Consider the following 57671-nt stretch of genomic DNA (forward strand, 5'->3'; position numbering starts at 1 on the left):
TCAGGGTCGGAGTCGTGTCATCGGTGCTGTCGCCAGAAGCCAGCTCGCCTGTGACAGGGTCCACGTCATCCACGATTGACACAATCTCGGGAGCGTCCGGGGCATTGGACGGGCTGGGCGTATCATCATCCTGGCTACCACCACCTGAATTGGTGCCACCGATCATTAGGCCCGTAGCACCTATCACGCCGAGTGCCGCCAGAGTCGTTCCTGATGCGCCCAATGTTGTGGCCAGAAAAGCGGACTCAATCGTATTTTCTACTGGTATGGCTTCGTAGGGGATATTGCCGGGAGACGTGCCGGCCATGTCGATGCGGTAGATATCGCCAGCGAAGTCATCACCCTGAAGATACAGGTGGCTTTCTTCCTGTGGATCGATATAGAAGCCGTCCAGGGTAATGACTTCACCATTCTGCAGTGTCAGGACAAGGTCATCACCCGAGCGAGACAGACCTGCGATTTCGTCGGGTGATATATCCAATGACACATCGGATGCTTCGTTGAGTCTGACTTCACGCACTTGACGAAGAACAGTGTCCTGTAAGGACAGACCGCTGTGTCCTGCGACCTTGGCATTGACCGGCATAGATGATTCTCCCTTGCAGTTTTTCTTTTTGATTCCTTTGTTAGGGGGAATCTTAAATATTGATCTGCGTCAAATCTACTGAGGGTTATCGCAGTTATTGCACAAAGCTATAGGGTGAGGATCATTTGTTCAGGAGCGATTGTTTATCTATCGTTTAATGAGTAGTAGGTTTTATTTTTCTATTACCTCGTGTTTGTAATGTTGAGAATCTCGTGTCGCAAAATGTCGCGATAATGTATATATTTTTTTCATAATGTATCTTTTTAGTAACTGGTTTTGTCTTTTGTGTTTCCTTCATTCGATTTTTGATGAATTGGCTAGTGATCATTTTTGGCCAAAAGCATGAGATGCGTAGTACTTGAAGATTAATCTTGCTGCTCTACAGTTAAACGATAATAAAACGTTTTACAGATATTTACACCTTGTATAGCCTGTGGCTGGTGCCTGTTGGGTATTATCCATGTCCAACTGTTCCGTCGAGGTGGCGACACAGTGAAGAGGGAAGACAGAGGTTTATGGGTTAGTAGAATCCAAAAATAGATACTGTTCTGCCATATAGTGATAGGTGGTAAATGGCATGAGTCTTATGCTGAAAGGGGAATTTCATCAATGCTGAGTCAGTATGAAAGAACTTGTCTTGAGGCGTTCAGGAATACCCATAGAGGTAAGCAGAAGGCATTGAGAGCCACGGCACTTCTACTTGTGGATGAGGGCATCAGTGCCAAGGTGGTGGCAATTCGATTGGGGGTGACAAAAGAATCGATTGTCAATTGGATTGATAGGTGGAAAGTGACTCGGTGGACGATGTTGGAGGACAGGCCCAGACCTGGTCGTCCTCCAAAATTCTCTGCAGTAGATAGAGCTGCGATAAAGCATCTGCTTGAGAGATACTCAGGAGATCTCTGCAAGGTGCAGTTCTACTTCGAGGTTGAGCATGGTAAATCCATCAGCCTGGTGACATTGCGAAAATACCGAAAGGAAATCCATCAGCGCTTGCCACCTCCTTCAGAAACGTTTCAGGGTAGTCATCCTGAGGGATGAGTCCGAGAAGATCATGGTCTTCTCGGGCATGCTGCCACTGTCTGAGAAGCCTGTTACACCTCCTGTTCCCTCTAGTGACCTTCTTGCATAACCATTCTAGAGAATGGTCATTCACTCGCCTCGAGTGGTTTTGGTATTCCTTGTTGACTCTGCATTGTCGTGGATCGGCCTATTTTGGTGCGGTGTGCTTGGCGTGCCTCATGATTATGCACTGTACTGGTGCGCTCTTTGCGCGCCCGATTCCTGACACCCTGTTTCCCTCCATCAGTTCGCCCCTGCTTATGACTGGCACATCAATTGCACTACCTCAGTCGGGATAACAAGTACAACAAGATACGAGGGAATGTCGTGAACAAGAAAATTGCTGCCGCAATGCTGTCCGCCTGTGTCGGTTTCTCGCTGGCCAATGTCGCCCAGGCGGAAGAGGGGCCGATCAAGGTCGGCATCCTGCATTCACTGTCCGGCACCATGGCGATCAGTGAATCGACTCTGAAAGACACCATGTTGATGCTGATCGAGAAGCAGAACGAGAAGGGCGGGCTGCTGGGACGCAAGCTGGAGCCCGTCGTGGTCGACCCGGCCTCCAACTGGCCGCTGTTTGCCGAGAAGGCGCGTGAACTGCTGGCGCAGGACAAGGTCGATGTCATCTTCGGCAACTGGACGTCCGTCTCGCGCAAGTCGGTGCTGCCGGTGGTCGAGGAGCTCAACGGCCTGTTGTTCTATCCGGTGCAGTATGAGGGCGAGGAGTCCTCGGAGAATGTCTTCTATACCGGGGCGGCGCCCAATCAGCAGGCGATTCCGGCAGTGGATTATCTGATGAACGACGTGGGCGTGGAGCGCTGGGTGCTGGCAGGCACGGACTATGTCTATCCGCGTACCACCAACAAGATCCTGGCCGCCTACCTCAAGTCTCACGGTGTGGCCGATGAGGATGTGATGGTCAATTACACGCCCTTCGGTCATTCCAACTGGCAGTCCATCGTCTCGGACATCAAGTCCTTCGGCAGCGCGGGCAAGAAGACAGCCGTGGTGTCCACCATCAACGGCGATGCCAATGTGCCGTTCTATCGTGAGCTGGCCAACCAGGGCATCGATGCCGAGGACATTCCGGTGGTGGCCTTCTCGGTGGGCGAGCAGGAGCTCTCGGGCATCGATACCGCGCCGCTGGTCGGGCATCTCGCGGCCTGGAACTACTTCATGAGCGTGGATAGCGACACCAACTACGACTTCATCGATGAGTGGATCGCCTACACCGGCAAGGAAGATGCCGTCACCAATGATCCGATGGAAGCCCACTACATCGGCTTCAACATGTGGATGGAAGCCGCTCGCAAGGCGGGCAGTGTCGAGGTCGATGCGGTCAAGGACGCCATCATCGGCGTATCCGTTCCCAACCTGACCGGCGGCTACGCCACCATGATGCCCAACCATCACATCACCAAACCGGTGCTGATCGGCGAGATCCAGGACAACGGTCAGTTCTCCGTCGTCTGGCAGACCCCCTCCACTGTGGCAGGCGATGCCTGGTCGGACTATCTGGAAGGTTCCAAGGACCTGATCAGTGACTGGCGCAAGCCGATGGAGTGCGGCAACTACAACGTCGTGACCCATTCCTGTGGGGCTCAACAGAACGTCGCCACGCAATGATGCGTAGCACGTTCTGAGAGTGAGGCGGCGCGCATGTGAACCTGCGTGCCGCCTCACTGAGTGTCGGCTCCGAGGTCGCGACGCCCTCGGAGACTGATGACGCCTTCGCGCGTTCACCATGGATGGCCTTCTTGATGTCTATCTCCGTTTCAACGATGTTCCGCTGGTGCTGGCAGAGGATGCTGCTGATCTGTCTTCTGTCATTCCCCCTGTTTGCCGCTGCCCAGTCCGAATCCGCGACTGGGCAGTCAGCGCGTCTGTCTGACAGCGCTGCCCAGACCTTGCTGACCCGACTTGCCGAGGCGCGCAATCCCGCCAAGCCGGCCGTGATCGATGAGATCGCCGTGAGCGGCGATGAGCGCGCGCGTGGCTGGCTGGAAGCCTTCTCCTCAAGCAAGCTGGCTCGCCTCAAGAGCGGCGAGCGCTTCCTGATCATCGACAGCAATCGCGGCCGCGAATGGGCCGTTTCCGACGCCCTGTCCGGCGACTCCGCCGGCAAGGTCTCGCGGCGTGAGCTCGAGACACTGCGCAGCAACAACTCGCTGCGCGGCCACATCGATGGCGTGCTGTCGATGATCGACCTGTCGTCCCCGGAGGCCGAGGTCCGGCTCACGGCGGCGCGCGGCCTGCGCGGCAGTGTCGATGAGACCATGGCCGAGCGGCTGCCGAGCCTGATCGAGCAGGAAGCCGATACTGATATCCGCGCCACCCTGGCGGAGGCGCTCGCCATCCAGCAGCTGGAAGCCAATGGCGACCCTGCGGCGCTGGAGACGCTGTCCGGCAGCCTGAACGCCGCGGCGATTGCCGCCATCAATGGTGCTGCGGCCAGTGATGACCCGCAGCTGGCCAAGGCCGCTCGGGTAGCACTGGCCGGTATCGAGCAGAAGCTCCAGCTCAACAGCGGGCTCGAGACGCTCTACTTCGGCCTCTCGCTGGGCTCGGTACTGGTGCTGGCTGCCATCGGGCTTGCCATCACCTTCGGTGTCATGGGCGTGATCAACATGGCGCATGGCGAACTGATCATGCTGGGCGCCTACACCACCTGGGGCATGCAGCAGCTGCTGCCCGGGCAGCCGGGACTGGCACTGCTGCTTTCCATTCCCGCAGGCTTTCTGGTCGCGGCGGCGGTGGGCGTCATCATCGAGCGCAGCGTCATCCAGCACCTCAAGGGGCGTCCGCTGGAGACCTTGCTGGCCACCTTCGGCATCAGCCTGATCCTGCAGCAGCTGGTGCGTACCACCATCTCGCCCCTGAATCGCATCGTGGTCACGCCGGAGTGGATGAGCGGCTCGCTGATGATCAACGAGGCGCTGTCATTGACGCTCAATCGCCTCTACATCATCGGCTTCGCGCTGTTCGTGTTCGCCGGCCTGATGCTGATCATGCGCCGCACCCGTCTCGGGCTCGAGGTGCGGGCGGTGACCCAGAATCGTGCCATGGCGCGCTCGATGGGCATCAAGGCGACGCGTGTCGACATCATGACCTTCGCACTCGGCTCCGGCGTTGCCGGCCTTGCCGGTGTCGCGCTCTCGCAGATCACCAACGTCGGGCCGAACCTGGGCCAGAACTACATTATCGACTCCTTCATGGTGGTGGTGTTCGGCGGGGTCGGCAATCTGTGGGGCACGCTGGTGGCCGGCATGTCGCTGGGACTGCTCAATCAGTTCCTCGAGCCCTGGGCGGGTGCGGTCCTCGCCAAGATCGTGGTGCTGGTCTTCATCATCCTGTTCATTCAAAAGCGCCCGCGGGGACTCTTCCCGCAGAAGGGCCGCGCCGCGGAGGGTTGATCCATGCCTGATTCACGTTCCTGGCTGGCGCGCCCCTTCACGGAGCGCTCCACCCAGATATTCCTGGCAGTCCTGACACTGTCGGTACTCGCGGTCACGCTGCTGCATGTGCTGCTGCCCGAGAGTAATCCGCTGCATGTCAGCACCTTCACCGTCACCTTGCTGGGCAAGTACCTGTGCTATGCGCTGCTGGCGGTGGCGGTGGATCTCGTCTGGGGCTACCTGGGCATCCTCAGCCTGGGCCACGGCGCCTTCTTCGCGCTGGGTGGTTACGCCATGGGCATGTACCTGATGCGCCAGGTGGGCGACCGCGGCGTCTATGGCAATCCGGAGCTGCCGGATTTCATGGTCTTCCTCAACTGGCAGGAGCTGCCGTGGTTCTGGCAGGGCTTTGACATGCCGGCCTTCGCCTTCCTGATGGTGCTGCTGGCACCGGGGCTGCTGGCGCTGGTGTTCGGATTCCTGGCCTTCCGCTCCCGCGTCACCGGTGTCTATCTCTCCATCATTACCCAGGCGCTGACCTTCGCCTTGATGCTGGCGTTCTTCCGCAACGAGATGGGCTTTGGCGGCAACAACGGCCTGACTGACTTCAAGGACATGCTGGGCTTCGATCTGCGCACGGATGCCATGCGCGTCGCGCTGTTCATCGCCAGTGGTGTGGCGCTGGGGCTCGGCTATCTGCTGTGTCGCGGCATCGTCGGCTCCAAGCTCGGGCGTTTGAGCATCGCCTGTCGCGACGCCGAGGCGCGCACGCGCTTTCTGGGCTATCGCGTCGAACGTGTGCAGCTGTTCATCTTCGTGGTCTCGGCGATGCTGGCCGGTGTGGCGGGAGCGCTGTATGTGCCGCAGGTCGGCATCATCAATCCCGGCGAGTTCTCGCCGCTGTTCTCCATCGAGGTGGTGGTGTGGGTGGCGCTCGGTGGTCGCGCGACGCTCTACGGCGCCGTGCTGGGCGCGTTGATCGTCAATTACGCCAAGACGGTGTTCACCGGCATCATGCCGGACGCCTGGCTGTTCGCTCTCGGCGGTCTGTTCGTGCTGGTCACCGTGCTGTTGCCCAAGGGCATCGCCGGCCTGTTCGCCCAGCGTGGCTGGGCCAGGCGTTCGCAGTCGTCGGCGGCCAAGACCGAATCGGCATCCGGTTCCCGCCCCATCGAGGAGGCCACTGCATGAGTCTGTTGAAAGAGATGGCCACGCGGGATCGCGTGTTCGACTTCCTGTCCCCGCGCGTCTCGCCGGTGGATGTGACCCACGGGCCGATCCTCTATCTGGAGGATGTCAGTGTCAGCTTCGATGGCTTCAAGGCGATCAATGACCTCAACCTGACCATCGACGATGGTGAGCTGCGCTGCATCATCGGCCCCAACGGCGCCGGCAAGACCACGATGATGGACATCATTACCGGCAAGACGCGCCCCGACAGTGGCTCGGTGTGGTTCGGCAGCCGCCACGATCTGCTGCACCTGAGTGAGCCGGAGATCGCCACCCTGGGCATCGGTCGCAAGTTCCAGAAGCCCACCGTCTTCGAGGCACTCAGCGTGTTCGAGAATCTCGAACTCGCGATGGCCACCGACAAGCGTATCTTCCCGACCCTGACCGCGCGCATGACCGGCGAGACTCGGGATCGGATCGAGGAAGTGCTGCAGACGATTCATCTCAAGGAATGGCATGCGCGCGAGGCGGGCATCCTGTCCCACGGCCAGAAGCAGTGGCTGGAGATCGGCATGCTGTTGATGCAGAAACCGCGTCTGCTGCTGGTCGATGAGCCGGTGGCCGGCATGACCGAGCAGGAGATGGAGCGCACCGCGGAGCTGCTGACCAGCCTGGCGGGCCGCCAGTCGGTGGTGGTGGTCGAGCACGACATGGGCTTCGTGCGCTCCATCGCACGCAAGGTCACGGTGCTGCATCAGGGCTCGGTACTGGCGGAAGGCAGCATGGATGCGGTATCGAGCGACCCGAAAGTCGTCGAAGTCTACCTGGGAGAGAGTGACGGATGACGCAAGCGCTGAACACCAAGGCACCGATGTCAGGCGGCGAGTCGCCGCTGCTGACCATCGACACGCTCAACCAGTTCTACGGGGAAAGCCATACGCTGTGGGACCTGACGCTGGAGATTCCCGTTGGGCAATGTACCTGCGTGATGGGCCGCAATGGCGTCGGCAAGACCACGCTGATGAAATGCATCATGGGCGAGGAGAGCGTCCGTGACGGCAAGCTCCTGTACCGCGCCGATGCCAGTGGCAACGATTCCGGTCGCGATTCCAGTAGCAATGAGCCGCTTGATCTGACGCGGCGCAAGCTCGAGGAGCGCGCCCGCCTGGGTGTCGGCTACGTTCCCCAGGGGCGGCAGATCTTCCCGATGATGACGGTGGAAGAGAATCTGCGCACCGGGCTTGCCGTGCGTCGCGATGGCCTGCGCCAGATTCCCGAGCGCATCTATGAGCTGTTCCCCGTGCTCAAGGAGATGCGTCACCGGCGCGGGGGCGACCTCTCAGGCGGCCAGCAGCAACAGCTCGCCATCGGCCGCGCGCTGGTGATCGAACCGCGCCTGCTGATTCTCGATGAGCCTGGCGAAGGCATCCAGCCCAATATCGTCGCCCAGATAGGCGAGGTCATCCGCCGCCTGATCAAGGAAGACGGCCTGACGGTGCTGCTGGTCGAGCAGAAGCTGCCCTTCGCGCGCAAGTACGCCGATCGCTTCGTGATCATGGATCGCGGCCGGCGGGTGGCTGAAGGCGAGATCGCGGCGCTGTCCGATGAATTGATCAAGCAGCACCTGACCGTATGACGATCCAGCGCATGATTTCCGCAGACGGCGCGACGGATGTCGCGTCCGGCCATCGCTTCGATGATCAGCGTCAGTGGCAGGCCTCGCTGGCGCTGCGCTTCGAGACCGACACCCGCGATGGCGCAGGCCCCATCACGCGTCTGACGCGTCGTCGCCACCACGGCCCGCTGCGCGTGCAGCGTCCTTTCTACCCCGAAGGCCGCCACGGCTGCTGCCATGTCTATCTGCTGCATCCCCCTGGCGGGCTGGTCAGTGGTGATGCGCTGCATATCACGGCAGAGGTCGAGCAGGGCGCGAAGGTGCTGTTGACCACGCCGGCGGCCGCCAAGCTCTACAAGGCGGATCGCAACGGCGTGGCCTGGGGCCAGCATACGCATCTCAAGGTCGCCAACGGCGCCACTCTGGAATGGCTGCCTCAGGAGACGCTGGCCTTCAATGGCTCGCGCGGCGAGCAGACCACCACTCTCGAGCTTGAGGGCAATGCTCGCTGTCTGGGCTGGGAAGTGCTGGCACTCGGCCGGCCCGTCGGTGAGCTGCCCTTCGTCAGCGGCCATCTGGAACAACGCTTTCGCCTGACGCGTGACGGCAAGCCAGTGTGGATCGAGCGCCAGTCGCTGGACCCGCTGCATCCGCGCTTCATGGGGCGCTGGGGGCAGGGCGGCTGCAGTGTCCAGGCCACGCTGTGGGCGGTGGGACTTGCAGATGAGCCGGAGGCCATCGAGGCCCTGCGCGAGGCGATGCCTGCCTCTCCGCGATGGGCGGTGACGCGCCGCGAGGGCGTGTTGCTGCTGCGCTATCTCGGCCATGAACGCAACGAGGCCTGGGCACTGTGCCAGCAGGCATGGCAGATCCTGCGCCCGATGATGACGGGGCTTGAGGCACAGGTGCCACGTATCTGGCTGACCTGACCTCGAGAGCCCCCACGCAATGACAACCACAAGAGCCACGACATGGAACTGACGCCAAGAGACAAGGACAAGCTGTTGCTGTTTACCGCAGCACTGCTGGCCGAGCGCCGCAAGGCCAAGGGCCTCAAGCTCAACTATCCGGAATCCATCGCGTTGATCAGCGCCGAGATTCTGGAAGGCGCACGCGAAGGATTGAGTGTGGCTGAGCTGATGGGGCGCGGGGCAGAGGTGCTGACCCGTGATGACGTGATGGAAGGCATCGCCGAGATGATTCCCGAGGTGCAGGTCGAGGCGACCTTCCCGGATGGCACCAAGCTGGTGACCGTTCACAACCCCATCGTGTGAGGTGAGCAATGATGATTCCCGGTGAATATCAGGTGGCGGACGGCGAGATCTCTCTCTGCGAGGACCGCCTGCGCACCACGCTCTCGGTCGGCAATCGCGGCGACCGACCGATCCAGATCGGCTCGCACTATCACTTTGCCGAGGCCAATCCGGCGCTGGTGTTCGATCGTGAGGCCGCCCTCGGGCAGCGCCTGGACATCGCCGCCGGAACGGCGATTCGCTTCGAGCCCGGGCAGACGCGTGACGTTACGCTGATTCCCTTCGCCGGCAGTCGCCACATCTATGGCTTCCGTGGCGAGGTGATGGGACAGCTCAAGGATGACGGCAGTGTCGAGCGCTGAGCGAGTGACAACCTTTCCGTCAAGGCGTCAGGCAATTGCGCCGACAGGCATTTACCTTGGAGCTCATTCAGAGACTGCGGCTCAGGGATCAAGAGGCAACCCATGAAGATAACGCGACAGGCCTATGCCGACATGTACGGCCCGACCACTGGTGATCGTGTGCGCCTGGGCGACACGGCACTGTGGATCGAGGTGGAGAAGGACTTCACCCACTATGGCGAAGAGGTGAAGTTCGGCGGTGGCAAGGTGATTCGCGATGGCATGGGCCAGAGCCAGCGCGCCGATGACAGCGTGATGGATACCGTGATCACCAATGCGCTGATACTGGACTGGTGGGGCATCGTCAAGGCGGATGTCGGTCTCAAGGCCGGGCGCATCGCGGCCATCGGCAAGGCCGGCAATCCCGACACCCAGCCTGACGTGGATATCGTGATCGGCCCGGGCACCGAGATCATCGCCGGCGAGGGCAAGATCCTGACTGCCGGCGGTGTCGACCCGCATATCCACTTCATCTGCCCCCAGCAGGTGGAAGAAGCGCTGATGAGCGGCATCACCACCATGCTCGGCGGTGGGACGGGGCCGGCCACCGGCACCAATGCCACCACCTGTACGCCGGGGCCCTGGCATATCGGCAAGATGCTGCAGGCGGTGGACAGCCTGCCGATGAACATCGGCTTGCTCGGCAAGGGCAATGCCTCGCTGCCCGAGGGGCTGGAGCAGCAGATCGAGGCCGGCGTGATCGGCCTCAAGCTGCATGAGGACTGGGGCACCTCGCCGGCCTCCATCGACAACTGTCTGACAGTCGCCGATGCCTACGATGTGCAGGTGGCGATCCATACCGACACCCTGAATGAATCAGGCTTCGTCGAGGATACGCTGGCGGCCTTCAAGGACCGTTGCATCCATACCTTCCACACCGAAGGCGCCGGTGGCGGCCATGCGCCGGACATCATCACTGCCTGTTCGCGCCTCAATGTGCTGCCGTCCTCCACCAACCCGACGCGGCCTTACACCGTCAACACGGTGGATGAGCATCTCGACATGCTGATGGTCTGCCACCACCTGGACCCGAGCATCCCCGAGGATGTGGCCTTCGCCGATTCGCGCATTCGCCGCGAGACCATCGCCGCCGAGGACATCCTGCATGATCTGGGTGTCATCTCGATGATGTCCTCGGATTCCCAGGCGATGGGTCGTGTGGGCGAGGTGATCTGCCGCACTTGGCAGACCGCGCACAAGATGCGCGAGCAGCGTGGCCTGCTGGCGGAGGATGCCGAGCGTGGCACCGACAACTTCCGTGCCCGCCGCTATATCGCCAAGTACACCATCAACTCGGCCATTACCCACGGTATCGCCCATGAGGTCGGCTCCATCGAGGTCGGCAAGCTGGCGGATCTGGTGCTGTGGTCACCGGCGTTCTTCGGCGTCAAACCGGCCTGCATTCTCAAGGGCGGCACGATCGCCGCCGCGCCGATGGGCGACCCGAATGCCTCGATTCCCACGCCGCAGCCAGTGCATTACCGCCCAATGTTCGGCGCCTTCGGCAAGGCAGCCAGCGCCACGCGCCTGACCTTCGTCTCCCAGGCGGCACTCAAGGCCGGTGTCGGCGAGGCCCTCGGACTCGACAGCCCGTTGTCCGCCTGTCGCGACGTACGCCAGGTGCGCAAGCGTGACATGAAACTCAACGATGCCTGCCCGGAGCTCAAGGTCGACCCCGAGACCTACGAAGTCTTCGCCGACGGTGAGCTTCTGACCTGTGAGCCTGCCACCGAGCTGCCCCTGGCCCAGCGCTACCACCTGTTCTGAAGGCCTGTTCTGAGGGCCTGTTTCAAGAGCCTGTTCTGACTCCCTATTCGAGATTGACGCCATGATGGAACTGATACATCGCCTGCCAGACGCCAGTGGCTCAGGCGACCCAGCGAGCGCTCACACCGAGGCGGAGCCTCTGGATACCTTGACTCTGCCGCTGGAGCTGCGCATCCGCGGGCGGCTGCGTGCCACCACGGACGGCGGGCGCGAGGTCGGCCTGTTTCTGGATCGCGGACCGGTGCTGCGTGACGGCGATCGGCTGGCCTCGCGCGAGGGCGAGGTAATCTGCATCCGCGCCGCGGATGAGCCGGTAGTGACTGCCCACATCGCCGCCGGGCGTCCGATGGCGGCGCTCTGCTATCACCTGGGCAATCGCCATGTGCAGCTGGCGATCGGCATGCAGGATGAAGGGACCGACACGGAAACCGGCTGGGTGCGCTTCCCGCCGGATCACGTGCTGGAAGCGCTGGCCGAGCGCCTTGGCGCGACCCTCACCCATCACGAGGCGCCCTTTGATCCTGAGCCGGGCGCCTATGCCCAGGCGGGACAGGGGACTCATTCTCACGATCATGGTCATTCGCACGGGCATGAGCACAGCCACGGTCATTCTCACAGCCACGCCCATGAGCACACGCATGAGCATTGATGCCATGGCGGGCCTGCCGGCTCAGGAGGACCTGGCACTGCTGGGGCTCCTGCAGCTGGTGAGTCCGGCCTTGCCCATCGGTGCCTTTGCCTGGTCCCAGGGGCTGGAAAGTGCCTTCGAACTGGGGTGGGTCACTCAGGAGCAGGAGCTTGGCGAGTGGATCGACGGCGTGCTGGAAGACGGGCTCGGCCGTTGCGAACTGCCGTTGCTGGTGCGCCTGCAGCAGGCATGGGCCGAGGAGGATGCGGCGGCGCTCAATGAGTGGGATGGCTGGCTCAAGGCGACACGCGAAACCGCCGAACTCAGCGATGAGGACGCGCGTCTCGGGGCGGCGCTGCTGCGCCTGCTCAGAAGCCTCGCGCTTGAACCACCAGCGGCGCTGATGCCCGAGACACCGGGCTACGTCACGGTGTTCGCCTGGGTGGCGCACCAGCGTGGGGTGCCACTGCGCCAGACCTTGATCGGCTTTGCCTGGGCCTGGCTGGAAAACCAGCTGGCGGTGGCCTGCAAGGCCATGCCGCTGGGGCATACCGCCGCGCAGCGCCTGACCGAGCAACTGCGCCCCCGCGTGGTGGAGGTCGTCGCACAGGCACTTGAGCGCCCGGATGCAGCGCTTGGCCCGATACTGCCGGGGCTGGCGCTCGCCTCCGCACAGCACGAAACCCAATATTCCCGTCTGTTCAGGAGTTGATTGAACGCCGCCTGTCCTGAGGCGGCGGCGCCTGAACCGACCGACACGAACGCCTGATATCTCACGAGAAAGGAAGCTGTCATGAAGCATTGTCTACGCGTAGGAGTGGGGGGGCCGGTGGGCTCCGGCAAGACGGCGCTGTTGCGTCAGCTGTGTCTGGCCCTGCGCGATCACTACGACATCGGGGTGGTCACCAATGACATCTACACCCGCGAAGATGCCGATTTCCTGCTGCGCCATGAAGCGCTGGAGGCGGACCGCATTCTCGGCGTCGAGACCGGCGGCTGTCCGCATACCGCGATCCGCGAAGACGCCTCGATGAATCTGGCGGCCATCGATGATCTCCAGGCCCGCCATCCGAACATGGAGCTGGTGCTGGTGGAATCCGGCGGTGACAACCTGTCCGCGACCTTCAGCCCCGAACTTTCCGATCTCACGCTCTATGTGATCGACGTCTCGGCAGGTGACAAGATTCCGCGCAAGGGCGGGCCGGGCATCACCAAGTCCGACCTTCTGATCATCAACAAGATCGACATCGCCGAGCAGGTGCATGCCTCGCTTGAGGTGATGGACCGCGACTCGCGCAAGATGCGTGGCGAGCGGCCCTTCGTGTTCGCCAACCTGTATGACGGCGTCGGCCTGGAAGAGATCATCGCCTTCATTCTGGATCGCGGCATGCTGCCGGAGCGCCGCCCGGAAAAGCTGGCCGCACAGGCCTGACGGCGCAGCGTTTTCTGCCGCTTGCCAGGAATCCATTGTCTCCCGGTAGTCGACACATGACGGATATCGGGTGAATTCATCATCATCTTGTTCAGGAATGACACATGAAGCGTTCTCACTCCGCACTGCTGGCCACCTCGCTGCTGCTGGTGGCGACCTCGGCCTCCGCACACCCCGGCCATGATGCCCACGGACTGATGGCCGGCCTGACGCATCCCTTCACCGGGCTGGATCACCTGCTGGCCATGCTGGCCATCGGGATCTGGAGCGCGCGCCAGTCACGGGTCTTGAGGTTTGGCACGCCGCTGCTGATGGTCGTCGGCATGCTGGCGGGGGCGGGCATCGCGCTGCTCAGCGGTGGTCAGGCCCTGCATGCGCTGATCGCCGAGCAGGGCATTCTGCTCTCGGTACTGGTGTCCGGTGCTCTGGTGGCATTGCTGCTGCGTCTGCCGACTCTGGCTGGTGCCGTCATGGTGGCCGGCTTCATGGCCTTCCACGGCTTCGCCCACGCGCTGGAAATGCCGGCGGCTGGCAGTGCCATGGGTTACATGGCGGGCTTCGTGGTCGCGACACTGGCCCTGGCGTTGCTGGGCCGTGCAGTGGGTCAGCGCCTGATGAGCGTGCCAACCATCGCGTCTCGTCTGGTGGGTGGGGCAGTGATGGCCTCTGCCGTGATGATGGCGGTCTGATTGTCACCTGACATTCTGCTCACGACGAGAAACGCCCCGCTGGCTTGCCAGCGGGGCGTTTTCTTTCTTTCTGATGCTGATGAGACAAGAAGGTGGGGCGGTTCATCAGAAAATGGCTGACGGAAGATTATGTTATAACGTATCATTTGTCGCATCTGATGATCGAGAAACCAGCGGTCCCCCACGTCCAGGCACTCACCTGTCCCTCGCCCTGACCCTGCGCCGGCAAGAATGCCTCCAGGCGAAAGCGACGTGGCCAAGACCCTATCCTATCGAGGTACCGCCTGATGACTTCCCCCCGAGTGTCTCCAACGCAATCCCCGTCTCAAGCCCTGTCGCGGCCCCTGCCACAATCCCTGCCAGTCACTGTGCTGTCCGGTTTTCTGGGCGCCGGCAAGACGACGCTGCTCAATCACATCCTGGCCAACCGCGAAGGGCGGCGGGTGGCGGTGATCGTGAATGACATGAGCGAGGTCAATATCGACGCCGCCATGGTGCGTGGCGTACCCGGCACAGGCAGCGAGGTGGCGCTCAATCGCGCCGAGGAGCAGCTGGTGGAGATGAGCAATGGCTGCATCTGCTGCACGCTGCGCGAGGACCTGCTCATCGAGGTGCGCCGGCTGGCCGAGGAGGGGCGCTTCGACTGCCTGGTGATCGAGTCCACCGGCATTTCCGAGCCACTGCCGGTGGCGGAAACTTTCACCTTCGAGGATGAGGATGGCCAGTGCCTCTCCGATGTCGCGCGCCTCGACACCATGGTCACCGTCGTGGATGGCGCCAATTTCCTTGCTCAGTATCGCGAGGCGCAGTCACTGGCCGACGCCGGGGAAAGCCTCGGCGAGGACGATGAGCGCAATGTCGCCGACCTGCTGGTTGACCAGATCGAGTTCTGCGATGTGCTGCTGATCAGCAAGACGGACATGATCGAGGCAACCCAGCTGGATGAGCTGACGGCCGTGCTGCGCTCGCTCAACCCGGAAGCCGAGATTCTGCCCATGACGCAGGGCGCCGTGCCGCTTTCCAAGGTGCTGGACACCGGTCGCTTCAGTTTCGATCGTGCACAGCAGGCACCGGGCTGGCTGAAGGAGATGCGCGGCGAGCACGTGCCGGAGACTGAGGAGTACGGCATCTCGAGCTTCTCCTACCATGCGCGCGTGCCGTTCCATCCCGAGAAATTCCACCAGCTGCTCCACGGGGACTGGTTCGGTGGCAAGCTGCTGCGCTCCAAGGGCTTCTTCTGGCTGGCCACGCGCCCGCAGTTCGCGGGGCAGTGGAACCAGGCCGGTGGCATCGCTCACTACGGATTCGGCGGCATGTTCTGGAAGGCGGTACCGAAGGTCGAATGGCCTGAAGACCCCGAGTATCTGGCGTCGATCCAGGAAAAATGGCAAGAGCCCTTCGGCGACATGCGCCAGGAGCTGGTGTTCATCGGCCAGAACCTGGAGGAAGCCCGTATCCGCCAGGCGCTGGACGACTGTCTGCTCGATGACGCCACGCTGCTGGCGGTCAAGGAAGCCTGGCGTATTCTGCCGGACCCATTCCCCGCCTGGGAATGAGTGATGGGCAGATAGTGCCCGATGACTCTCGCGCCCCATGACAACGCCCCACTGATCATTGGTCAGTGGGGCGTTGTCATGGTGGATGAGAAGACGTCAGAGCCAGCCCTGCTGGCCAGAGCATTACATCCCGAAGGCAAAGCTCCTTGAGGGGACGCCCGGCAAGTCTCTTATCGGCGTGAGGGCGCGTGCATAGTGGGCCAGCAGGCTCATGGTGTAGCGGCTCCGAGCCTCGAACGGTTCATCGTGACACAACGAATCAGCATCAATCAGGCTATCGACCTGACGAAAGATCAGCTGCTCCGGAATCAGGCACAGGTGATTGTTCTTTGTCCCGCTCATGCGCAGCTCGGCAATGGGATACACCCCGTTGTCTGCCGCAGATACCCCTGCCAGCAATCCAGCCTTGTGCCCCAGCTCATGTTGGGTGCACAGCATGAGAAAGTTCTTGGCCGCCGGTGTGGCCATGCCATGCCACTCGGGCGTGACTAGAATCACGGCATGGGCTGCCTGCACCCGTTGTCGAAGGTCCGGCATGTCGGACCAATGGCCTACATGACTGTCAAGATCAGTGTCCCACAAGGGGAGTGGTGTCTTGCCAAGGTCAAGAATGTCACAGTCCGCAAAGCCGCTAGAAAGGGCCTGACGTTCCAGAAATCGTGCGCATCGCAGGCTGGCGGATTCAGGGCGTTGACTGGCGACGATGATCATCAGGTGCAAGTTCATGGTGAGTTCCTTGGGAGTGTCATTGGGTAGGTGCAGGTTGGCTGCGTTGAGCGACATGTCGCTTGAGTGAGAATCCGAGAGGGAGTGTCAGGGCCGTGAGAATGCACAAGGTGCCAAGCCATTGAAGCGGTCCGAATGACTCGTCCATCCATAGGAAGCCCAATACCGTCGCGGTCAGCGGACTCAAGGTCCCCAGCAGAGAGGCGGAGAAGGCGGACATTTTCTGGATGCCGGCGAACCAGAGCCCATACCCGAGCACGCCCCCCAGAAGGATCAGGTATCCGTAGCCAAGCAGATGACGAGGATCGAGGGAGGTGGGGATCCCTTCCGACCAGGCAGCCAGGGGGAGCAGCAAGAGCCCGCCGAACACCAGTTGCCAACCAGTCAGGCTCAATTGACTGACGTCGGGCGGACGTGCCCAGCGTTTGCTCAAGACGATGCCGGCTGCCATCGAGAGCGCGCCGAGCAGGGCAAATCCGAGTCCCGCCGGGTCCAGCCCGTTCTGATCGGGAGTGACCAGCAGCACCACACCCCCCACGCCGAAGCCACATTGCAGTACTGCCGTCACGCTGAAGCCGGTGCCTAGCCACCAGCGGCTCAATAGCAGTACCCACACCGCCTGGCTGGCCAGCAGCAGTGCGGCCAGGCTACCGGGAATGCGGTAGGCAGCGGCGAACAGGCAAGTGAAGAACAGCCCGATATTGAGCGTGCCGAGCACCATGGCCTTCAACCACCACCCACCTGTCAGGGTCTGCCGAGTCCAGAGAAGTATGAGTATCCCAGCGGGGATGGCGCGGATGGCCGCTGCAGTGAAGGGGGTATCCAGGGGCAGCAGGGTCTGCGTCACCAGATAGGTGCTGCCCCATATGATCGGGGCCATGGCGGTCATGGCCAGGCTTCTGGCGTTGGTGAGTGGCATAGCTGTCTCTCCTGAAAGTATCTTTCTTAAAAGATATATTTACAGTACTCGCAAATCTCCAGAGATCAAAGTATCTTTTTGAAAAGATATTCAGGAGAGACATGATGACGGATGGTGTGGATCGTATTCTTGCGCAGTGGGAGGTGGCTCGCCCCGACCTGGATTGTCGTCCGATGGGCATTTTCGGACGTCTTCGCCGAGCTGGTCGATTGTTCAGTCCAGCCATGGAGCAGGTGTTCGAGAGGTTTGGCCTGTCTGCTGTCGAGTTCGATATCCTGGCGACACTGCGACGTTCTCGAGAACCGCTGACGCCGACTCAGCTGTATCAGACGTTGATGCTCTCTTCTGGCGCCATGAGCACGCGGATTGATCAGTTGGTAAAGCGAGGGCTGTTGCAGCGACAGGCCAGTTATGAAGATCGGCGCAGCAATCGCGTCGTGCTGACGAAGGAAGGGCGTCATCTGATCGACGATGCCCTGGCGGGGCATGTCGAGAACCTGCATCAGATGGCGAGTGTGCTGGACAGTGAGGAGCAGGAGCAGCTTGCCCGTCTATTGCGCAAGCTGCTAATTGACGCAGAAAAGTAGTCGTCTCGCCATTCGGCGTTCCGGCATCCTGTCAGTGTCTGAGAGGCTCACTCGACTCGCTTTCGTGGATCAGGTGCGTCGGGGGGCTGTGCGGGAGGCCAGACGCGAGAGCTGTGCCGATACGCTGCTCAGGGCAAACAGCGAGGCGGCGAGACACACGATGGTCGGGCCGGTGGGGGTATCCAGCCAGTAGGCCGCCTGCAGTCCGCCGGTGGTGGAAATCCCGCCGATGATGGCAGCGGCAACCGCCATGAGTTCGGGGGTGTGGCAGAAGCGGCGTGCCGTGGCCGCCGGGATGATCAGCAGGGCGGTGATCAGAAGCGCCCCGACCACCTTCAGGGCGACCGCGACCACCACGGCCAGCGACAGTGTCAGCACCAGCTGCTCGCGTCGTGGGTTGATGCCGCTGGCACGCGCCAGGTCTTCATTGAGCGTGGCGGTGAGCAATGCCGACCAGCGCCAGCGGAGCAGCCCGAGGACCAGCAGGCCGCCTGTGGCGATGATGGCGAGATCCGTCTTGCTGACGGCCAGGATATCGCCGAACAGATAGGCCATCAGGTCGATCCGTACGCCAGGCAGGAAGGAGACGGCGACCAGCCCGAAGGCGAGCGCGGAGTGCGCCATGACGCCAAGCAGGGTGTCCATGGCATAGCCGCGTCCGCTGAGCAGGGTCACCAGCGTCGCCATGATCAGCGAGACGATGAGCACGCCTGCCAGCATTGAGGTGGACATCAACAGTGACAGCGCCACCCCGAGAATTGCGGCGTGGGCCGTGGCATCGCCGAAATAGGCCATGCGCCGCCAGACGACGAAACAGCCCAGGGGCGCTGCCGCAAGCGCCACGGCAATGCCTGCCAGAGCGGCGCGGACCATGAAGTCGTCCATGAGGGCGTCAAGCATCAGTGCAATCTCTCTGTGATCGGTGTCGCGGGTGTCGTGAGGGGCTGTGCAGGCGGCGGCACCCTGTCATCCATCGGCGGCGCCGTGTGGCTGTGTCGATGACTGTGTCGATGGCTGTGTCGATGGTCATGTCGGTAGAAGGCGAGGGCGTCAGCGGTGTCGAGTCCGAACAGATCCTGATAGGCCGGTGAGGCCATGACGCGCTCTGGCGTGCCCTGGCAGCAGACGTGCCCATGCAGGCAGACGACGCGGTCCGAGGCTCGCATCACCACATGCAGTTCGTGGCTGACCATCAGCACTCCGCAGCCGAGGGTGTGACGGACGCGATCGATCTGACGATAGAAATCCGCGATGCCACGATGATCCAGGCCTTGGGTCGCCTCATCCAGCAGCAGGAGATCAGGCGAATCCAGCAGTGCACGGGCCAGCAGAATTCGCTGTAACTGACCTCCGGAGAGACTGGCGATCTGCTGAACCTCGGCACCGGGAATGCCAGCCTGCAGGAGGGCATGGGCCACGGCATCCAGCGAGTGTCGATGTGGCAGGTTCAGGAAGCGTTCCACCGTCATCGGCAGCGTCGGGTCAAGGCTCAGACGTTGAGGGACATAGCCGATCTTGAGCCCCGGCTCTCGTTGTATCCGACCGTGCGACGGAGCAATGGACCCGATGATGCTGCGAAGCAGCGTGGACTTGCCGGACCCATTGGGGCCTACGAGGGTGACGATTTCACCGCGTTCCACCTGTAGCTCGATCTCCTCGAGAATGCGGTGCTTGCCGAGGGTGACGCAGAGGTTCTCGATCGATAACAGCGGCATGGGGAGCAGGCCCTTGAAGAATGACAACGTTGACGGTTCAGTGATCGTAAGTGTTATGTTATAACATATTGAGTCGAGGCGGTAGCGTCTCCGAACTTCCTTCCGTGTCATCGCATCTTCTGGAGAACCGTCATGCGCAATCGGTTGCTGCCCTTACTCTCGCTGCCAGTATTGATGCTGCCCGCCGTGGCCATGGCGGAGGTGCCCTCCGTCGCGGTGGACATCCCGCCGGTGCATTCACTGGTCTCGCGCGTCATGGGGGAGCTGGGCAGTCCCGAGCTTGTCATCCAGTTAGGCGCTTCACCGCATGGTTATTCCATGCGCCCCTCCGAGGCCAAGGCACTGTCCGATGCGGATGTCGTGTTCTTCGTCAGTGATGACCTGACGCCCTGGCTTGCCAAGGCGCGTGCGTCGCTGGCCGCGGATGCCGACACCCTCGAGCTGATGGAAGTGCCCGGCACCCTTCATCTGCGCTATCGCGAGGGCGCCACCTTCGAAGCGCATCATCATGATGATGAGGTGTCTTTTGAACATGATGAAGTGCATGGCGATCACGAAGAGCATCACGATGGTGATCATGAAGAGCACGGTGACCATGACGAGCATCATGATGGCGGTTACGAAGCCCATGCGGAGCACGACGAGCATCACGACGGCCATGACGAGCACCATGAGCATGCCCACGCTGGCATGAACCCGCATGGCTGGCTGGACCCGATGAATGCGCGTCTCTGGCTGGCGGCGATCGCGGAATCGCTGGCAGCGCAGGACCCGGAGCATGCTGCGACCTATCGCAGGAATGCCCAGACGGGCCAGCGGGAGCTCGACGCCATGACAGAGTCACTGTCAGCGCGTCTGGCACAGGTGCAGGGCACTCGCTACATCGTCTTCCATGATGCCTACCAGTACTTCGAGCACCGCTTCGATGCTCCCGCGTCCGGTGCCATCTCACTGGGGGATGCCTCCACGCCCAGCCCGGCGCGCGTCAAGGAGATCCAGGCGCGCGTGGCGCGGGACAACATCCAGTGCGTCTTCCGTGAGCCACAGTACAACCCGGCGTTGATCGAGAGTGTCTTCGAGGGGACCGGCGTCAAGACCTCCATCGTCTTCGAGCCGCTGGGGGTCGGGCTGCCGCTGGGCGAGACACTCTATCCGCAGCTGATCGAGCGCCTGGGGCAGGGCATCCTGCGGTGCGCCGACGCCTGAGCGATCACGTGACATCAGGGCGGGGAGGCCGGCAGCCCCCCGTCTTTCTTTCCATATCCTCAAGAGCCTCATCCTCAAGGGAGAGCTACAGCATGTCCCATCCGACGTCCCCTCCATTGACGGAACGTGACGCTGAATTCTGCATCAATGCCGCGACGCGCACGCTTGAGCGCTGGGCGATCGCCGTCACGCGTGGGGAAAAGGAAACGCTTCTCTCGCTGTATGCCGAGGACGCGATTCTGGTGCCGACGGTCGCCGATGATGTGCGTGAGAATCGCCAGCAGCGGCAGGCCTATTTCGATGGTTTTCTCGCCAATGAGGCGCTGGCCTGCGAGCTGGGTGAGTACTCGCCACGGGTCAGTCGCAAGCTGGGCACCGTGGTGATCGGCGGCCATTACACCTTCGAGTATCGCGTCGCTGAAGAGACGGTCACGATTCCGGCCCGCTTTCTGTTCACCTTCGAGGAGATCCTCGGCGAGTGGAAGATTACCGGCCATCATTCCTCGCGACTGGCGGGATGACCCTGCGCTGACGGCGAGCCGTCCGCGCTCTGTTCTTCACCTCTCCTGACACTCCCCACACTTCGGCGGAACTCAGTGCCTGCCTCCCACCGGCGTGAGGGAGGCGGCGCTGAGGAGAGCCGCTCTGGATATCTGACGAATGACCGCAATACTCCCCGACGTTTCCCTGACCGAGCGCTCCCGTTCCCTGAGCCCCCTTCAGTGGGTGGGCATGCAGGGGATCGATCTGCCCGTGCTCATCGAGGAGGGCGATTACCGCCGTGAATTGCATGCCCGCGTGGATGCGCAGGTCGATCTGCCGATGCCGCACACCAAGGGCATTCACATGTCGCGCCTCTACCGTCTGCTGGATGGGCTGGCGGAGGGCAAGGCGCTGACCCCCGGCAGTCTGCGGGATGTGCTCGATGCGATGGTCGAAAGCCACCAGGACTGCACCTCGCGCAATGCCCGCGTGAAGATGGCGTTCGCACTGCTGGTGAAGCGTCCAGCGCTAGTCACGCCGGCACTCTACGGATGGAAGTCGTATCCCGTCACGCTGGAGGCCAGTCTGCGCGAGGACAGGTTCACGCTGCAGGCCAGTGTCACGGTGGGCTATTCCTCCACCTGTCCCTGCTCGGCGGCCCTGTCGCGTCAGCTGATCGAGCAGGCATTCCTGGAGGCTCACCGCAATGATGCCGCGCTGACGCCTGAGCAGGTCGCCGAGTGGCTCACCCACCATGCCACCCTGGCCACGCCCCACAGCCAGCGCAGTGAAGCGATTGTCCGGGTCACCCTCAAGCCTGAGGCCGAGGATCTGGGACTGATCGCGCTGATCGATGCCATCGAGCAGGCCGTGGCGACGCCTGTCCAGACGGCCGTGAAACGTGCCGATGAGCAGGCGTTTGCGGCACTCAATGGTCAGAATCTGATGTTCGTCGAGGACGCCGCGCGCCGCTTGATCAATGGCCTGGCGGTCTCACAGGGTGAGGCGCATGTCCATGTGCGGCATATCGAGAGCCTTCACCCCCATGATGCCGTGGCCTGGGGAGGCGGTGAGTAAGAAGCCCCCCTGCGCCATGGTGAGTGCTAGCTCATGGCCCCGCTGAAGAGACATCGAGGTTGATGTCCTGATCTGTCCAGGCCCTGCCGGCGATGCCGGTGGGGCCTTCGCGTCTGGAGCACCGCCATCAGGTGTCATGTGGTTTGCAAAACAGGCCAGATGTTATGGTGTAGAGCGATATATTGCGTATTTGTCTAGACAAAGGTCTATTTCTGCGCCAATTGGATTGACCCTTGAGTCGGAAGGCGTCTAAGTTCTGCTCTATCTGGTATGGTTTGCAGTCCACTTGAGGGAAGCGGCTCTTGCGCGTGAAGCGCTCGAAGCTCCGTCGCCAGCACACGCTCACCGTCCTCAAGCGTCATGCCAGACGCGATACGTCCATACCCATAATCAGAACAATCAAAGGGATTCGACAATGAAGCGAGTCATGCTTGCCGCCACGCTGTTAGCCGCCGCCTTGGGTACCACGACTGCGCATGCCGAGAAGATCGTGTTTGCCATCGGGGGAAGTCCCAACAGTCTGCAGGGCCAGACCGCGCAGTACTTCGCCGATAGCCTGCAAGCCCAGCTCGGCGATGAGCATCAGGTCGAGTACTACCACAGTGGGCAGCTGGGGGATGAGCGCCAGCTGATCCAGAAGCTGCGCCTGGGTACGGTCGACCTGGCCGCGATTTCCTCGGTGATGTCGTCCGTGTCACCAAGCTTCGCCCTGTTCGACATGCCGTTCATGGTCAAGGACCGCGAGCACCTCAAGCGCATCGATGACGAGATCGTGATGACGGATCTGGCCGAGGATGCCAAGTCCAAGGGCCTCAAGCTGGTCTCCACCTGGGAGAACGGCTTCCGTCAGATCACCAACAACGAGCATCCGATCGTTGCGCCAGAAGACCTGGACGGGCTGAAGCTGCGTACCCCACAGAGCGAATGGCGGACCGGCATGTTCAACGCCTGGGGCGCCAACCCGACACCGATGGCCTTCTCGGAAGTCTTTGTGGCGCTGCAGACCGGGGTCGTCGATGGTCAGGAGAACCCGCTGTCCAACATCGATGGCGCCAAGTTCCAGGAGGTGCAGAAGTACCTGTCACTCTCCAATCATGTCTATTCGCCCATCTGGTTGACCAGCAGTCAGGCTGGCTGGCACAAGATGCCCGAGGACGTGAAGGCAGCGATTGCCGAAGTCTCCGCCGAGACTCAGAGCTGGGCCTTCGCCAAGGGTGCGGAGCTTGATGACAAGCTGCTGGCAAGCCTCAAGGCGGGTGGCATGGCCGTCAACGAGGTGGACCGGGATGCCTTCGTCACTGCAAGTGCGCCGGTCTATCAGGCGTTCTCCGACAAGGTCGATGGCGGCCAGGCGCTGGTTGACCGGGCCATGGCACTGGCCAAGGAGTAAGTCATGAGCTCGCATTCCCATGCGGCCAAGGCAACCTTCCCCACCGAGAGTGGGGAAGGACTGACGGCCAAGGCTGACTTGACAGTGCTGGACAGAATCAACCGTGTGGTAGAACGCTGCCTTGAGGTATTTACCGTCGGCCTGCTGTTGTCGCTGACGGTGATCGTGCTGGCGGCAGTGGCCTTGCGTACCTTCGGTGGCTCCTTGCCGTGGTATGACGAGGTCGCCTCGATCAATCTGGCATGGCTCAGCTTCTATGGCGCTTGTCTCGCGGCCTTGAAGCGTTCGCACATGGGCTTTCCCGGCTTGATCACCAAGGCGCCCATCGCACTGCGCAGCACGCTGTTCATTACCTCTGAGCTAATCGTGATCGGATTCTTTGCCGTGGTGGGCTGGTTTGGGTATCAGGTGCTGGACGTGCTGGCCTGGGATGCCTTGATCGCCTTGCCGAGCATCGGCCTGGATGTCACCCAGTCGGTGATTCCGCTCAGTGCGGCACTCTTCATCGTGTGTGAGCTGCTGAGCCTGCCCCACGCATGGCGCAAGATGTGTGAAGGCGTCAACAGCGAAGAGGAAGAGATCGCGGAAGCCATCCGTCTGGCCGAGGAAGACCTCAAGGAGCACCGTTCATGACGCTACTGATCATTATCGCGGCCCTGTTCGCACTGGTGCTGATCAACGTGCCCATCGCGGTTGCCATCGGCACGGTGGGGGTCGTGGGTGTGGTGATCTTCATGGGCGTGGACGCGCTGGTGAACGTGCCGCTGACGCTCTTCAATGGCGCGACCAAGTTTCCGCTGATCGCGATTCCGCTGTTCATCCTCGCCGGTGCGCTGATGAACACGTCAGGCATCTCCATGCGGCTGATCAATCTCGTCACGGCGATGGTGGGGTTCGTGCGCGGTGGCCTGGCCATGGTCAATGTCGGGGTGTCACTGTTCTTTGCCGAGATTTCCGGCTCGGCTGTCGCGGACGTGGCAGCCACGGGGTCGGTACTCATTCCCGAGATGAAGAAGCGCAAGTACACGCCAGAGTTCTCGGCGGCCATCACCTCATCCTCCGCGTCATTGGCGATCATCATTCCGCCGTCGCTGTCGATGATCCTGTATGGCGCCATCGCGGATACCTCCATCGTCAAACTATTCGTGGCGGGGATCATCCCGGGCCTGTTGGGGGGATTCGGCCTGGCAGTGCTCTGCTACTACTATGCCCGCAAGTACGACATGCCGCGTGAGGCTGCCTTCTCGCTGTCGGCGCTTGGCAAGGCATTCCGGGAAGCCTTCTGGGCGCTGACGTTGCCGGTTATCATCCTGGGCGGAATCTTCGGCGGCTTCGTGACCGCCACGGAAGGGGCGGGCATCGCCGTGCTGGCGGCGCTGGTCATCGGGGGTCTGGTCTATCGCGAGTTGAATTTGCAGGTGCTGTATCGGGCGGTGATCGATGGCGTGATCCAGACGTCCGTCGTCATGCTGCTGGTCGCGACCTCAGCCGTCCTGGGGCTGTTCCTGACCGAGATGCAGCTGCCGCAGCAACTGGCGCAGGAAATCACCTCACTGACCACGGACCCGGTGGCGGTGCTGGCGTTGCTCAATATCCTGCTGCTGTTGCTGGGGATGTTCCTGCATGGTGCAGCGGCCATCATCCTGGTCGTGCCGATCGTGATGCCGCTGATCCAGCAGATCGGGATCGACCCGATCCACTTCGGCCTGATTCTGACGCTAAACCTCGCCATCGGTCAGCAGACACCCCCCGTTGCCTCGGTGCTGGCGACCTCCTGCTCGATTGCCAGAACGGACATGTGGGAAACCACCAAGGTCAATCTGCCGATGATCTTCGTGCTCTTCCTGGTGCTGATGCTGGTCACCTACGTGCCGGCGATTCCCATGAGCCTTGTCGAGCACTTCTATGGGTGAGTGTTTGATTGATAGGTAGAGAGGTAGGTAGATAAGTAGGGCAGTGATGGAGACTGCTCACCAGACACGCCAAGGCCGCCCTTTGAGGCGGCCTTGGCGTGTCTGAAGCAGACGAGTGGTGGATCTAGTGATGTCTCCCGTGCCTCGAAGTTAGATGATTACGATTTCAGAGGTCTCCTACCTATTGGGTCTCTGGCTTGAAGTGCTTGTGGGCCAAGCCTACTTGGCGTATCTGGGGAAGGCTTCATGCTAGCGCTGGCTCTTGAATCTCTTTATCTTCGCATAAATCGTGTCGCTGAATGGTTACGCAGGGGAAGCAAAAAAATTCTTATTGTTGTAACATTTCACTTTTCATCCTGTCTGGAGATGGTGAGTGAGTATTATGGTTATAAATAAGTGGGATGAAGGGGCTGGCTGGCATAGTCCAACATGGTTGCGGTACATCGGCGTAGCCGCCCTGATGATATATACATTTTGTAATATACCGGCAGGCAATATTGCCAAGCCAGCAGAAACCTTGCTGGCCTTCTCTGGCTTGATCGCCTTCTGTCTCTGGGGGAAAGGATTTCGACGTCCAGTGCTTCTATTGCTCGGGGCAGTCGTGGCGGTGCAGTTGATCTCCTGGTGGGCAGGATTGTCTCATCATCCGCAATGGATGGACTCGTCGCCAAGATTGGCACTGCTTGCCAAGCTGTTCATATTCATCAGCGTCGCCTGGTGGCTACGCGGCAGTACGCGAAATACACTGCTCCTATGGGGAGTAGCGGCGACGGGTTTTTTATTGACAACCTTTTTTCTGGCGCCGTCGAATGATGAAAACTGGATAACAGGACTTTCCGGTGAGAGAGCTGATTTTGGCATACGCAATGCGCAACATTCCGCAATGTTCTTTGGTACTTTATTATTGGGGCTGGTAGCATTTTCTAAACGTATCTGCCAGCCAGGGAGTCGCCAAGGAGCGCGCATTACCTTATGGGGAATGGCAGTGATTATCGCGCTGGCAGGTATAGTCGTTGGTCAAACGCGGGCAGTCTGGATTGGTACGATAGTATCACTGGGTTTGGGGCTGTCGGTCTGGGGCGGCTTTGTCGTAATGCGTCGTGGTGCCCGCCAATTCTTAAAATACCTATCAATATTTGTGGCTGTATTAGCCTTATTGGTGGTAGTGTTTGGAGTAGGTTTGGGGGATTCACTAGAAAAGCGTGTCAATAAAGAAAGTGATGTAATATCCCATGTGTTGCAAGGTGAGTTTTCCCAGGTCTCTTATTCGAGTGTAGGCCTTCGGGTCAATAGTTGGATTGAGGCAAGCAAGTGGATTGCGGAGCGCCCACTAGTGGGATGGGGAGCAGAAGGCAAAAAGCTCGTGATGCGTGAGACAGCCAGATTTCCGGATTGGGTGAGGGAAAATTATGGTCATCTACATAATTTCTTCATGGAGACGTGGGTAGCTTATGGCCTATTGGGTGTGCTGGCCATAGGTGCATTAATGATATGGATCGGTCGTGCGACTTGGTTGGCTTGGCGAGCAGGAGTCATGCCAAGTGATATGGCTTTCTTTGGAATGATATTCTTTGTCTACTGGATGATCATCAATCAGTTTGAGTCGTACGACTCTTTCTGGACAGGATTGTATATCCATAACATTATCGTAGGTGGGTTGGTCACTCATTACTGGCGTTGGCGTCATGAGCAGCAGAGACAGATTGAAGATTAGCCTGATATCCCTTTCATGCCTCAGTGATATTGATGGGGCTCATGTTTTAGTAAGGCATTGAACATCCAAGCCCCACACAGTTTTCTCTGTGTGGGGCTTTTTTCATGCTGGAACATCTCTGGAGCGAAAGTGTCTCTTCATTTCGGTAGCTGCTGTCTCGCGCTATCGGGAATGCGGTAGGCCCTGCTATCGGCAAGTGTGGCTGGCATATCATCTCCCGCCGCTCGCAGACGTCAGACGTTATGCTTCATTGATCTCATCGCATGACCTGGCGCATCCCATCCACCAAGCGGCTGATGTCTGAGGGCGCATCGTGCTTGAGCTCCGGCGGGAGCAGGGCATCCGGCAGGTCTTGATAGCAGACCGGGCGCAGGAAGCGGTGAATGGCGGCGGTGCCGACCGAGGTGGTGCGGCTGTCGGAGGTGGCGGGCCAGGGGCCGCCGTGCACCATGGCGTCACAGACTTCGACCCCTGTCGGCCAGCCATTGACGAGGATGCGGCCTGCACGACGCTCCAGCACTGGTAGCAAGTGGCAGGCCGCGGTGTGATCTGCCTCATCGAGATGCAGCGTGGCGGTCAGCTGGCCTTCGAGTGCACTGCAGACCTGCTTGAGCTGAGCGAGACCCTCGCATTCGACGATCAGCGAACTTGAGCCGAAGACTTCCGCCTGCATGGCCTCATTGGCAAGAAAGTCACTCGCCTGGGTGCTGAACAGCTGTGTCTGACACGGGCTGGCGATGGAAGAGTCGCTTTCACCGCTGGCCAGACAGGTGATGCCTGGCTGTTCGGACAGGCTCGCGACGCCTTGGGCATAGGCCTTGTGGATGCCGGATGTCAGCATGGTCTGCACCGGGCTTGCCTGAATGGCAGGGATGGCCGCCTGCTTGAAGCGTTCCAGCGCTGCGCCTTTCACTGCCAGCACCAGGCCCGGGTTGGTGCAGAACTGCCCGGCGCCCATGTTGAGCGAGCCGACGAAGGCCTCACCCAGCAATTCGGCGCGGGCTTCCAGGGCCGCTGGCATCAGGATGACCGGATTGATGCTGCTCATCTCGGCGTAGACTGGAATCGGCTGCGGACGCGATTGGGCGAGCGTCAGCAGGGCGGTGCCCCCACTGCGCGAGCCGGTAAAGCCGACCGCCTGGATCTCGGGATGCTTGACCAGTGCCTGACCGACCTCATTGCCGGGTCCGAACAGCAACGAGAAGACGCCTTCTGGCATCTGACAACGCCTGGCGGCGCGAGCGACGGCCTGACCGACCAGTTCCGAGGTGCCCGGGTGGGCCGAGTGTCCCTTGACCACGACCGGACAGCCTGCGGCGAGTGCGGAGGCGGTATCGCCGCCGGCCACCGAGAAGGCCAGCGGGAAGTTGCTGGCACCGAAGACGGCGACCGGGCCAAGCGGGATCTGACGCTGGCGCAGGTCTGCCCGCGGCAGGGGAGTGCGCTCCGGCAGTGCAGGATCGACGCGCACATCCTGCCACTCACCGCGACGCAGCACCCTGGCGAACAGCTTGAGCTGGCCACAGGTGCGACCGCGTTCACCGTTAAGGCGTGCCTCAGGCAGGCCGGTTTCCTGCATTCCGCGCTGGGTCAGGGTCTCGCCGAGTGCCTCGATCTCCTCGGCGATGGTCTCGAGGAAGATGGCTCTTTCTTCCGGCGTCGTGGCGCGATAGGCATCAAAGGCCTGGCCGGCCAGTCGGCAGGCGTCTTCCACATCCCCTGCATTGGCCCCCGGGTAGCCGGGTGCCAGGCGCTCTCCGGTGGCCGGATTGATGGCGTGGATCGCCTCGCCCTTGGCGGCGAAGCTGCGCTGTCCGATGAGCTGATGGCCGTTGAGTGTCATGGTGCCTCCTGTCTGGCATGTTGGGTGGGTCTGGCATCGTGGGTGATAGCGGCAATCGGCAGCCGATACCAGTGAATGGCGTTGTCGTGCAGAACCTGGTCGAACGCGATCTGGCGTTGATCGTGAGACGCCGTCTGCGCGATGGCACCGGTCACCAGTGATAGCCAGTCGCCATAGCTGACCTTGAGGCCGGAGACCGGGAAGTTGCTGGCGAACAGGCAGCGACGGGGGCCGAAGACGTCCAGTACCTCGCAGAGCAGCTCGTGATTGGCGCTGGTATCCCAGGCATGCCAGGGCGTGCCCAGTTCCGAGAGCTTGACGGCGACATTCGGGTTCTCAGAAAGCGCCCGCATGCCTGCGCGCCACTGGGCGAGGCCTTCCGGCGTGCGATCCCACGGCAGGCCGCTGTGATTGAGAATGACGCGCAAGCCGGGGTAGTCCTGAAGCGTCGTGGCCGCCTCTTCGAGATGCCAGGCGGGCACGCGCAGGTCCCAGCTCAGGTCACGCGCTTTGAGCAGCGCCAGTCCCTCGCACCAGCGTGGGTCCTGCAGACTGCCGCTGGCTCCCGTTACCGACTGGCGGGTCTGAGGTGTGGCGGCGGTGACCGGCTTGGCACGCACGCCACGAAACAGCGCTGAGTCACATTGCGCGTCCAGCTGTGCGGCGCACGCCTCAGTGCCGAAGGCCGCCCAGCCGACATGCGCACTCGGCAGGCCATGAATGGCTGCTTGCTCGGTAATCCATCGCGTCTCTTTCTCAGCCTGTGGGCGTGACGCTTCGGCTTCGCAGTGCACGCTGCCTATCAGGCGATAGCCCGCGGGGATCAAGCGCTTGAGATCCGCGACCTGAAAGGGCTGGCGAATCGCGGCATAGTCGCCGAGAAAGAAGTTCTCCACCGGCGAGTCTTCCAGCCAGGGATACGCCACCTGGCCATCCAGCGCCCAGAGATGGTGGTGCGCATCGATCAGCGGCTGGCTTTGTGAAGGTTCGCGCTGTATTGGGGTATCCGTCATGACTGGCTCGTGTCCTGGCAAGAAGTATCAAGTGCCCACTGACTCAGTGGTCACGCACCAGCAAGCAAGACACGTCCGGTTCGGCGCGCGTCGCGAAGCTTCGGCGTACCTGGCCGCTCTCCAGATCCAGCACCGCGATGCGATCCCCCTTGAGCGAGACGAAGGCCTGCTCGCCATCCGGATGGAAGCTCATCGCGATGGGAATCGCCTCAAGCTGGATGGTGCCCAGCGGTGCCAGCGTTTCATCGAACAGCGATAGCGAGCTCTCGCCGTAATTGGTGGTGATCAGGCGGCCTCTGGGGTCACGGTAGATGCGATTGGGGTCACGTCCGGTGGTCGCCGAGGCGCGCACGGTCATCGATTCGGTATCCACCGCCACGATGCTGTCATCATCGCGATTGCTGATGAACAGGGTGCGGCCATCGGCGGACAGGCTGTTGCCCTCCGGCTTGCGGCCCGGAATCATCGCGATGGGCGCGAAGGTGGCATCGTGTGGCTTGAACTTGGTGATGGTGTTGCTGAGCAGGTTGATGCCGTAGGCCCAGTCGCCTGCCTTGGTGAGTGCGAACAGGTGGGTCTTGTAGCCACCGGAGGACACGGCCAGGTCTGGCGTGGACTGGGTCAGGGGCGTGTTGAACAGCAAGAGGGTGTTGTGGCCCTCGCTCATCGCATACAGACGATCCTGATCATCGATGCCCAGGCCGTGAATGCGGTAATACGGCCAGGTGCTGAGCGTGTTGACCAGCGTGAAGGTCTCGAGATCGACCACGAACACCGAGCAGCCGCCCTGATCGCCGATGCAGTCGGCGCCGAGGATGCCGTAGTGGCCCACGAAGGCGTAGCGACCGCTGGAATCGACCACGAACTCGTGCGGGTAGTCCGGAAGGCGCAGGTGGTTGAGTTCTTCACCACTGGTGGCATCAAACAGGCTCAGGGTGTGGGCACATTTCTGGTTGAGCAGCAGAACATCTCGGGACATGACATTTCTCCAATCAGCGAGGGCCTGTTTGTCAGGGCCTGGATATCAGGCTCTGGTTATCAAGGGCCTGTGCCCTCGCTGGAGTGACAGATAGGGAAAACGAAAAAGCGCTTGTGCGTTACTGAGTCACGGCGGCCGTGGTCTTCTGCGTGCCTTGCGGCTGGGCGTCGGTCGCGACATCGGCACTGGCCTGACTGGCGCCCTGGATGGCATCGATCCAGTCACGGCCATTGGCGGCGATATAGCTGTCCCAGGTGGGCAGCACGACTTTCTGGAAGGCGGCGGTATCGACCTCGGTCTCGATCTTCATGCCCTTGGCGGCCAGTTCAGTGAGAATCTTCTGCTCGTTCTTCGCGTTCAGTTCGCGCTGATAATCACCGGCCTCACGTGCTGCGCTCACCAGCACCTGCTGATACTCCGGTGACAGGCTCTCGAAGGTGTCGTCGTTCATCACCATCAACAGCGAGGTATAGGCCTGATTGGTCAGCGACAGGTAGTCCTGCACTTCGTAGAAGCCTGCCGACCAGACGATGCTGATCGGGTGGTCCTGCGCATCGACCGTGCCCGTCTCCATCGCGGTGTAGAGCTCACCCAGCGGCATCGGCACCGGGTTCGCGCCGAGCAGGGAGAAGGCCTCGATCAGTGACTTGTTGGAGTTGGTGCGCATCACCAGGCCATCGACATCCGCGGGTGTCTTGATCGGGTGCTTGGAGTTGGTCATCGCGCGGAAGCCGACCTCCCAGAAGGCCAGGCCCTTGAGGTTGTCCTGCTTGAGCAGTGCCAGGGCATCGTCGCCGACCTTGCCGTCCAGCACCTGATAGGCCGTCTTGCGGTCCGGGAAGATGTAGGGCAGATCGAAGGCGCCCAGCGCCGGCTGCAGGCCCGCGAAGTTGGGGTTGCCGGACAGCTCGATATCGATGGTGCCGCTGCGTACGCCGGCGATCATCTGCTGGTCACCGCCGAGCACGCCGTTGCCGAAGATGTTGACGGTGATCTCGCCATCCGTGCCTTCCTTGACCAGCTCGGCGAAGCGCTCGGCCGCCTGTTGCTGGGTATCGGTGGTCGGGGCCGCGTGGGCCATCTTGAGCACGGTGGCTGCATGCGCGGCGCTCATTGGCGCAAGGAGAAGCAGGCTGGCGAGGGAGGTCTTGAGCATGGGCGTCATGGAAAGGCTCTCTTGTCGTTGTTGTCGTGAATGGCTCGGTTGTCGTGAGTGGCGCTGGCGGCCTGCAGAACTGCGGGTCAGTCGGTCATCCAGTACAGGGGAACGGTGATGATCTGCGGGAAGGCCACGAACAGCAGCAGGATCACCACATAGGCGAGGGCGAAGGGCGCGACGCCACTGACCGCCTTCTCGAACTTGAGGTTGCCGACGCTGGTGATCACGTTGAGCACGTTGCCGACCGGCGGGGTGATCAGGCCGATGGCGCAGTTGAGGACGAACATGATCCCGAAGTAGACGGGATCGATACCGGCCAGCTTGACGATGGGCATCAGGATCGGCGTGAGCACCAGAATGGTCGGCGTCAGGTCCATCACCATGCCGACCACCAGCACGATGCCCATGATGGCGAGCATCAGGATGCGCGGATCATCGGCCAGCGGCTGCAGCAGACCGGCGACCATCAGCGGCAGCTGGGCGATGCTGATCAGCCAGGAGGCGACCATCGCGGCGGCCACCAGGAACATCACGATGGCGGTGCTGCGCGCGGCCTGGGCGAGGACGGCGTAGAGCTGGCTCAAGTCCAGTTCGCGGTAGACCACGGTGGCGACGAAGATGGCGTAGACCGCGGCGACCACGCCGGCTTCGGTCGGGGTGAAGATGCCGCTCTTGATGCCGCCGATGATGATGACCGGCAGCATGATGGCCCAGAAGCTGTCCTTGAGTGCCTTGAGGCGCTCACGTCCGCTGGCCTTCTTGGTGACGACCAGATCTTCCTTGCGGGTCATGAACAGCCACATCACCACCAGGGTCACGCCCATGATCAGCCCCGGCACGATCCCGGCGAGGAACAGCTTGCCGATCGAGATGCCACCGGCGACCCCGATGATGATCAGCGGAATCGAGGGCGGGATGATCGGCGCGATGATCCCGCCGGCGGCCATCAGGCCGGAGGAGCGGCCCAGCGGATAGCCCGCCTTGCGCATCATCGGCAGCAGCATGCTGGCAAGCGCAGCGGTATCCGCGACCGCGGAGCCGGACAGACTGGCCATGACGATGGCGGCGAAGATGGCCACGAAACCCAGTCCGCCCTTGCGGTGACCCACCAGCGACATCGCCAGCGTGACGATGCGCTGGGAGAGCCCGCCACGCGACATCACTTCCCCGGCGGTCAGGAAGAAGGGAATGGCCAGCAGGGTGTAGCTGTCGGCGCCGTTGACGAGGTTCTGGGCCAGGATCTGCGAGTTGAACAGATCCAGGTGCAGCATCAGCACGATGGCACTGACCAGCAGCGCAAAGGCGATGGGGAGGCTCAGGCCGATGGCGGCCAGCAGGGAGCCGAGGAAGAGCCCGATGGTCATGGCGTGTCTCCTTGCTGATCAGATGAGGGGCTGGCGGCATTCGGTGGCGTGATGCCATGCAGGGCAAGGGGCGTCAGCAGTCGCCACAGCAGGATCAGCGACATCAACACGCCTGCCATCAGGCCGGCGAGGTAGAAGACGCCGACGGGAGTGCCGCTGATGGGAGAGAGATTGCGCCAGTTGAGCACCGTCTGGTCGAAGCTGCCCTTGAGCAGCATCAGGCAGCAGCCGAGCATCACCAGGGTGACGACGCGATCCAGCACCCTGCGACATGCCGCCGGCAGCTTGTCGGCGAAGGTGTTGACGCTCAGGTGCTCCTGACGGATCAGCGCCGTGACCGCGCCCATGAAGGTGACCCACACGAACAGGAAGCGGGACAGCTCGACACTGATCGAGATGCCGCTGTTGAAGCCGTAGCGCAGCACGACATTGACGAAGACCAGCGCGATCATCGCCACCAGTGCCAGCACCATCAGCAGGGTGAGGGCCTTCTCCAGTCCCTTGAAGATCGTCGTGATGCCGGTGGCAGTGCGGGTAGGCGCCGCTGACGCCAGCGAGGTGGCGTGGCTTCCCCGTGACTCGGCGGATGGCGCGATGGGCGGTTTGATCGACATGGATAACGGCATCTCTTGGGTCAGTTTGTTCATGGTGTTATCCCCGAAGGAAGCATCTCGATGACGGCGCGACAGTGCGACGCTGTGGCGAGTCGTGGCAGCACTGCCGCGGGTCGTTTTCTGAGACTGGTCACCGGAACGGGTTGCTCAGACTGGTTGCCGGGACTGGTTATGTTGACTAACGGGCGTCGGCCAGCGCTGCCTGGAATTGCGTCACCACCGCCGGGTCCAGTGCCTGGGTGTGCTGCTGGATCACCGGTGCCAGTGCCTCACGCATGCGCTGACGTTCACTGTCCGCCACCACGTTGACGGTCATCTTGTCCTGCAGCTCGCTCAGCAGTTCCTCGTTCATGGCGCGGCTCTGCGCACGCTGATACAGCGTGGCTTCACGAGCGGCCTCGCGGACCAGCTGGCGTTGGGCGTCATCGAGTGACTGCATGAAGCCTGCCGAGGCGACCAGCACCTGGGCGTCATAGGCATGCGCGGTGCGCGAGAGGTATTTCTGGACTTCGAAGAAGCGCTTGGCGTCGATCACGGTGTAAGGGTTTTCCTGACCATCCACCGTGCGGGTTTCCATGGCGGTGAACAGTTCATTGACCGACATGGGCACAGCGTTGGCATTCAGTCCGTTGAAGAGGTCGATGTAGAGGGCGTTCTGCATGGTGCGAATCTTGAGGCCCTCGATGTCCTCGAGCGTCTCGATGGGACGGCGGCTGTTGGTCATGTGACGGAAGCCGTTCTCCCAGTACTCGAGTGCCACCAGCTTCTTGTCATCGAGGCTTGCGAGCAGGCCACGGCCGGCCTCGCCATCCAGCACCGCATCGGCGTGTTCACTGTCATCGAACTGGAAGGGCAGGCTGACGATGTTGAAGTCAGGGTTGAGGCTGCTCAGCGTGGCGGTGGAGGGCGCGGTGAAGTCCAGGGTGTTGGACTGCAGCATCGAGGTCATGTTGACGTCATTGCCCAGAATGCCGTTGGAGAACACCGTGATGGTGATCTCGCCATCCGACTTCTCCTCGACGAGCTCCGCAAACTTCTTGGCGCCCAGTGTCTGGGGATGCGCCTCCGGCAGGCTGGTGCCCATGCGCGCGGTGATCTCGGCGTGGGCGGTGGTCGCGAAGGTCAACATCAGCCCCAGGGTGGAGACCGTCTTGAGCAGGACGTTCGTGTGCTGGGCTTTGTTGAGCAGCGCTTTGTTGGACTGGGCTTTGTTGAGCAGCGTTTTGTTGGACTGGGCTTTGTTGACCAGCGTTTTGTTGAGCAGAGCGTGGCGGATGGACATGGCGAATTCCTTGCGAGTTGTTGTTATGGCAATCGTTGCTATGGCAATCGTGGTGATGGCGATCGTTGCTGAGTAGATCGTTGCTGAGGTGTCCGCTGCGGTGTCGATCGGTCACTGGACGCTGGTGTCCAGCGAGTAGCAGCGCACGGCGTTGTCGCAGAACAGCGCGAGTCGCTGCTCGGGACTGAGCGGACGACTGAGTGTCTTGAAGCCCTGAAACAGCGTGTCGAGAGAGGTCACCAGCCCATCGACCGGGAAGTTGCTGGCGAACATCACGCGCTGGGCCCCGAAATGACGCAGCACGCTGTCGAAGACCTCGCGGTTGTCTTCCAGACGCCAGGCCTGACCCGCAATCCCGAGACCCGAGAACTTGATCATCACCTGCGGCCAGACGGCGACCCTGGCGAGGGCATGTGACCATTCCCGCAGGGTGTCGGGATCACGATCCCCGGGCACGCCGGCGTGATTGATCACCACCGGCATCTCGGGATGGCGCTCCAGCAGCGGCAGCAGTTCCGCCAGGTGCCACCAGGGCACCTGCAGCTCGAAGATCAGCCCGTGGCGGGCGACGTCACTGACGCCGGACTGATAACGCGGGCAGCGCAGCGAGCCGGGCAAGGCGTGGGTGGCAAGCGCCGGATCGTGGCGCTCCAGTGCGGCCGGCTTGTGACGAATCCCCTTGACCCTTCTTGATGTGCAAAGGCTCTCGAGCTGCTCGCCGATGTCATCCTGATCCAGCCAGGCCTGGGCGATCATGGCATCGGGCCAGCCGCTCTCGCGGGCAGTCTCCTCGATCCAGCGCACTTCCTTGAGCGCATCGCCCCGCGCCCATTCCGCCTCCATGTAGACACACCCCAGCAACCGATGCGCCTCGCCCGCCGCCTGGAGATGCTCGGCGGGGAGGTAAGGGCGACGGATCGCGGAGTAGTCGCCGTAGCGGAAGGGGATCATCGGCTCATCACACAGCCAGGGGTGGTAGTTCTGCGTCGGGTCCCAGACATGCATGTGGGCATCGATGATCGGCAGATCTTCCTCCTCGCGAGTGGCCAGATAACGTTTGCGCTGCTCGCCCAGTTCGGCAAGAGACACGGGCACTGCCGGGGCCTGGAGTGAGTCAGAGAGCATGGCGTGCCTCCTTGCATGGGCGAGTCAGGCGAGCGTGATCAGCGCGCGAGGGCGGTGTCGATGCGATCCAGCAGCTCGCTGCCGTGCTTAGCAGTGAACTCGGCGCGTACCGGCTCGGCGACCTTGGCACGCATGCTGGCGGTATCAGGCTCACGTACGACCTGCATGCCTTGCTCCTCGAGGAAGGCCAGATCGCCCTGCTCATTGTCATGATTGAGCTGACGCTGATAGCGGGCCGCTTCCTGAGCTTCTTCCTTGATCAGGGTCTGCAGTTCGGGCGCGAGGCTGTCGAACGTCTGCTTGTTCATGATCAAGGGGGCGGCGGTGTAGGCGTGTGCGGTGAGCGACAGGTGCTCCTGCACGGAGTACAGGTTGGCGGAGCGGATCAGGCTGACCGGATTCTCCTGGCCATCCACGGTGCGGGTTTCCAGCGCGGTATAGAGCTCCGCGAAGGGCATCGGGGTCGGATTGGCGCCGAGTGCCTGGAAGGCGGCGATATGCGCCGGATTCGGGGTGGTGCGCAGGGTCAGGCCGCTGACGTCATCGGCGTTCTCGACCGCGCGTCGCGAGTTGGTGAGATTGCGAAAGCCGATTTCCCAGAAGGCGAGTCCTTCGATCTGCTGCGGCTGCATGGCGGTCAGCAGGTCCTGGCCGATATCGCCATCCAGCACCTGATAGGCCTGCTCACGGGTGTCGAACAGGAAGGGCAGATCGAGGACGTTCAGCTCGCCGACCAGCCCGCTGAAGTAGGGGTTGCCTGAGAGCTCGATATCGATGGTGCCGCTGCGCACGCCCGAGATCATGGCCTGGTCATTGCCCAGCTGACCGTTGGGGAAGATCTTGACGGTCAGTTCACCGTCACTGCGTTCTGCCAGACGTTCGGCGAAGCGTTCGGCGGCCAGATGCTGCGAGTCGGTGACCGGATGCGCATGCGCGAAGGTCAGCGAGGTGGCGGCATGTGCGGGGCCTGCCAGCAGCAGACTGGCAAGGGCGGTGGACAGGAGGGTGGCGGTGGTGTGGCGGGTCGAGAGTGTCATGGCGAAGCCCTTTTCTCGTTATTGTCGTGATGCTTCTGATGCGTACAGGCGTTATTGACGCCGGTGCTGCTGGTGCTATTGGTGTTGCTGGTGCTGGTGCTGTTGGTGTTACCGGCGCTGGTGCTGACGGGCTCAGGGCCGGGTGGTGGCGAAACCCTCCAGGCCCGGATCCCTCCTCTATGGCTCGTACTGATCAAGCGTGCTCACAGCACCGCCATGGCGGATGGCTGCTCAGCGTTGTTGTCGTGGGTCTCGAACGCGACGGGATTGCGCAGTGCACGCCCGAAGGCGGGCAGTTCGATCTCGAAGCGATCGCCTTCCTGCACCTTGATCTGATCGGCGAAGCTCAGGGTGGCGGTGCCGAAGAAGTGCACGTGCAGATCCCCCGGCGCGCGGAACTGGGCGTACTTGAAGTGGTGGTGCTCCAGATTGGCCAGGCTGTGGGCCATGTTGGCCTCACCGGTCAGGAAGGGCTTCTCCCACAGGGTCTGGCCGTCGCGAGTGATGCGGCTGGTGCCTTCCAGATGCTGGGGCAGCTCGCCGATCAGCAGTTCAGGGCCGTAGCTGCAGGCGCGCAGCTTGGAGTGGGCCAGCCACAGGTAGTTGGCGCGCTCGGTGATGTGGTCGGAGAATTCGTTGCCTACCGCGTAGCCGATGCGATGCGGCTGACCGTTGGCATCGTTCAAGTACAGGCCGACCAGCTCGGGCTCTTCGCCGGCGTCTTCGGCGAAGGCCGGCACGCTGATCGCGGTTTCCGGTGCCACCACGATGCTGCCGTCACCCTTGTAGAACCATTCCGGCTGCGCGCCGACCTGCCCCTCGGCGGGCTTGCCGCCCTCGAGCCCCAGGCGGAACATGCGCATCGAGTCGGTGAGGCTTGCGTCATCCTGCGCCTGTGCGGCGGCATGCATGGCGTCGCGGGTATCGGCGCTGCCCAGGTGAGTCAGGCCGGTACCGGTAACGGTGCAGCGCGCGCGATCCGGGTGGGTGACCGGCGGCAGCAGTTCCTGGCGATCAATGGCCTGCTTGTAGTCGACCAGGGTGTGGGAGTAGTGCTGTTCGATCAGTGCGCTGAGCCCGATGCCCCGCTCGATGGCGCGAGAGGCCAGCTCATAGGTGCCGCCCGGGAAGTCGAGCAGGCGCAGCTGGTCGCGGCTTTCGACCACGGCGACCCGCGGGCCGTTGGCGGTGCGAAGTTGGACGAGTCTCATGATGGCTTCCTCACTCGATGATGTTGAACTGATCGAAGTAGTCGCTGTTCAGCTCAAGGCCCAGCCCCGGGGTCTCTTCGTCGAGGTCGATGAAGCCGTTCACCGGCTCCGGGTCACCCTTGAAGATGTAGTAGAAGAGCTCGTTGCCGATCTCGACGTCATGCACCGGGAAGTATTCGCTCATCGGGGAGGCCAGTGAGGCCATGGTGAGGTGGTAGTTGTGCATCTGGCCGGCATGCGGGATGACCGGCACGCTGAAGGATTCGGCCAGGGCGTTGATCTTGCGCGCCGCGGTGATGCCACCGACCCGATTGGTGTCGTACTGGATGACGGAGACGGCACGCTTTTCCAGCAGCTGGCGGAAGCCGTAGTGGGTGAATTCGTGCTCGCCACCGGAGATGGGAATGCTGGTCAGCTGATTGAGTTCGGCGTAGCCATCGATGTCATCGGCGATCACCGGCTCTTCCAGCCAGCGCGGCTGGAAGCGCTCGAGCTTCGGCAACATGCGCTTGGCGTAGTCCAGGTTCCAGCCCATGTAGCACTCGAGCATCAGGTCGACATCCTCGCCGATGACTTCGCGCACGGCGGCGACGCTATCCAGGTTGGCACGTACGCCCTCGACGCCGTCACGCGGACCGTAGCCGAAGCGCATCTTCATGGCGGTGAAGCCTTGATCCAGATAGGACTGGGCCTCTTCCTGCATGCCCTTGAGGTCGGTGCGATAGAGCTTGGAGGCGTAGCAGGGGATCTTGTCCTTGGTGCGTCCACCCAGCAGCTTGAAGACCGGCTTGCCGACCGCCTTGCCCATGATGTCCCAGATGGCGATATCCACGCCGGAAATGGCGGCCATGCCGATGCCCTTGCGGCCCCAGGCGTGGGTGGAGCGGTACATGCGCTGCCACAGGTATTCGTAGTCGAAGGGGTCCTGGCCGATGATCAGCGGCGCGAGGTACTGATCGATGATCGCCTTGGCGATGCGCGGGGCGAGTGCCACGTTGCCAAGCCCTACCAGCCCGTTGTCGGTCTCGATTTCCACCACCGTCCAGCCGTGGAAGCGGAAGGTGCCCATCGAGTCACCCTTGTCCCACAGCTCATCCATGGCGTTGGAGCAGAAGTGGGCAGTGGGGGGGACGGTGTGGCCTTTCCATTCGAAGACGCGAGTTCTGACCTTGGTGATTTTCATCGGATTATCCTTGTTGTGGATGACGTTGGCGCAGATAGGTGAGCAAGAGTGGCAAGGCGTCAGGCCGACGCGGTCTCGAGGCGCAGCGCGCGCAGGTTGGTGCCCATGCGCTTGGCGATCGCGAAGGCATTGCGGGTCGGGTTCACGTCTGCCTTGCCCTGGCCTGCGATATCGAAGGCGGTGCCGTGGGCCGGCGTGGTGATGGGGATCGGCAGGCCGCCCTGGACGGTGACGCCGGACTTGAAGCCCAGCAGCTTGATCGCGATCTGCCCCTGGTCGTGGTACATGGTCACGATGGCGTCGTACTCGCCATCGCGTGCCTTGAGGAAGATGGTGTCAGCCGGGAAGGGGCCTTCCACGGGATAGCCCTGAGCGCGGCACTCGGCCACGGCAGGCGCGATGACATCGATCTCTTCACGCCCGCAGGTGCCGCCCTCGCCACCATGGGGATTGAAGGCGGCCACGGCGATGCGCGGCTGCTCGACGCCGGCCAGTGTCAGCGAGTCATGAATCAGCTGGCTGGCGGCGATGATGCGCTCCTGAGTGACGTACTCGGCGGCATCCTTGAGCGGGATATGCGAGGAAATGCGTGAGGTCCAAAGCGTCCCCAGGGTGTTGAACTCGCAGAAATAGCCCTCGACGCCCAGTGTCTCGGCGAAGAAGTGCAGTTCGTCCTCATGGCCAAGGCCGCCTTTCTTCATCGACAGCTTGTTGAGGGGCGCGAAGCAGATGGCGTCGACTTCCTCGTTCTGGGCCGCTTCCAGGCAACGAGACAGCACCGCGAGGGTCGAGGCGCCACAGGCGGCACTTTCCTCGGCTAGCGTCACCTCCTGCTGTGCCACGCTCTCCACCAGCATCAATGACAGGCCTTCATGTTCACGGACTTCCGCGAAGCTTGTGACGCGTGGCAGCTCGGTGAAGAGCCCGGCCTGGCGTTGGCCCTGCTCCCAAAGCCACTGATCCCCGACCAGCACGCTGTGGGTCTCGGCGAACTGCTCGGGTTCCGCGATCAGGCGAGCGATCAGCTCCGGGCCGATACCGGCGGGGTCACCGAGGGTCAGGGCAATGACAGGGCGTGTTGCGGACATGGGGTCAGCCTCTTGGTGTTGTCGTCGTTGTTGTCGTTGTTGTCGTTGTTGTCGTTGTCGTCGATCGTGTAGATCGTGTCGATGTCGGGCGTGCTCAGCAGTCCGGCCTCTGGCGTGAGGGCCTTCTCAAGACGGTTCAGGACAGTTCAGGACTGTGAAATATCACGACTTGATTGGACTGCTGGTTGGTTTACCGGACCAGTTGAGATGAAAACTAGCCGAGCGCACGATGATTGGTCAAGGATTTCTCGAAAATTGCGACCATGGTCGGTTTTCTGGTGCGTATGATTCGGTTGTCAGTTATTCTGGTATGAAATCTATACCAGTGGGGGCCGCATGAACCAGACGCCTTTCGCCTTCGAGAAAGCGCTGAAGAATCAGACCAAGAAGGAAATTCTCGCCGACAAGCTCATCGAGATGATCCTGACCGGCCTGCTGCGCGATGGGGATGAGCTGCCCAGCGAGCGTGAGCTGGCGCAGCTGTTTGAAGTGAGTCGTGAGACCGTGCGCGGGGGGCTGGCGCTGTTGACGGGCTATGGCCTGCTCAATGTCTCGCATGGCAGCAAGTCACGGGTGTGTGCCAGTGAGGCGGTGATCGACAGCTTCCGCAATCATCCCGCACGTCAGCAGGGCGACGAGCTCAACAATCTGGACATCGAGAGCGTCTTCGAGAGCCGTATCGTGGTGGAGTCGGCCATCGCCCGCCGCGCTGCTCGGCACATCGATGCCGCGGGCCTCAAGAAGCTGGATGCCTTGCTGGACGCCCAGTCCCAGCATTTCGACTCGCCGGTGAACTTCCAGCTCTCGGATCAGAACTTCCATCAGGTGATCGCGGAGTATTCGCGCAACGAGATCTTGATCCGCTACGCCCACGAGCTCTATACCTATGCGCTCAACATTCGTCGCCAGGTCATGGCCGAGCATGGCTCGATCAAGCGCAGCTATGAAGAGCACGTACGTATCGTCGAAGCGTTGCGCGCCGGCGACCCTGACGCCGCCGAACGCGCCATGCTCTCGCATATCGACAGCGTCTATTACACGACGCGGGACAAGATGCCCCGTTGAAGGGGCCTCATGGAGATGAGGGGCTCAGTACTCCACGCCCGTCATCACCCAGACGATGCGGGTCTCGGTCTCGCCGGGGTTGCGAATCCAGTGGGGTTCCTCCCCGGTCAGCGAGAAACTGTCGCCCGGGTTGAGCAGGAAGACCTGCTCGCCGATGGTCAGCTCCAATTGGCCACTTTCCACATAGCCCGCTTCCTCACCGCGCCGCTCACGAGGCGTCTCACCGCCGCTGCCGCCGGGCTGCAGGCGAGTCATGATCAGGATGAGCTGACCGCTCAGGCGGGGGGAGAGCAGTTCTTCCCGTGCACCGATGGCGCTGAGATTCATGGCACGGCGTTGATCCGCGCGCACGACAGTTTCCTGCTCGGCTGCCGAGTCACTCCCGCCCGGCTGGAAGAACCAGCTGACGCGCACACCGAGGGCGTCACTCAGGGCCTGTAGCACCCCGATGGGGAGGGAGGAGACGCCGCGCTCCACCTGGCTCAGATAGCCGACGGATTTTCCGACGCGCTTCGCCAGTTGGCTGAGTGTCATCTGACGGGACTTGCGCAGGTCGCGCAGCTGTCTGCCGATACGACGGTCTTCCTGTTCTGCATTGCTGAGTGCGGTGCTGCCGGCTGATGCCTGTGAGGAGTCTGTCTCCGTGGTCATCCGGTTTCCTCTTGGCAATGGGAGCTGGCGGTCAATGCGTGGCGTTTCATGTAGATGAAAAGCGTGAAGTGGTTTTCATCAGCAAGATTATCAGCATGCGGCGTGGAGAGATAAGTCAGTGACGTTATCAAATCGTCGTGTCGGGACTGGTGTTGATTCAGGGCTCGAGATAGAGGCTTATGAGATAGCGGCTTTTGAGATAGCGGCTTTAGAGATAACGCTTGAGACGCAAAAGGCCAGTCATGATGACTGGCCTTTTGCGTGTGCGCCGGGCGTGAAAATCACCTGGCTGGGGTAAAGGCCGGTCGCTGCTTGCGGAAGGCCTGCTTGCGGGTGATCTTGCCCTTCTCGATGGTGAAGAGATCCACGCTATCGGCCTCGACACGCAGGCCATCGGGCTGGGTCGCCATGAAGGTGCATTCGGAGACGACGCGCTGATCGGCGAAGAAGAACTCGCCCTTGGCCCACTGCACATCGGGCATGGTCGTCCAGGTGTTCACGAAGGCATCGCGCACGGCGGCCTTGCCGACGATACGCGTGCCGTGCGCCTCATCACCGGATACGGTGTCGAAGACCACATCATCGGCGAAGTACTCCATGACGTCATCGATGGCGTGGCGATTGAAGGCATCGAACATGGCGGTCATCTGTTCACGGTTCATGGTACGGGTCTCTGGTGCATGCATGCCGCGAGTGGCATGCCAGTGGGAGGTGCCGCGACGTCATTCGGGAGCGCCGTGGCGTGTTGAGCAACATGAAAGACGGTGGTCGGCGAGCGAAGAGAGCGAGTCGTGGCTCAACTCACCTTGTCCAGCACCTGGAAATACTTGTAGAGCAGATGCTGCCCCATGCGCCGGATCGGCCTGAGCGGATGGGCGGGCAGCGGGGAGTTGAAGATCGGCAGGTGGCGCTCGGGCAGTGACTGACCGGCGATCAGCGTGGCGAGTTGTCTGGAGGCATAGGCCGAGAACGACACGCCGTTGCCGCTGTAACCTTGGGAGTAGAAGATCTGCTGCTTGGGGTCCGGCTGCACGATGCGCGGCATCATGTCGTGGGAGATATCCATCCAGCCATGCGAGAACCACGGTGTCTCGATGCCGGCCAGCGCCGGGAACTTGCGTGCAATGGCGGCATGCACCACATCCAGATGACGAGCATTCTGCGCATCCGCGCCGCTGATGGCGCTGCGCGTGCCGATCTGCAGGCGTTTCTCGGGCAGCAGCCGATAGTAATAGCGCAGCTTGCGGGTATCCGTGGTCAGGATGGTCGAACGCAGGCCGCAAGCCTCGATCTCATCGTCGGTCAGTGTGCGCGTCCACACCGAATTGGCCATGATCGGCATGTTGCGATAGGCGGTCAGTGAGTGGAGGTTGGGGCTGGTATAGCCCGCCGTGGCGATGCCTACCGCGCGTGCCTTTACCGTGCCTCCCGGTGTCTGCAGATAGTGGATGCCGTTCTCTGTCGTCCAGTGTTGCACCGGGCTGCTGGTGTGGATTCTGGCACCATGGCGGCGCGCGATACGCGCATAGCTGTAGGCCAGCTTGAGCGGCTGCACGGCGATGCCCTCGGGCTCCAGCATCGCGCCGTGACTTTCCTGATCGCCCATGAAGTCCCGATGCACCGTCGCACGGTCCAGTGTCCGGGTCCGGTAACCGAGGATGTTGTTGCACAGGCGTGATTCGGCCTCGAGATGCTGCATGGCCTGTGGGCTATGGGCGATCAGCAGATTGCCCAGCGGTTGAGGCTCGCAATCCACTTCCGGGTCCTGGGTCAGAGACTTGAAGACCTCGAAACCCTCGAGACTATTGGCGTGCAGCTGGCGCGCCATGTCGACCCCCCATTTCCTGACCCACTGGCTGCGACTCAGGCGTCCCCAGGCCAGATGGCCCTGGCCGCCATTGCGGCTGGTGCAGCCCCAGCCGATCTGATTGGCCTCCAGCACCACCGCCTTGATGCCGTGCTCGCGTGCCAGGAACATCGCCGTGGCAAGGCCGGTAAAGCCGGCGCCGATCAGCACCACGTCTGCCTCCATGTCGTCAGTGACCGGGCCATCATCCTCGGGAGGCGGGCCGGCATGGTAGCGCCAGTAGCTCGGCGCATAATCCACTCCTTCACCCGGGGAGCTGTCCTTGAGAGGGTCGTAGTGAGGGTTGTAAGGCTGCTTGACAGTCATCGTGGGTCACCATCCGTGTTGTTGTTGGCGATCGTTGTCATTGATGATCAATGTTGCTGGCGATCGTGGTTGTCGGTGATCAATGTCATTGGTGATCAATGGCGGTGCTTGTCCAGGCGCGCTGCGCTCTGGGGTCTCTGCCTGCCCGAGTCGACGTGAGGCGCATCATGCCGCTCAGGTCGCGCCTGGAATGGGTTGGCTTCTCGATCCCGGGAGGGCGTGCGGCGTTGGCGTGGCAGTGGTGCCTGGCGTGGCGGGTGTGACAGCACTCGAGGCTTCCGGCTCAGCGGCTTCGGCAGGCATCGGCCTGGCCTGAGGGGCCGGCTGCATGGCCGTGGCAGGCTGCTCGTGGGTCGCCTTGAGCATGCGATAGACCGAGAACATGTAGGCGATGCTGACGAGGAAGAAGGGCGCACCGACCACGATCGCCAGGCTCTTGATGGCGTTGAAGCCTCCGGCGAGCTGGAAGACGATGCCGGTGACACCGATGATCACGCCCCACAGCAGGCGCATCAGGATCTTCGGATTCTCGTTGCCATTGGAGACCTGCATGGCCGAGAAGAACGAGGCCGAATCCGAGGTGGTGACGGCGAAGACGATGATGTTGAACAGCACCGCGAGGCACAGCCACCAGCCGCCGGGCATGCTCTGCAGCAACAGGTAGATGCCGGATTCCGGATTGCCCTGCACGCTCTCCCACAGCGGCACGATCTGATTGACCTCGGCATAGCCGGCCGAGCCACCCCAGATGCTGAACCACACGATCGACAGCAGCATCGGCACCACCACCACGCCGAACACGAACTCGCGCAGGGTGCGACCGCGGGAGATGCGCGCGATGAAACCGCCGCAGAAGGGGATATAGGAGATGTACCAGAGCCAGTAGAAGATCATCCACCAGCCCACCCATTCGCGCTGTTCGAAGCTGCCCGCGTCGGTCCAGAACTGAGTGACGAAGACGGCGCCGAAGTAATCACCGAACTGCTGGGTGATCATGTTCAGCAGGTACTGCGCCGGGGCATGACCGAAGGCCAGCAGCGCCAGCAATATGGCACCGGCCATGATCATGTTGAGCAGGCTGAGGTACTTGATGCCGCGCTCGATGCCGGTCGCCGCCGATGCCACATAGGCGATGATGATCACCAGCATCACCATGGCCTGACCGAAGGCACCGAACTCGAGCCCGAACAGCACCTTCAAGGCATAGCTGATGGAGGTGACGCCCAGGCCGATCATGGTGGCATTGCCGCCGATGGTACCGATCACGCCAAGCCCGTTGGCAAGCTTGCCCCACAGACTGCTGTTGCAGCGCTCCCCCAGAAGACCGTAGAGGCCGGTGGCGACCGTCAGCGGCTGTCCCAGGCGATAGGCCGGAAAGGCGATGGCCCAGGCGGCCACGGCAAACAGTGCCCAGCCATTCATGCCCCAGTCCATCAAGGTGTCGAGAATCGCGGTCGATACCCCGGCCTGCTGGCCGACTTGATTGAGGTCCTGCACATGCGAGGAGGTGTAGAGATGCGTCAATGGCTCGGCGACGCTGAAGAACACGAAGCCGATGCCCAGTCCGCAGCTGAAGATCATCGAGATCCACGCCACATAGCTGAATTCAGGGCGTGAGTCGTCCGGCCCCAGCCGGATGCCGCCAAAGGGGCTGAGCAACAGATAGAAGCTGAAGATCAGTGTCGCGGCGACACCAAGCACGAAGCTCCAACCGAAGTTGAAGATCAGGAAGTCGCGTATGCCGGACAGCGCCGCGCCGGTCTGCTCCGGTGCCGCCAGGGCGTAGATCATGATCAGGGTGTAGATGCTGAGAACGGGCCAGAACAGCCCCTTGTCGTAGTCGCCAAGCAGACCGGACGAGCGCGGAACGCCATTGCTGCCAGCGCGCTCAGCCGCTGCGGGATTGCGTGTTGCTGTCACTGGGATGCCTCCAGGAAGGGGCCCTGATGCTCCAGCCAGATCTCGTCAGACACCTGACGAGCCGACAGGAATATCGAGAGCAGATTTTATTGTTGTCATGGGAGCGGGGGCTGGGACCTCGTTATTCATCGAACCGGCAAGGTCCCCATTCATCGTCAGTGAATGCGCTGCAGCTGATGCAGCACTCGATGAATCTTCTCGCGTCAAAATGAAAATAGACGGCGGTGTAAATCACGCAAGTGAAATTTTTAGGTATTTTTTCATTTATATGTGAATTGGTAGACTTCTAGCGCTAACGCCTTGAAATAAAGAATCAATTTGGTGCACTGCGCAGATTGGTTCGAGGGTCGAAGGCGGGCGAACAGAGGTAGGGGAGGAACGGGATAGGAAAGAGGAGGTGAGGGGGAGTGTGGAATGTGGAGGGCTGAGTGAGGGGGCTGAGTGTGGAGTGTGGAGTGTGGAGTGCTGAGTGAGGAGTGAGGAGTGAAGCAGCCTGTCAGGAGTGGCACTGCACGGAAGGTGCAGCGCCTTGCTCTGACCCGTTATCTCCGCAACGACATTGCCCTACATGCCATTCGATATTCCTTTCCCAATATTGCCATCAGCTTTCCCGCTGGCATCGCTCTGGCCAGCGGGGCGCCCTGGCCCGCCCACTGTGCCCCGAAACCGGTGTCGCCCTGCGATCTGGCGGCGGCGTTGAGCGCCTTGCCGGCGGCGTAGGTGAGGGGGTAGTCCGGTGGTGTGGGGCATGATGGGTCTTCCATCAGGCGGGCAAATCGATTGGCGAGAATGCGTGCGGGGCGGCCCGAGACGATCGAGGTCATGCGGGTGTCATGCGCTGCCGGTCCTGTGAGGGCATCTCGATAGGCGGCATCGGCGCTGGATTCCGGGCAGGCGATGAAGGCGGTTCCGAGTTGGGCTGCCACGGCGCCATTCGCGAGAGCGGCGGCAATGGCCTCACCATTCATGATGCCTCCTGCGGCAATGATCGGCAGGTGCGTGGCGTCTACCAGCTGCCTGGTCAGGACGGCAGTGCTCAGCTGGGTATCCGCGGCTTTTGGATCAAACATTCCGCGATGGCCTCCCGCTTCGAATCCCTGCGCCACGATGGCGTCCAGGCCGGCCCGCTCGATGGCGCGGGCTTCCCCCTGGTGGGTCGCTGTCGCCATGAGCCAGATGCCTGCCTCCTTCAAGGCGCGGATGAAATCGCGTGAGGGCAGGCCGAAGTGAAAGCTGACGACGGGTGGGCGAGTCTCCAGCAACATCGCCTGCATGTCGGGGTCATCGGCGACGCTGGTATAGAGCGTGTCGAGTCTGGCGGGGGGCGTTGCCTCGAAGGCCTGGAAGTGCGGCGTCAGCCACTCCCGCCAGGCGCTCTCGCGAGCAGCGTCATGTGTCGGGGTCGGGTGCACGAAGACATTGACGTTGAAGGTCCTGTCGGTCAGCGCTTGCAGTTCTGTGATCATCCTGCGGGCGCCGTCGGCATCCGTGGCACCGACGCCGATCGAGCCCAGCCCGCCTGCCTTCGAGACCTCGGCTGCCAGACGAGGCGTCGAGACACCTGCCATCGGGGCCTGAATGATCGGCCATTGCATCCCCATCCTCTTCAGCATTTTCGTTCTCCCCAGCATCGTTCTCTCCGGCATTGCGCTCTTTCCGGCATTGCGCTCTCTCCAGTATTGCTCCATCCAGCATTGCGCTCTGCTCTGCATGCACACTCTGCCTGTTCACTCCGCCTGTGCACGCCGCGCGGCGTGATCAGGCGGAGTGGCTCGGGCGCCTCAGGCTCATGCTACGCCGCACGCAACGCCGTGTGCCACTTATGCCTTGCGCCCTCACCATTGCATTTCCTCGGGTCATCCCAACGTCTTGTTTACTGTTTATTCGAATGAGTGAATGCATTGCTCATCCTTCACCGCAACTCAACGGAAAAGGAAAGCGCCCCCATGTCCAAGTCCCATTCTTCGGCCCATAGTGTCTCCGAGATCATCACCGAATCCCTGCTCGAGGCAGGTGCCAAGCGCTGTTACGGCATCGTCGGCGATACCATCAACCATTTCACCGACGCCATCCGGCGCTCCGAGATGGAGTGGGTGCATGTGCGGCATGAGGAGGTGGCCGGCTTCGCGGCAGGGGGCGAGTCCTTCATCAGCGGGGAGCTGACCTGCTGTGCCGGCACCTGTGGCCCGGGGAGCACCCACTTTCTCAATGGTCTGATCGAGTCGCATCGCAATGGCGCACCGGTGGTGTTCATCGCCTCGCAGATCGATACCGCCGAGATGGGCGTGGGCTTCCCGCAGGATGTGGACCAGAAGGCGCTTTATTCCCAGTACAGCGTGTTCTGTGAATACCTGACCAATCCCGAGAATGCTCGCCGCATGGTGGCCATCGCGGCGCAGAAGGCGCTGGCGGAAGGTGGGGTCGCGGTGCTGATCGTCCCGGGGGACCTTTTCCCGCAGAAGCCGAAGGCCTCGCTGCCCTGGCGTGCCCACCGCTTCTCGCCGGTGATTCGTCCGAGTGAGCAGGAGCTGGCCGCCGTCGCCGAGGCGCTCAATCAGCCGGGCAAGGTGTCGATCTACGCCGGGGTCGGCTGTCAGGATGCGCAGGAAGAAGTGCTGGCATTGGCACGTCGCCTCAAGGCGCCGGTGGCCTGGACGTCGCGTGCCAAGGACTTCATCGAGCCCGACAATGAACTCGAAGTCGGCATGACCGGCGTGTTCGGCCTGCAGGGCGGCTACGAGGCCGTTGCGGAATGTGACACCTTGCTGCTGCTGGGCTGCAGCTTTGCCTGGTCCCAGTTCTATCCGGACAAGGCCACCGTGATCCAGGTGGATCTCGACCCCGGCAAGATCGGTATCCGTCATCCGGTGGATCTCGGTGTCGTCGGTAGCGTCAAGGACACCTGCGACGCGCTGCTGACCCGCGTGGACCCGCGTGACGACAGCGGCTGGCTTGACAGCTGCCGCAAGAAATATCTCGAGGCGCGCGACGAGGCCGCCGTCACCTCCGACGATGAGCATCTGATTCACCCGCAGGAGCTGACTCTGGCGCTGGACCGCCATGCCAGTGAGGACGCCGTCTTCACCGCCGATGGCGGTAGCCCCATGGTGTGGTGTCTGCGTCACATCCGCGCCAACGGCAAGCGCCGCACGCTGCCAAGTCTGATGCATGGCACCATGGCCAATGCCTACCCTCAGGGCATCGGCATCCAGAAGGCCTACCCTGAGCGTCAGGTGATCGCCATGTGCGGTGATGGCGGTCTGTCGATGCTGATGGGGGACCTGCTGACCCTCAAGCAGGAGAAGATCCCGCTCAAGATCGTCATCTTCAACAACAGCACGCTGGGCTTCGTGGAGCTCGAGCAGAAGGTCGAGGGCATCCTGGATACCTACACCGAACTCGAGAACCCCGACTTCTCGCTGGTCGCCCAGTCCATGGGGCTGTGGGGACGGCGTGTCGAGGAGAAGCACGAGCTGGATGAGGCAGTGCAGAGCCTGCTGGCCCAGGACGGCCCCGGGGTGCTCGAGGTCAAGGTCAACCGCATGGAGCTGGTGATGCCGCCGCACATCGAAGCCGGGCAGGTCGCTTCCACCGCGCTCTACTCCGCCAAGGCGGTGCTCAATGGGCGCATGGATGACGTGGTCGATCTGGTGCGCAACAACTTCACCGGGCGGTGAGTATGGTGTGAGAGATTGTGGCCCACTCATGCCTTCGCTCAAGAAGGCATGAGTGAAGGCGCAGACCAGAAGGCGTATACGACAAGGCCCCGATCCAGAGGATCGGGGCCTTGTCGTTGGCACGGCAGGTGACAGAGGGAAACTTCAGCACGATCGGCCTTGTCTGCGGGAGCAGAGGTCAGCTCGCGGTCAGGATCACTTCCATACCTGTGAGGCGAAACCGCGCCAGTAGTCGTCCATGTCGCGATAGCTGGTCATGTCATACAGGCTGAACTTGCGATTGAGGCGGGCGCCACCATCACGCGTCAGCGGATTCCAGGCCAGGCCGACATTGTCGCGGGTGGAGTGCATGAAGAAGGCATCCAGCGGCAGCACGATGTAGAGGCCCTTGTCAAAGCTACCCTCGCCGAAGTCATCACCGGCATCGGTGAAGGTGGCCCAGGCCCCCATGCGTGCGCCATTGGCGAAGCCGCGCGAGACATCCAGCGTCACGCCGACATCTTCTGCCAGATAGCGGCCGATACTGGCCTTGGCCAGCACATCCTCGTAGCCGGTATCCCAGTAGACGCTGGCATGGCCGGTGGTGGTGGAGTAGTCGCGCAACCCGAACTGCTGGTCGAATTCACGCTGCTTGACCCAGTTCACATCGACCCCGTAGGCCAGTGGAGAGCCCAGCGGACGATAGAGCACCTCGGCGCCGACACCGGCATACATCATCTCCAGGATGCCGCCATAGGCCATACCGTACCAGTCACGCCCGAACTGGTGGGTGCGGGTGTACTGCAGGTTGTCGATACCGACGTCGGTCTCTTCGATATAGCGCCCGATATAGGAGCGAACCCTGGGCAGCTTGGAGTCCGAGATGTAATCGAACTTGTCGAAGTTGTCGAACAGGGTCAGCTGCGCCGAGCCGGAGAGCCAGCCGTGGCGATCGGTACGCCAGGCGGCGGAGCCGCGCAGGTAGGCTTGATAGAGATAGCCATCCGGGCCGCCGATGTTCTGGTTGAGGCCGGGGGAGAAGCCGGCGCTCCAGCGATCATCGGGATTCTCGAGCAGTACCTTCTCACCCGGGTAGCGTGCGGCACCTTGTGCCTCGTCACTGTCGGGTTCGGTGGCGGCCAGCGCATAGACGCCATGGGTATAGCGCAGCTGCTGGCGGGCGTCGTGACCGGCGTTGACGATATCGGCACGCTGGTGGACATCTTCCCGGGTATCCAGGCCGCCGGAGCGCAGGCGGTAATGGAAGCTCTCGAAATAGTCATCCAGGCGGTTGTGCAATACGCGGTTGGCACGGCCTTCGGCCTGTGCGGTCGAGCGGAAACGCGTACTCTCGCCGCTGACGATCAGCGCCGTGCCTTCGCGGGACAGGCTATCGACACGAATGCCGGATTGCGCCTGGATCTCGCGGGACAGCTCAGGCCAGCTGACCTGGTTGCGTGAGGGGGCTTCTGCCTGCAAGGCCTCCGGCGGGCGATCCAGCTTGGCCTGGGAGAGCCCGGCGAGATCCACCCCGAAGTTGACGCCCAGCATCGCGGTATTGCCACGCTCCCAACCGGCCTTGAGGGTCAGGTTGTCGGTCACGCTCAGGCGAGCGCCCAGATTGATCGGGCTGTCCTGCGCTTGATCGTTGTCCTGTGGCTCGCTCTGATAGTCGTTGCCATCCAGCTCTACCATCATCACCAGCGGGTCCCACGGGGTCTGCCATTCCACGCCGCCAAACACGCCCATGTCGCCCTTGAACAGGCTGTTGAGGGAGAACTCGCCACCCTGGTCACCGCCGGTCTCGCCGCGACCGGGACGGTCGTTGTAGCTGTCGCGTATCCAGCCGATCGGGTTGGAGAGATCCCCGCGAGAGCCCAGATACCCCCAGCCCAGCCCCAGCGTGAAGTCCAGGTCATACCAGCGCTTGCTGGCGACCAGATATTCACTGCCGAACAGGCTGGTACCGCCCATGTCGCGCAGGCCGACCGCGAGCTGCGGCAGATAGCGGCTCTCTTCCCACAGGCGGATCTTGGCATCGACCCCCTTGTCCAGATAATCGCGGTCACCGGCGATGGATTCGCCATACAGGCGGTTGGTGACCTCGGTATAGCGAAAGCCCACTTCCAGCCAGTCAAGCGGCTGCAGGCTGACGTTATAGCGCTGATACGGTTCGACCTGGCTGTAGGAGAAGTGGATGCTGCCCGGCTTCTGCATGCGCGCGGTCGGTGTCTGCATCAGCCCGACGCCGCCGAAATCCGATTGACCATGCCCCAGGCCGCTCAGGCGGCTCTCGACGGGCTGCGGACCATCCAGCACGCCGGCGTGGCTCACGGGGGCCAGCATCACGCCCGCGCTGAGCAGCGCCAGCCTGCGGATGATGCGTGGCAGCGGGGCCAGACGCGGCCTGGCCTGCATGGCGGGAGAAGAGGGGAAATGATGCATGCTGTCTGCTGCCATCCTTTGCTTGCCTGAGCGCGAAGCGTGCGGCGGGTTCATGGACGCCTCGCTCATGGGGTCTCACTCTCGTCGGATGCGGGCGCCGACGCGTCGGCGGGGGCGTTGTCGGCCGCCACCTTCGCCTCAGCCGTGCCTTCTGAGGCTTTCGCTTCTGCCGCCTCAGGAGAGGCGTCCAGCTCACGCAGCGACAGCAGGTACTCCGGCGCCTGGGGGTGGCCCGTGATGGCATCCAGGCTGCGGCACGCCTTGCCCGGCCATTGCAGGCTCAACCACTCGGGAAGACTGCGATTGACCCAGGCCGCCGAGGGCGAGAGGCGCGGCAGATGGATCACGACACGATCCCCCGGTGCCAGCGTGTAGGGCTGCTCGTTCCAGGCGCTGATACCGCGCTCGATCACTCGGCCGCTGAGCGTGATGACACTGGCGCTCTCGGCGCTGGTCCGTGCGCCCGGCAGGCCGGCGATGGCCTCGCGCAGGGTCAACTCTGGCCGCCAGTCAAGCTGACGAACGCCCACGGCGCTCCACAGCTGCAGGCGTGTCTCGGGCTGGCATTGCCCGATCCAGTCATGCGTGCTGAGCGGGATATCCAGGCGCGGGAAACGCCACAGCGCGATGGGATCGATACGCCCCACCTGACGGCCGCCGATCGGCGTGCGCTTTACGATCTGCATCCAATGCTTGAGCCCCGCGGCGGGCAGACGCTCATCGAACACCGCCTGTGAACTCAGTTGACGCAATTCGAAGAACAGCCGACGCCCCAGCTGGCGGGAGTGCTCACGTGCCTGCCGGGTCGCCACGAAGGTGTGCGGCCATTCAATGCCGTGCTCACCCCTCAGTTCGTCGAGGTGACGTGACAGTGCCTCGCTGATGGTCAGCGTGGTGGGTGGCTGAGCGCGGTCAGTCGCGGCTTCAGCGGCAAACGCTGGCGCAGGCGTCAGGAATGCGCCTGACGCGGCCATCAGAGAGCCGAGCAGTGCGGTGGACAGGACGGCCTTCAGACGTGTTGGCAGATAAGGTTTCACGACACCTCGACGAACAGGAGAATGGCCGTCGGCTCCCCCGCGAGGGGCGACGTGATCAAGGCGCTGACGCCGGTGGCTGTCATGCCATGTACCGTCTTGCCAGGCACTTTCATGCCGGGTACCACGCTTACCACCAGGCACGTGCCACCTCCCAACGCCAATGGGGTGAGACAGGCCAGGCCTGAACCTCTGCAGCCCAGATTCTGGGAGAGGCATCCGGTGCCATGGCGGGCGCCACCGCGTAGTGATTGACGCTCAACGAGCCGTCGCTCCAGTGAATGCTCTCCTCACAGCGGGCGACGCGTTGCTCGCCAAGCGGGAAGGGCTGCACGCTCGGCGCGGCACACGACCAGTCGGCACGTCCCTGGGCATAGCCCTCGGTGCCATCGGCGCGTTGCCAGCGCGTGCGTACGTGGTAGCCGGGAGCAGGCTCGCCAGCGGCCAACGCGGACATCAGCGTGGTCAGGCGAGTCTCGCGATGCATGTCCAGGAGGTCGCTGTCGAAGCCGGCGGTGCCGGTCAGCCAGCCGTTCTCCAGGCGAACGAAGGCGTGGTCCGCGGTTTCAAAACGGGCCAGTTCTGTCGGAGGCGACGAGGGAGTCGTCACTGTCCCGGCAGAAGTGGCGGAAGATGATGAGGCTCTCGGTGAAGGCAGCTCGTGGTCTGCTTGTGTCGGACTCGCGTTCGTGGCGCTGGGGGGGCGGGAACTGACAGTCTCAAGTGACGCCAGTACCACCATGCCGGTGTTGCCGTCGTAGCGTAGACGCAGCGACGCGTAGGGCAGGGCGCGCGCGTGTTCGGCATCGAATTGATCGCTGCCGAACACGGCGCTCGCCGTCTGACCCAGCTGCCCCTGCTCAAGCGCGGAACAGCCGCCAAGCAGCAGTGCGCCGGACACGAGCAAAGGGGCCGCCAGGCGACCCCCCATGCTGATGGATGTCGAGATCATGATGATCAGAAAGTACCTGTCGTGCCGGTGGTGCCTGTCGTCCCGGTAGAACCGGTGGTGCCGGTCGTGCCCGTGGTACCTGTCGTGCCGGTGGTGCCAGTGGTACCTGTCGTGCCGTCCCCATCGCCCGGCTCGCCGCCTTCATCCGGGTTACTGCCATCGTCGGGATCGGTCGTGCCGGTAGAGCCGTCGCCGTCACCCGGATCGGTGGTGCCAGTGGAGCCGTCGCCGTCACCCGGATCGGTGGTGCCAGTGGAGCCGTCGCCATCGCCCGGATCGGTGGTGCCAGTCGAGCCGTCGCCGTCACCTGGATCGGTCGTGCCAGTGGAGCCGTCGCCGTCACCCGGATCGGTGGTGCCGGTCGAGCCGTCGCCGTCACCCGGATCGGTGGTGCCAGTGGAGCCGTCGCCGTCACCCGGATCGGTGGTGCCAGTGGAGCCGTCGCCATCGCCCGGATCGGTGGTGCCAGTGGAGCCGTCGCCATCACCTGGATCGGTGCCGCCGTCGCCCGGATCAGTGCTGCCATCGCCGCCATCACCCGGATCGGTGGTGCCAGTCGAGCCATCGCCGTCACCCGGATCAGTGCCGCCATCACCCGGATCAGTGCCGTCGCCGCCACCATCACCCGGATCAGTGCCGTCGCCGCCGCCATCACCCGGATCAGTGCCGCCATCGCCACCATCACCCGGATCAGTGCCGCCATCGCCGCCATCACCCGGATCAGTACCGCCGTCACCACCATCACCTGGATCAGTGCCGCCATCGCCACCATCACCCGGAACAGTACCGCCGTCGCCGCCGTCACCCGGATCAGTTCCGATATCGCCGCCAGTGCTACCACCACTACTGCCATCGCCACCAGATGCGACAGTCGCCGCGACGCCCACTGCCGCTGCGAGGCCAGCGGCAACGGCGGCGATGCTGCCGGCTGCCATGCCACCGGCTGCGCCGGCACCTGCGGCAGTGCCACCACCGCTGCTACTGCCCGTACTTGTGGAAGAGCCGGTGGATGTCGTGTCCGTCTGCGCTGGCGCTTCACTTTCCGCGCGCGCGATCCCGGCAACGAGAGGGGATAGCGCCAATCCCGCGATGACCAATGTTGTAGCAGTACGTTTCATGAGAGGGCCTTATCTCCTGCAGAGTACATCTGCACATCTGGTTGTGATCGTGATGTCCTGCCGATTGGTTTCCCATTGGCACCAATCGGCAGGTCATGCACATTTTTATGACAAGACTTGAACAGAGTTGGAACAATGCGCCCGGCATGCGAGTGAAAGAAGCAAGCGTACACTCAAGCCATGACATTCTCATCAATGACAGGTGAAATCAGTTGAAGCATGGCGCATCTAGTGATAATGCGAGCCATCTTAGCGTATTCCCATTCTTTAGAGAATCTCATTTCACCCGCTGGCAGAGATATGGGAGCCAATGTGACGTCTTCACCTACCGAAATCATATCGGGCCTTATATCTGTCAGGGGGCTGAGCTTACTAAATCCGACGAGTGAAAGTCATTATAAGAAGGTGCTTAATTAATCTCTTGGGGATGGTTTGTCTAATGCTTGTCGGGGCTTGTTGTGGTTCTGAATGTATATTTGCGTATCGTTGCGTAACTCTTTGGAGGCGTGTGAGTACTGCTGCGTCGCACATAGCAGACGCATGGTGGGTCTTGTCAACTGTGATCAGTACAGTGAAAAGTGGGTCAAATGACAGGAAATTGTTTTTATATCAGTATCTTATCAGATATTTGGTGCCAGAATCTCACGCCTGGACCTGAATGAAATGTGAAAAACTGGTGGATGAATTGCGTGATTTTACAGTATGATGCTCACCTTATTTGTCACCGCCGTGTTGCGAAAAGGCGACAGGGTTGGCAAGGATGCGAACCAGATTGATAGGAAATCAAGCACCACAGAGGTTGTCGTGTGCTCCTCTGGCAAGTGACACATTCTCCTACCGCTACTGCTGGCAATCTTCTTTCTTGTCAATCACGCCTGCATCTGACTCGCTGGTGACGTGCTTTTTTGCGTAAAAAAGTTCTTGTACTGCCAATGTCATGGTTGAGTCACTCAAACGCTATAGCGTCAAGACACAAAGCAACTTCATGAGCTCGACATGCCTGCGTGTGATGGATGAATCCTCACGCCTCAAGGCGATGCTCACTATGTGCTTTCTGTCTTGAGGTGATGCTTTATGTCTCGCCTAATGAAATCAAGAGAAGGAGTCAAGGCCATCCGGCATTGAACTCGAGAACTTCGTTTCAAGGCGCCACATTGCATTGCCGCTTTCCCTATGACTTCTCGTAACGCCCTTTCCAGGGTGGGGAAACGTTCGTCTTAAAATTCTTGAATTGTTTCCATCGTGGAAGCAATTCTGTCGCGTCATCAGCAGTCTCTGCTGGTGGGCGTGTCCGGGCCTTGGGGTAAGCGCCGTCATATACCTCAGGGCGGTAGCGTGCCTGAACGCTGAATGGCTCAGAGGTGCACCACCTCGGTTCCTGGGCACCGAACCAGCGTTTCTTCCTGACGATCCATCGTCTTTCATCGCTTCAGCACTCATGGCGGATGTGCCTTGCCAAGGCGCGCCGGGTGAGC

The 57671-nt window shown here is 61.9% G+C and carries 50 protein-coding genes; 24 read left to right on the top strand and 26 right to left on the bottom strand.

What is annotated here, in order from left to right:
- On the bottom strand, positions 1–586 hold a 586-nt coding region (locus tag QD228_RS08260; RefSeq protein ID WP_279875093.1), incomplete at its 3' end, for a BapA prefix-like domain-containing protein.
- Between the two features lie 1413 nt (positions 587–1999).
- Here QD228_RS08260 and urtA point away from each other — a divergent pair.
- From urtA to zigA, 14 genes are all read left to right on the top strand, one after another.
- Entirely contained in the window at positions 2000–3274 is a 1275-nt protein-coding gene (gene urtA / locus QD228_RS08265) for an urea ABC transporter substrate-binding protein (RefSeq protein ID WP_084208274.1), read from the top strand.
- Between the two features lie 179 nt (positions 3275–3453).
- Positions 3454–5061 (top strand): urea ABC transporter permease subunit UrtB, encoded by a 1608-nt coding sequence (gene urtB / locus QD228_RS08270; protein ID WP_279875423.1) that lies wholly within the window; start codon positions 3454–3456, stop codon positions 5059–5061.
- 3 nt (positions 5062–5064) lie between these two features.
- Complete coding sequence (gene urtC / locus QD228_RS08275; protein WP_279875095.1) at positions 5065–6234, top strand: urea ABC transporter permease subunit UrtC; 1170 nt, start codon at positions 5065–5067, stop codon at positions 6232–6234.
- The gene (gene urtD / locus QD228_RS08280; RefSeq protein ID WP_279875097.1) at positions 6231–7058 is read left to right on the top strand and encodes an urea ABC transporter ATP-binding protein UrtD; all 828 of its coding nucleotides are present in this window, start codon (positions 6231–6233) and stop codon (positions 7056–7058) included. The genes urtC and urtD overlap by 4 nt, the downstream gene beginning before the upstream one ends.
- Positions 7059–7105: 47 nt before the next feature.
- On the top strand, positions 7106–7849 hold the full coding sequence (gene urtE, locus QD228_RS08285) for an urea ABC transporter ATP-binding subunit UrtE (protein ID WP_279875424.1): 744 nt from the start codon (positions 7106–7108) through the stop codon (positions 7847–7849).
- An 11-nt stretch (positions 7850–7860) separates the two neighbouring features.
- Complete coding sequence (locus tag QD228_RS08290) at positions 7861–8757, top strand: urease accessory protein UreD (RefSeq protein WP_279875099.1); 897 nt, start codon at positions 7861–7863, stop codon at positions 8755–8757.
- 42 nt (positions 8758–8799) lie between these two features.
- Entirely contained in the window at positions 8800–9102 is a 303-nt protein-coding gene (gene ureA, locus QD228_RS08295; protein ID WP_024952521.1) for an urease subunit gamma, read from the top strand.
- 11 nt (positions 9103–9113) lie between these two features.
- Positions 9114–9443: an urease subunit beta gene (locus QD228_RS08300; protein WP_054556303.1), complete on the top strand. Its 330-nt coding sequence runs from the start codon at positions 9114–9116 to the stop codon at positions 9441–9443.
- A 102-nt stretch (positions 9444–9545) separates the two neighbouring features.
- Positions 9546–11249, top strand: a complete 1704-nt coding sequence (gene ureC, locus QD228_RS08305) for an urease subunit alpha (protein ID WP_279875101.1) — start codon at positions 9546–9548, stop codon at positions 11247–11249.
- Positions 11250–11310: 61 nt separating this feature from the next.
- Positions 11311–11898 (top strand): urease accessory protein UreE, encoded by a 588-nt coding sequence (locus QD228_RS08310; RefSeq protein WP_279875102.1) that lies wholly within the window; start codon positions 11311–11313, stop codon positions 11896–11898.
- A complete protein-coding gene (locus QD228_RS08315) occupies positions 11888–12589 on the top strand; it encodes an urease accessory UreF family protein (protein ID WP_222429716.1) in 702 nt (233 codons plus the stop codon). Before QD228_RS08310 ends, QD228_RS08315 begins: the two co-directional genes overlap by 11 nt.
- A gap of 81 nt (positions 12590–12670) precedes the next feature.
- Positions 12671–13309: an urease accessory protein UreG gene (ureG, locus tag QD228_RS08320; protein ID WP_054556181.1), complete on the top strand. Its 639-nt coding sequence runs from the start codon at positions 12671–12673 to the stop codon at positions 13307–13309.
- Positions 13310–13413: 104 nt separating this feature from the next.
- On the top strand, positions 13414–13998 hold the full coding sequence (locus QD228_RS08325) for a HupE/UreJ family protein (RefSeq protein ID WP_279875103.1): 585 nt from the start codon (positions 13414–13416) through the stop codon (positions 13996–13998).
- Positions 13999–14285: 287 nt separating this feature from the next.
- Positions 14286–15554 carry a zinc metallochaperone GTPase ZigA gene (gene zigA / locus QD228_RS08330; RefSeq protein ID WP_279875105.1) on the top strand — a complete coding sequence of 423 codons (1269 nt, stop codon included), beginning with the start codon at positions 14286–14288 and terminating at the stop codon, positions 15552–15554.
- Between the two features lie 123 nt (positions 15555–15677).
- Here zigA and QD228_RS08335 read toward each other — a convergent pair whose 3' ends face one another.
- Together QD228_RS08335 and QD228_RS08340 are read right to left on the bottom strand one after the other, a co-directional pair.
- Entirely contained in the window at positions 15678–16280 is a 603-nt protein-coding gene (locus tag QD228_RS08335) for an NAD(P)H-dependent oxidoreductase (RefSeq protein WP_200017211.1), read from the bottom strand.
- 19 nt (positions 16281–16299) lie between these two features.
- Entirely contained in the window at positions 16300–17199 is a 900-nt protein-coding gene (locus QD228_RS08340; protein WP_084208283.1) for an EamA family transporter, read from the bottom strand.
- Between the two features lie 209 nt (positions 17200–17408).
- Here QD228_RS08340 and QD228_RS08345 point away from each other — a divergent pair, with 209 nt between their 5' ends.
- A complete protein-coding gene (locus QD228_RS08345; protein WP_279875107.1) occupies positions 17409–17786 on the top strand; it encodes a MarR family transcriptional regulator in 378 nt (125 codons plus the stop codon).
- Positions 17787–17855: 69 nt separating this feature from the next.
- Here the strand turns inward: QD228_RS08345 and QD228_RS08350 are convergent, their stop codons facing one another.
- Both QD228_RS08350 and QD228_RS08355 read right to left on the bottom strand, forming a co-directional pair.
- Entirely contained in the window at positions 17856–18686 is an 831-nt protein-coding gene (locus QD228_RS08350; protein WP_279875109.1) for a metal ABC transporter permease, read from the bottom strand.
- Complete coding sequence (locus QD228_RS08355) at positions 18686–19501, bottom strand: metal ABC transporter ATP-binding protein (protein WP_279875111.1); 816 nt, start codon at positions 19499–19501, stop codon at positions 18686–18688. Before QD228_RS08355 ends, QD228_RS08350 begins: the two co-directional genes overlap by 1 nt.
- Positions 19502–19633: 132 nt before the next feature.
- Between QD228_RS08355 and QD228_RS08360 the strand changes: the two genes are divergently transcribed.
- From QD228_RS08360 to QD228_RS08390, 7 genes are all read left to right on the top strand, one after another.
- Complete coding sequence (locus QD228_RS08360) at positions 19634–20707, top strand: zinc ABC transporter substrate-binding protein (protein WP_279875113.1); 1074 nt, start codon at positions 19634–19636, stop codon at positions 20705–20707.
- 92 nt (positions 20708–20799) lie between these two features.
- The gene (locus QD228_RS08365; RefSeq protein ID WP_279875115.1) at positions 20800–21228 is read left to right on the top strand and encodes a DUF4440 domain-containing protein; all 429 of its coding nucleotides are present in this window, start codon (positions 20800–20802) and stop codon (positions 21226–21228) included.
- A 139-nt stretch (positions 21229–21367) separates the two neighbouring features.
- Complete coding sequence (gene folE2, locus QD228_RS08370) at positions 21368–22267, top strand: GTP cyclohydrolase FolE2 (protein ID WP_279875117.1); 900 nt, start codon at positions 21368–21370, stop codon at positions 22265–22267.
- 415 nt (positions 22268–22682) lie between these two features.
- Positions 22683–23657 (top strand): TRAP transporter substrate-binding protein, encoded by a 975-nt coding sequence (locus QD228_RS08375; RefSeq protein ID WP_279875119.1) that lies wholly within the window; start codon positions 22683–22685, stop codon positions 23655–23657.
- 3 nt (positions 23658–23660) lie between these two features.
- Positions 23661–24290 (top strand): TRAP transporter small permease subunit, encoded by a 630-nt coding sequence (locus QD228_RS08380; RefSeq protein WP_144727211.1) that lies wholly within the window; start codon positions 23661–23663, stop codon positions 24288–24290.
- A complete protein-coding gene (locus QD228_RS08385) occupies positions 24287–25570 on the top strand; it encodes a TRAP transporter large permease (protein ID WP_084208291.1) in 1284 nt (427 codons plus the stop codon). The genes QD228_RS08380 and QD228_RS08385 overlap by 4 nt, the downstream gene beginning before the upstream one ends.
- Before the next feature lie 382 nt (positions 25571–25952).
- The gene (locus tag QD228_RS08390) at positions 25953–27284 is read left to right on the top strand and encodes an O-antigen ligase family protein (protein ID WP_279875426.1); all 1332 of its coding nucleotides are present in this window, start codon (positions 25953–25955) and stop codon (positions 27282–27284) included.
- Between the two features lie 256 nt (positions 27285–27540).
- Here the strand turns inward: QD228_RS08390 and QD228_RS08395 are convergent, their stop codons facing one another.
- The 12 genes from QD228_RS08395 to QD228_RS08450 form a co-directional block, all read right to left on the bottom strand.
- A complete protein-coding gene (locus QD228_RS08395) occupies positions 27541–29127 on the bottom strand; it encodes an aldehyde dehydrogenase (NADP(+)) (RefSeq protein ID WP_279875121.1) in 1587 nt (528 codons plus the stop codon).
- The gene (locus QD228_RS08400; protein WP_279875123.1) at positions 29124–30140 is read right to left on the bottom strand and encodes an amidohydrolase family protein; all 1017 of its coding nucleotides are present in this window, start codon (positions 30138–30140) and stop codon (positions 29124–29126) included. Before QD228_RS08400 ends, QD228_RS08395 begins: the two co-directional genes overlap by 4 nt.
- Before the next feature lie 43 nt (positions 30141–30183).
- On the bottom strand, positions 30184–31119 hold the full coding sequence (locus QD228_RS08405) for a YncE family protein (RefSeq protein WP_279875125.1): 936 nt from the start codon (positions 31117–31119) through the stop codon (positions 30184–30186).
- Between the two features lie 118 nt (positions 31120–31237).
- The gene (locus tag QD228_RS08410) at positions 31238–32284 is read right to left on the bottom strand and encodes a DctP family TRAP transporter solute-binding subunit (RefSeq protein ID WP_279875127.1); all 1047 of its coding nucleotides are present in this window, start codon (positions 32282–32284) and stop codon (positions 31238–31240) included.
- A 77-nt stretch (positions 32285–32361) separates the two neighbouring features.
- Positions 32362–33642 carry a TRAP transporter large permease subunit gene (locus QD228_RS08415; RefSeq protein WP_084208304.1) on the bottom strand — a complete coding sequence of 427 codons (1281 nt, stop codon included), beginning with the start codon at positions 33640–33642 and terminating at the stop codon, positions 32362–32364.
- On the bottom strand, positions 33639–34289 hold the full coding sequence (locus QD228_RS08420) for a TRAP transporter small permease (protein WP_279875129.1): 651 nt from the start codon (positions 34287–34289) through the stop codon (positions 33639–33641). The genes QD228_RS08415 and QD228_RS08420 overlap by 4 nt, the downstream gene beginning before the upstream one ends.
- Positions 34290–34434: 145 nt before the next feature.
- Positions 34435–35538, bottom strand: coding sequence for a TRAP transporter substrate-binding protein (locus QD228_RS08425; protein ID WP_279875130.1), 1104 nt, complete (start codon positions 35536–35538; stop codon positions 34435–34437).
- Positions 35539–35649: 111 nt separating this feature from the next.
- A complete protein-coding gene (locus QD228_RS08430; RefSeq protein ID WP_279875131.1) occupies positions 35650–36663 on the bottom strand; it encodes an amidohydrolase family protein in 1014 nt (337 codons plus the stop codon).
- 38 nt (positions 36664–36701) lie between these two features.
- Positions 36702–37700: a TRAP transporter substrate-binding protein gene (locus tag QD228_RS08435; RefSeq protein ID WP_279875132.1), complete on the bottom strand. Its 999-nt coding sequence runs from the start codon at positions 37698–37700 to the stop codon at positions 36702–36704.
- 203 nt (positions 37701–37903) lie between these two features.
- Positions 37904–38911, bottom strand: a complete 1008-nt coding sequence (araD1, locus tag QD228_RS08440) for an AraD1 family protein (protein WP_279875134.1) — start codon at positions 38909–38911, stop codon at positions 37904–37906.
- A 10-nt stretch (positions 38912–38921) separates the two neighbouring features.
- The gene (locus tag QD228_RS08445; protein ID WP_077373800.1) at positions 38922–40094 is read right to left on the bottom strand and encodes an L-rhamnonate dehydratase; all 1173 of its coding nucleotides are present in this window, start codon (positions 40092–40094) and stop codon (positions 38922–38924) included.
- Between the two features lie 59 nt (positions 40095–40153).
- Positions 40154–41182 (bottom strand): 4-hydroxythreonine-4-phosphate dehydrogenase PdxA, encoded by a 1029-nt coding sequence (locus QD228_RS08450; RefSeq protein WP_279875135.1) that lies wholly within the window; start codon positions 41180–41182, stop codon positions 40154–40156.
- Between the two features lie 336 nt (positions 41183–41518).
- On the opposite strand from QD228_RS08450, the gene QD228_RS08455 reads away from it, so the two are divergent.
- Entirely contained in the window at positions 41519–42247 is a 729-nt protein-coding gene (locus QD228_RS08455; protein ID WP_084208310.1) for a FadR/GntR family transcriptional regulator, read from the top strand.
- A 24-nt stretch (positions 42248–42271) separates the two neighbouring features.
- Here the strand turns inward: QD228_RS08455 and QD228_RS08460 are convergent, their stop codons facing one another.
- The 5 genes from QD228_RS08460 to QD228_RS08480 form a co-directional block, all read right to left on the bottom strand.
- Positions 42272–42898, bottom strand: a complete 627-nt coding sequence (locus QD228_RS08460) for an XRE family transcriptional regulator (protein ID WP_279875137.1) — start codon at positions 42896–42898, stop codon at positions 42272–42274.
- Between the two features lie 281 nt (positions 42899–43179).
- Positions 43180–43560, bottom strand: coding sequence for a nuclear transport factor 2 family protein (locus QD228_RS08465; protein ID WP_279856041.1), 381 nt, complete (start codon positions 43558–43560; stop codon positions 43180–43182).
- A 134-nt stretch (positions 43561–43694) separates the two neighbouring features.
- Entirely contained in the window at positions 43695–45071 is a 1377-nt protein-coding gene (locus tag QD228_RS08470; protein ID WP_279875138.1) for an FAD-binding oxidoreductase, read from the bottom strand.
- 174 nt (positions 45072–45245) lie between these two features.
- A complete protein-coding gene (locus QD228_RS08475) occupies positions 45246–46991 on the bottom strand; it encodes a BCCT family transporter (protein WP_279875139.1) in 1746 nt (581 codons plus the stop codon).
- 542 nt (positions 46992–47533) lie between these two features.
- A complete protein-coding gene (locus tag QD228_RS08480) occupies positions 47534–48637 on the bottom strand; it encodes a nitronate monooxygenase (RefSeq protein ID WP_347882127.1) in 1104 nt (367 codons plus the stop codon).
- A gap of 300 nt (positions 48638–48937) precedes the next feature.
- Here QD228_RS08480 and QD228_RS08485 point away from each other — a divergent pair, with 300 nt between their 5' ends.
- Positions 48938–50668 carry a thiamine pyrophosphate-dependent enzyme gene (locus QD228_RS08485; RefSeq protein WP_279875142.1) on the top strand — a complete coding sequence of 577 codons (1731 nt, stop codon included), beginning with the start codon at positions 48938–48940 and terminating at the stop codon, positions 50666–50668.
- Positions 50669–50863: 195 nt separating this feature from the next.
- Here the strand turns inward: QD228_RS08485 and QD228_RS08490 are convergent, their stop codons facing one another.
- The 4 genes from QD228_RS08490 to QD228_RS08505 form a co-directional block, all read right to left on the bottom strand.
- Positions 50864–53092: a YjbH domain-containing protein gene (locus QD228_RS08490; protein WP_258038200.1), complete on the bottom strand. Its 2229-nt coding sequence runs from the start codon at positions 53090–53092 to the stop codon at positions 50864–50866.
- A 65-nt stretch (positions 53093–53157) separates the two neighbouring features.
- Positions 53158–54129, bottom strand: a complete 972-nt coding sequence (locus QD228_RS08495) for a capsule biosynthesis GfcC family protein (RefSeq protein WP_279875144.1) — start codon at positions 54127–54129, stop codon at positions 53158–53160.
- 127 nt (positions 54130–54256) lie between these two features.
- On the bottom strand, positions 54257–55078 hold the full coding sequence (locus QD228_RS08500) for a hypothetical protein (RefSeq protein ID WP_279875145.1): 822 nt from the start codon (positions 55076–55078) through the stop codon (positions 54257–54259).
- Between the two features lie 5 nt (positions 55079–55083).
- The gene (locus QD228_RS08505) at positions 55084–56196 is read right to left on the bottom strand and encodes a hypothetical protein (RefSeq protein ID WP_279875146.1); all 1113 of its coding nucleotides are present in this window, start codon (positions 56194–56196) and stop codon (positions 55084–55086) included.
- Positions 56197–57671: the final 1475 nt, after the last annotated feature.

Origin of the sequence: Cobetia sp. 3AK, from assembly GCF_029846335.1 — a bacterium.
GTDB classification, from domain to species: domain Bacteria; phylum Pseudomonadota; class Gammaproteobacteria; order Pseudomonadales; family Halomonadaceae; genus Cobetia; species Cobetia marina.

Excerpts from the sequence above, each read along its gene's own strand:
- urtA (WP_084208274.1), top strand. The coding sequence starts at position 2,000 with ATGCTGTCCGCCTGTGTCGGTTTCTCGCTGGCCAATGTCGCCCAGGCG.
- urtB (WP_279875423.1), top strand. The coding sequence starts at position 3,454 with ATGCTGCTGATCTGTCTTCTGTCATTCCCCCTGTTTGCCGCTGCCCAG.
- urtC (WP_279875095.1), top strand. The coding sequence starts at position 5,065 with ATGCCTGATTCACGTTCCTGGCTGGCGCGCCCCTTCACGGAGCGCTCC.
- urtD (WP_279875097.1), top strand. The coding sequence starts at position 6,231 with ATGAGTCTGTTGAAAGAGATGGCCACGCGGGATCGCGTGTTCGACTTC.
- QD228_RS08290 (WP_279875099.1), top strand. The coding sequence starts at position 7,861 with ATGATTTCCGCAGACGGCGCGACGGATGTCGCGTCCGGCCATCGCTTC.
- ureA (WP_024952521.1), top strand. The coding sequence starts at position 8,800 with ATGGAACTGACGCCAAGAGACAAGGACAAGCTGTTGCTGTTTACCGCA.
- QD228_RS08300 (WP_054556303.1), top strand. The coding sequence starts at position 9,114 with ATGATTCCCGGTGAATATCAGGTGGCGGACGGCGAGATCTCTCTCTGC.
- ureC (WP_279875101.1), top strand. The coding sequence starts at position 9,546 with ATGAAGATAACGCGACAGGCCTATGCCGACATGTACGGCCCGACCACT.
- QD228_RS08310 (WP_279875102.1), top strand. The coding sequence starts at position 11,311 with ATGATGGAACTGATACATCGCCTGCCAGACGCCAGTGGCTCAGGCGAC.
- QD228_RS08315 (WP_222429716.1), top strand. The coding sequence starts at position 11,888 with ATGAGCATTGATGCCATGGCGGGCCTGCCGGCTCAGGAGGACCTGGCA.
- ureG (WP_054556181.1), top strand. The coding sequence starts at position 12,671 with ATGAAGCATTGTCTACGCGTAGGAGTGGGGGGGCCGGTGGGCTCCGGC.
- QD228_RS08325 (WP_279875103.1), top strand. The coding sequence starts at position 13,414 with ATGAAGCGTTCTCACTCCGCACTGCTGGCCACCTCGCTGCTGCTGGTG.
- zigA (WP_279875105.1), top strand. The coding sequence starts at position 14,286 with ATGACTTCCCCCCGAGTGTCTCCAACGCAATCCCCGTCTCAAGCCCTG.
- QD228_RS08335 (WP_200017211.1), bottom strand. The coding sequence starts at position 16,280 with ATGAACTTGCACCTGATGATCATCGTCGCCAGTCAACGCCCTGAATCC.
- QD228_RS08340 (WP_084208283.1), bottom strand. The coding sequence starts at position 17,199 with ATGCCACTCACCAACGCCAGAAGCCTGGCCATGACCGCCATGGCCCCG.
- QD228_RS08350 (WP_279875109.1), bottom strand. The coding sequence starts at position 18,686 with ATGCTTGACGCCCTCATGGACGACTTCATGGTCCGCGCCGCTCTGGCA.
- QD228_RS08355 (WP_279875111.1), bottom strand. The coding sequence starts at position 19,501 with ATGCCGCTGTTATCGATCGAGAACCTCTGCGTCACCCTCGGCAAGCAC.
- QD228_RS08360 (WP_279875113.1), top strand. The coding sequence starts at position 19,634 with ATGCGCAATCGGTTGCTGCCCTTACTCTCGCTGCCAGTATTGATGCTG.
- QD228_RS08365 (WP_279875115.1), top strand. The coding sequence starts at position 20,800 with ATGTCCCATCCGACGTCCCCTCCATTGACGGAACGTGACGCTGAATTC.
- folE2 (WP_279875117.1), top strand. The coding sequence starts at position 21,368 with ATGACCGCAATACTCCCCGACGTTTCCCTGACCGAGCGCTCCCGTTCC.
- QD228_RS08375 (WP_279875119.1), top strand. The coding sequence starts at position 22,683 with ATGAAGCGAGTCATGCTTGCCGCCACGCTGTTAGCCGCCGCCTTGGGT.
- QD228_RS08380 (WP_144727211.1), top strand. The coding sequence starts at position 23,661 with ATGAGCTCGCATTCCCATGCGGCCAAGGCAACCTTCCCCACCGAGAGT.
- QD228_RS08385 (WP_084208291.1), top strand. The coding sequence starts at position 24,287 with ATGACGCTACTGATCATTATCGCGGCCCTGTTCGCACTGGTGCTGATC.
- QD228_RS08390 (WP_279875426.1), top strand. The coding sequence starts at position 25,953 with ATGGTTATAAATAAGTGGGATGAAGGGGCTGGCTGGCATAGTCCAACA.
- QD228_RS08395 (WP_279875121.1), bottom strand. The coding sequence starts at position 29,127 with ATGACACTCAACGGCCATCAGCTCATCGGACAGCGCAGCTTCGCCGCC.
- QD228_RS08400 (WP_279875123.1), bottom strand. The coding sequence starts at position 30,140 with ATGACGGATACCCCAATACAGCGCGAACCTTCACAAAGCCAGCCGCTG.
- QD228_RS08405 (WP_279875125.1), bottom strand. The coding sequence starts at position 31,119 with ATGTCCCGAGATGTTCTGCTGCTCAACCAGAAATGTGCCCACACCCTG.
- QD228_RS08410 (WP_279875127.1), bottom strand. The coding sequence starts at position 32,284 with ATGACGCCCATGCTCAAGACCTCCCTCGCCAGCCTGCTTCTCCTTGCG.
- QD228_RS08415 (WP_084208304.1), bottom strand. The coding sequence starts at position 33,642 with ATGACCATCGGGCTCTTCCTCGGCTCCCTGCTGGCCGCCATCGGCCTG.
- QD228_RS08420 (WP_279875129.1), bottom strand. The coding sequence starts at position 34,289 with ATGAACAAACTGACCCAAGAGATGCCGTTATCCATGTCGATCAAACCG.
- QD228_RS08425 (WP_279875130.1), bottom strand. The coding sequence starts at position 35,538 with ATGTCCATCCGCCACGCTCTGCTCAACAAAACGCTGGTCAACAAAGCC.
- QD228_RS08430 (WP_279875131.1), bottom strand. The coding sequence starts at position 36,663 with ATGCTCTCTGACTCACTCCAGGCCCCGGCAGTGCCCGTGTCTCTTGCC.
- QD228_RS08435 (WP_279875132.1), bottom strand. The coding sequence starts at position 37,700 with ATGACACTCTCGACCCGCCACACCACCGCCACCCTCCTGTCCACCGCC.
- araD1 (WP_279875134.1), bottom strand. The coding sequence starts at position 38,911 with ATGAGACTCGTCCAACTTCGCACCGCCAACGGCCCGCGGGTCGCCGTG.
- QD228_RS08445 (WP_077373800.1), bottom strand. The coding sequence starts at position 40,094 with ATGAAAATCACCAAGGTCAGAACTCGCGTCTTCGAATGGAAAGGCCAC.
- QD228_RS08450 (WP_279875135.1), bottom strand. The coding sequence starts at position 41,182 with ATGTCCGCAACACGCCCTGTCATTGCCCTGACCCTCGGTGACCCCGCC.
- QD228_RS08455 (WP_084208310.1), top strand. The coding sequence starts at position 41,519 with ATGAACCAGACGCCTTTCGCCTTCGAGAAAGCGCTGAAGAATCAGACC.
- QD228_RS08460 (WP_279875137.1), bottom strand. The coding sequence starts at position 42,898 with ATGACCACGGAGACAGACTCCTCACAGGCATCAGCCGGCAGCACCGCA.
- QD228_RS08465 (WP_279856041.1), bottom strand. The coding sequence starts at position 43,560 with ATGAACCGTGAACAGATGACCGCCATGTTCGATGCCTTCAATCGCCAC.
- QD228_RS08470 (WP_279875138.1), bottom strand. The coding sequence starts at position 45,071 with ATGACTGTCAAGCAGCCTTACAACCCTCACTACGACCCTCTCAAGGAC.
- QD228_RS08480 (WP_347882127.1), bottom strand. The coding sequence starts at position 48,637 with ATGCCGGAGAGAACGATGCTGGGGAGAACGAAAATGCTGAAGAGGATG.
- QD228_RS08485 (WP_279875142.1), top strand. The coding sequence starts at position 48,938 with ATGTCCAAGTCCCATTCTTCGGCCCATAGTGTCTCCGAGATCATCACC.
- QD228_RS08490 (WP_258038200.1), bottom strand. The coding sequence starts at position 53,092 with ATGCATCATTTCCCCTCTTCTCCCGCCATGCAGGCCAGGCCGCGTCTG.
- QD228_RS08500 (WP_279875145.1), bottom strand. The coding sequence starts at position 55,078 with ATGATCTCGACATCCATCAGCATGGGGGGTCGCCTGGCGGCCCCTTTG.
- QD228_RS08505 (WP_279875146.1), bottom strand. The coding sequence starts at position 56,196 with ATGAAACGTACTGCTACAACATTGGTCATCGCGGGATTGGCGCTATCC.